General features: G+C 65.1%; 48 protein-coding genes, 1 pseudogene and 1 riboswitch (1 of these 50 running past the window's edge). Of the genes and pseudogenes, 17 read left to right on the top strand and 32 right to left on the bottom strand.

Annotation, left to right across the window (positions count from 1 at the left end; genetic code table 11):
• A protein-coding gene (locus Q2M23_RS31530; RefSeq protein WP_316398129.1) for a DUF5801 repeats-in-toxin domain-containing protein crosses the window boundary here: on the top strand, positions 1–850 show its final stretch. It extends 3,656 nt beyond the left edge of the window; only the last 850 of its 4,506 coding nucleotides appear in the window; its start codon lies beyond the left edge, outside the window; its stop codon occupies positions 848–850.
• A 104-nt stretch (positions 851–954) separates the two neighbouring features.
• Here the strand turns inward: Q2M23_RS31530 and Q2M23_RS31525 are convergent, their stop codons facing one another.
• Complete coding sequence (locus Q2M23_RS31525; RefSeq protein WP_316398128.1) at positions 955–2,724, bottom strand: alkaline phosphatase family protein; 1,770 nt, start codon at positions 2,722–2,724, stop codon at positions 955–957.
• A gap of 306 nt (positions 2,725–3,030) precedes the next feature.
• Between Q2M23_RS31525 and Q2M23_RS31520 the strand changes: the two genes are divergently transcribed.
• Positions 3,031–4,461: a cytochrome c peroxidase gene (locus Q2M23_RS31520; protein WP_316398127.1), complete on the top strand. Its 1,431-nt coding sequence runs from the start codon at positions 3,031–3,033 to the stop codon at positions 4,459–4,461.
• Between the two features lie 12 nt (positions 4,462–4,473).
• Here Q2M23_RS31520 and Q2M23_RS31515 read toward each other — a convergent pair whose 3' ends face one another.
• The 4 genes from Q2M23_RS31515 to Q2M23_RS31500 form a co-directional block, all read right to left on the bottom strand.
• On the bottom strand, positions 4,474–5,157 hold the full coding sequence (locus Q2M23_RS31515; RefSeq protein ID WP_316398126.1) for a hypothetical protein: 684 nt from the start codon (positions 5,155–5,157) through the stop codon (positions 4,474–4,476).
• Positions 5,158–5,275: 118 nt separating this feature from the next.
• Complete coding sequence (locus tag Q2M23_RS31510; RefSeq protein WP_410469796.1) at positions 5,276–7,327, bottom strand: alkaline phosphatase family protein; 2,052 nt, start codon at positions 7,325–7,327, stop codon at positions 5,276–5,278.
• Between the two features lie 243 nt (positions 7,328–7,570).
• On the bottom strand, positions 7,571–8,947 hold the full coding sequence (locus tag Q2M23_RS31505) for a cytochrome c peroxidase (protein WP_316398125.1): 1,377 nt from the start codon (positions 8,945–8,947) through the stop codon (positions 7,571–7,573).
• Complete coding sequence (locus Q2M23_RS31500) at positions 8,944–9,729, bottom strand: EfeM/EfeO family lipoprotein (RefSeq protein ID WP_092080432.1); 786 nt, start codon at positions 9,727–9,729, stop codon at positions 8,944–8,946. The genes Q2M23_RS31505 and Q2M23_RS31500 overlap by 4 nt, the downstream gene beginning before the upstream one ends.
• A gap of 298 nt (positions 9,730–10,027) precedes the next feature.
• Here Q2M23_RS31500 and Q2M23_RS31495 point away from each other — a divergent pair, with 298 nt between their 5' ends.
• Entirely contained in the window at positions 10,028–10,465 is a 438-nt protein-coding gene (locus Q2M23_RS31495; protein WP_316398124.1) for an A24 family peptidase, read from the top strand.
• 20 nt (positions 10,466–10,485) lie between these two features.
• Here Q2M23_RS31495 and Q2M23_RS31490 read toward each other — a convergent pair whose 3' ends face one another.
• The 10 genes from Q2M23_RS31490 to Q2M23_RS31445 are packed head-to-tail and all read right to left on the bottom strand — an operon-like array spanning position 10,486 to position 18,671.
• Positions 10,486–11,127, bottom strand: coding sequence for a hypothetical protein (locus Q2M23_RS31490; protein WP_316398123.1), 642 nt, complete (start codon positions 11,125–11,127; stop codon positions 10,486–10,488).
• Positions 11,127–11,690 (bottom strand): type II secretion system protein GspM, encoded by a 564-nt coding sequence (gene gspM / locus Q2M23_RS31485; protein WP_316398122.1) that lies wholly within the window; start codon positions 11,688–11,690, stop codon positions 11,127–11,129. The genes Q2M23_RS31490 and gspM overlap by 1 nt, the downstream gene beginning before the upstream one ends.
• Positions 11,687–12,760 carry a PilN domain-containing protein gene (locus Q2M23_RS31480; RefSeq protein ID WP_229190383.1) on the bottom strand — a complete coding sequence of 358 codons (1,074 nt, stop codon included), beginning with the start codon at positions 12,758–12,760 and terminating at the stop codon, positions 11,687–11,689. Before Q2M23_RS31480 ends, gspM begins: the two co-directional genes overlap by 4 nt.
• Positions 12,760–13,674, bottom strand: coding sequence for a type II secretion system protein GspK (locus Q2M23_RS31475; protein WP_316398121.1), 915 nt, complete (start codon positions 13,672–13,674; stop codon positions 12,760–12,762). Before Q2M23_RS31475 ends, Q2M23_RS31480 begins: the two co-directional genes overlap by 1 nt.
• On the bottom strand, positions 13,674–14,381 hold the full coding sequence (locus tag Q2M23_RS31470; protein ID WP_316398120.1) for a type II secretion system protein: 708 nt from the start codon (positions 14,379–14,381) through the stop codon (positions 13,674–13,676). Before Q2M23_RS31470 ends, Q2M23_RS31475 begins: the two co-directional genes overlap by 1 nt.
• Positions 14,378–14,788: a prepilin-type N-terminal cleavage/methylation domain-containing protein gene (locus Q2M23_RS31465; RefSeq protein ID WP_316398119.1), complete on the bottom strand. Its 411-nt coding sequence runs from the start codon at positions 14,786–14,788 to the stop codon at positions 14,378–14,380. Before Q2M23_RS31465 ends, Q2M23_RS31470 begins: the two co-directional genes overlap by 4 nt.
• Positions 14,763–15,227: a type II secretion system protein gene (locus Q2M23_RS31460; protein WP_316398118.1), complete on the bottom strand. Its 465-nt coding sequence runs from the start codon at positions 15,225–15,227 to the stop codon at positions 14,763–14,765. Before Q2M23_RS31460 ends, Q2M23_RS31465 begins: the two co-directional genes overlap by 26 nt.
• A 15-nt stretch (positions 15,228–15,242) precedes the next feature.
• The gene (gene gspG, locus Q2M23_RS31455; RefSeq protein WP_316398117.1) at positions 15,243–15,761 is read right to left on the bottom strand and encodes a type II secretion system major pseudopilin GspG; all 519 of its coding nucleotides are present in this window, start codon (positions 15,759–15,761) and stop codon (positions 15,243–15,245) included.
• 17 nt (positions 15,762–15,778) lie between these two features.
• Positions 15,779–16,990, bottom strand: a complete 1,212-nt coding sequence (locus Q2M23_RS31450) for a type II secretion system F family protein (RefSeq protein ID WP_316398116.1) — start codon at positions 16,988–16,990, stop codon at positions 15,779–15,781.
• 4 nt (positions 16,991–16,994) lie between these two features.
• The gene (locus tag Q2M23_RS31445) at positions 16,995–18,671 is read right to left on the bottom strand and encodes a GspE/PulE family protein (protein ID WP_316398115.1); all 1,677 of its coding nucleotides are present in this window, start codon (positions 18,669–18,671) and stop codon (positions 16,995–16,997) included.
• 336 nt (positions 18,672–19,007) lie between these two features.
• Here Q2M23_RS31445 and gspD point away from each other — a divergent pair, with 336 nt between their 5' ends.
• A complete protein-coding gene (gene gspD, locus Q2M23_RS31440; RefSeq protein WP_316398114.1) occupies positions 19,008–21,395 on the top strand; it encodes a type II secretion system secretin GspD in 2,388 nt (795 codons plus the stop codon).
• 76 nt (positions 21,396–21,471) lie between these two features.
• On the top strand, positions 21,472–21,945 hold the full coding sequence (locus Q2M23_RS31435; RefSeq protein ID WP_076827489.1) for a tetratricopeptide repeat protein: 474 nt from the start codon (positions 21,472–21,474) through the stop codon (positions 21,943–21,945).
• 7 nt (positions 21,946–21,952) lie between these two features.
• Here Q2M23_RS31435 and Q2M23_RS31430 read toward each other — a convergent pair whose 3' ends face one another.
• From Q2M23_RS31430 to Q2M23_RS31405, 6 genes are all read right to left on the bottom strand, one after another.
• Positions 21,953–23,452: a PepSY domain-containing protein gene (locus Q2M23_RS31430; protein ID WP_316398113.1), complete on the bottom strand. Its 1,500-nt coding sequence runs from the start codon at positions 23,450–23,452 to the stop codon at positions 21,953–21,955.
• 2 nt (positions 23,453–23,454) lie between these two features.
• Complete coding sequence (locus Q2M23_RS31425; protein WP_316398112.1) at positions 23,455–25,737, bottom strand: TonB-dependent receptor; 2,283 nt, start codon at positions 25,735–25,737, stop codon at positions 23,455–23,457.
• A 104-nt stretch (positions 25,738–25,841) separates the two neighbouring features.
• A riboswitch (cobalamin riboswitch) is annotated at positions 25,842–26,037 on the bottom strand.
• 227 nt (positions 26,038–26,264) lie between these two features.
• Positions 26,265–27,194, bottom strand: coding sequence for a CobW family GTP-binding protein (locus Q2M23_RS31420; protein WP_229192543.1), 930 nt, complete (start codon positions 27,192–27,194; stop codon positions 26,265–26,267).
• 1 nt (position 27,195) lies between these two features.
• Positions 27,196–28,686 (bottom strand): amidohydrolase family protein, encoded by a 1,491-nt coding sequence (locus Q2M23_RS31415; protein ID WP_168857765.1) that lies wholly within the window; start codon positions 28,684–28,686, stop codon positions 27,196–27,198.
• A gap of 153 nt (positions 28,687–28,839) precedes the next feature.
• A complete protein-coding gene (locus Q2M23_RS31410; protein WP_225646584.1) occupies positions 28,840–29,232 on the bottom strand; it encodes a hypothetical protein in 393 nt (130 codons plus the stop codon).
• Positions 29,233–29,384: 152 nt separating this feature from the next.
• Positions 29,385–31,241: an ABC transporter ATP-binding protein/permease gene (locus Q2M23_RS31405; RefSeq protein WP_283067604.1), complete on the bottom strand. Its 1,857-nt coding sequence runs from the start codon at positions 31,239–31,241 to the stop codon at positions 29,385–29,387.
• A 194-nt stretch (positions 31,242–31,435) separates the two neighbouring features.
• On the opposite strand from Q2M23_RS31405, the gene rpmE reads away from it, so the two are divergent.
• Positions 31,436–31,663, top strand: a complete 228-nt coding sequence (gene rpmE / locus Q2M23_RS31400; RefSeq protein WP_016845230.1) for a 50S ribosomal protein L31 — start codon at positions 31,436–31,438, stop codon at positions 31,661–31,663.
• Between the two features lie 398 nt (positions 31,664–32,061).
• Here rpmE and Q2M23_RS31395 read toward each other — a convergent pair whose 3' ends face one another.
• Positions 32,062–32,634, bottom strand: a complete 573-nt coding sequence (locus Q2M23_RS31395) for a hypothetical protein (protein ID WP_057017714.1) — start codon at positions 32,632–32,634, stop codon at positions 32,062–32,064.
• Here Q2M23_RS31395 and Q2M23_RS31390 point away from each other — a divergent pair.
• The gene (locus Q2M23_RS31390) at positions 32,624–33,691 is read left to right on the top strand and encodes a LysR family transcriptional regulator (protein ID WP_316398111.1); all 1,068 of its coding nucleotides are present in this window, start codon (positions 32,624–32,626) and stop codon (positions 33,689–33,691) included. The two genes, Q2M23_RS31395 and Q2M23_RS31390, sit on opposite strands and share 11 nt — an antisense overlap.
• Before the next feature lie 110 nt (positions 33,692–33,801).
• On the opposite strand, the gene Q2M23_RS31385 is transcribed toward Q2M23_RS31390, so the two are convergent.
• Positions 33,802–34,356, bottom strand: a complete 555-nt coding sequence (locus tag Q2M23_RS31385; RefSeq protein ID WP_253588773.1) for a hypothetical protein — start codon at positions 34,354–34,356, stop codon at positions 33,802–33,804.
• A gap of 496 nt (positions 34,357–34,852) precedes the next feature.
• Between Q2M23_RS31385 and Q2M23_RS31380 the strand changes: the two genes are divergently transcribed.
• Positions 34,853–37,456: an MASE1 domain-containing protein gene (locus Q2M23_RS31380; RefSeq protein ID WP_316398110.1), complete on the top strand. Its 2,604-nt coding sequence runs from the start codon at positions 34,853–34,855 to the stop codon at positions 37,454–37,456.
• Between the two features lie 86 nt (positions 37,457–37,542).
• On the opposite strand, the gene Q2M23_RS31375 is transcribed toward Q2M23_RS31380, so the two are convergent.
• Together Q2M23_RS31375 and Q2M23_RS31370 are read right to left on the bottom strand one after the other, a co-directional pair.
• Entirely contained in the window at positions 37,543–38,160 is a 618-nt protein-coding gene (locus tag Q2M23_RS31375) for a LysE family translocator (protein ID WP_316398109.1), read from the bottom strand.
• Positions 38,161–38,308: 148 nt separating this feature from the next.
• Positions 38,309–38,935, bottom strand: coding sequence for an FMN-binding negative transcriptional regulator (locus Q2M23_RS31370; protein WP_316398108.1), 627 nt, complete (start codon positions 38,933–38,935; stop codon positions 38,309–38,311).
• A 110-nt stretch (positions 38,936–39,045) separates the two neighbouring features.
• Here Q2M23_RS31370 and Q2M23_RS31365 point away from each other — a divergent pair, with 110 nt between their 5' ends.
• A complete protein-coding gene (locus Q2M23_RS31365; protein ID WP_316398107.1) occupies positions 39,046–40,560 on the top strand; it encodes a PLP-dependent aminotransferase family protein in 1,515 nt (504 codons plus the stop codon).
• Between the two features lie 13 nt (positions 40,561–40,573).
• Here the strand turns inward: Q2M23_RS31365 and Q2M23_RS31360 are convergent, their stop codons facing one another.
• Both Q2M23_RS31360 and Q2M23_RS31355 read right to left on the bottom strand, forming a co-directional pair.
• A complete protein-coding gene (locus tag Q2M23_RS31360; RefSeq protein WP_028340279.1) occupies positions 40,574–41,086 on the bottom strand; it encodes a DUF1465 family protein in 513 nt (170 codons plus the stop codon).
• Between the two features lie 574 nt (positions 41,087–41,660).
• The gene (locus tag Q2M23_RS31355) at positions 41,661–41,852 is read right to left on the bottom strand and encodes a DUF1192 domain-containing protein (RefSeq protein ID WP_016845225.1); all 192 of its coding nucleotides are present in this window, start codon (positions 41,850–41,852) and stop codon (positions 41,661–41,663) included.
• A gap of 273 nt (positions 41,853–42,125) precedes the next feature.
• Between Q2M23_RS31355 and metG the strand changes: the two genes are divergently transcribed.
• From metG to Q2M23_RS31340, 3 genes are all read left to right on the top strand, one after another.
• Positions 42,126–43,805 (top strand): methionine--tRNA ligase, encoded by a 1,680-nt coding sequence (metG, locus tag Q2M23_RS31350; protein WP_316398106.1) that lies wholly within the window; start codon positions 42,126–42,128, stop codon positions 43,803–43,805.
• A 69-nt stretch (positions 43,806–43,874) separates the two neighbouring features.
• Positions 43,875–44,873 carry an NAD(P)H-quinone oxidoreductase gene (locus tag Q2M23_RS31345; protein ID WP_316398105.1) on the top strand — a complete coding sequence of 333 codons (999 nt, stop codon included), beginning with the start codon at positions 43,875–43,877 and terminating at the stop codon, positions 44,871–44,873.
• 120 nt (positions 44,874–44,993) lie between these two features.
• Entirely contained in the window at positions 44,994–47,870 is a 2,877-nt protein-coding gene (locus Q2M23_RS31340; protein ID WP_076827342.1) for an EAL domain-containing protein, read from the top strand.
• Between the two features lie 113 nt (positions 47,871–47,983).
• On the opposite strand, the gene Q2M23_RS31335 is transcribed toward Q2M23_RS31340, so the two are convergent.
• Complete coding sequence (locus Q2M23_RS31335) at positions 47,984–48,262, bottom strand: hypothetical protein (RefSeq protein WP_057017704.1); 279 nt, start codon at positions 48,260–48,262, stop codon at positions 47,984–47,986.
• Positions 48,263–48,377: 115 nt separating this feature from the next.
• On the opposite strand from Q2M23_RS31335, the gene Q2M23_RS31330 reads away from it, so the two are divergent.
• Positions 48,378–49,871, top strand: coding sequence for a sensor domain-containing diguanylate cyclase (locus Q2M23_RS31330; RefSeq protein ID WP_229191450.1), 1,494 nt, complete (start codon positions 48,378–48,380; stop codon positions 49,869–49,871).
• Positions 49,872–50,093: 222 nt separating this feature from the next.
• Here the strand turns inward: Q2M23_RS31330 and Q2M23_RS31325 are convergent.
• The 4 genes and pseudogenes from Q2M23_RS31325 to Q2M23_RS31310 form a co-directional block, all read right to left on the bottom strand.
• Positions 50,094–52,126: pseudogene (locus Q2M23_RS31325) on the bottom strand (DEAD/DEAH box helicase).
• Between the two features lie 343 nt (positions 52,127–52,469).
• Positions 52,470–52,817: a hypothetical protein gene (locus Q2M23_RS31320; RefSeq protein ID WP_057017701.1), complete on the bottom strand. Its 348-nt coding sequence runs from the start codon at positions 52,815–52,817 to the stop codon at positions 52,470–52,472.
• A 178-nt stretch (positions 52,818–52,995) separates the two neighbouring features.
• Complete coding sequence (locus Q2M23_RS31315) at positions 52,996–53,682, bottom strand: haloacid dehalogenase type II (protein WP_076827335.1); 687 nt, start codon at positions 53,680–53,682, stop codon at positions 52,996–52,998.
• An 86-nt stretch (positions 53,683–53,768) separates the two neighbouring features.
• A complete protein-coding gene (locus Q2M23_RS31310; RefSeq protein WP_316398133.1) occupies positions 53,769–54,383 on the bottom strand; it encodes a CGNR zinc finger domain-containing protein in 615 nt (204 codons plus the stop codon).
• 187 nt (positions 54,384–54,570) lie between these two features.
• On the opposite strand from Q2M23_RS31310, the gene Q2M23_RS31305 reads away from it, so the two are divergent.
• The 4 genes from Q2M23_RS31305 (at position 54,571) to Q2M23_RS31290 (ending at position 57,638) form a co-directional block, all read left to right on the top strand.
• The gene (locus tag Q2M23_RS31305) at positions 54,571–55,266 is read left to right on the top strand and encodes an alpha/beta hydrolase (protein WP_316398104.1); all 696 of its coding nucleotides are present in this window, start codon (positions 54,571–54,573) and stop codon (positions 55,264–55,266) included.
• A 33-nt stretch (positions 55,267–55,299) separates the two neighbouring features.
• Positions 55,300–55,899, top strand: coding sequence for a TMEM175 family protein (locus Q2M23_RS31300; RefSeq protein WP_253588761.1), 600 nt, complete (start codon positions 55,300–55,302; stop codon positions 55,897–55,899).
• Positions 55,900–55,939: 40 nt separating this feature from the next.
• Positions 55,940–56,794, top strand: coding sequence for an alpha/beta hydrolase (locus Q2M23_RS31295; RefSeq protein ID WP_316398103.1), 855 nt, complete (start codon positions 55,940–55,942; stop codon positions 56,792–56,794).
• A gap of 163 nt (positions 56,795–56,957) precedes the next feature.
• Entirely contained in the window at positions 56,958–57,638 is a 681-nt protein-coding gene (locus Q2M23_RS31290; RefSeq protein WP_316398102.1) for an SDR family NAD(P)-dependent oxidoreductase, read from the top strand.
• The last annotated feature ends 33 nt before the right edge of the window (positions 57,639–57,671 follow it).

The raw sequence follows: 57,671 nt of genomic DNA, 5'->3' as shown, positions 1-57,671 counted from the left end.
GTTCACCGAGAAGCAGTCGCAGGTCGGCTTCAATCTCACGGAATGGCAGGGCTACGGCACGGCCGGTGTGATCCTCAAGGTTGTTGATGGCAGCGCCGACGTTCACGACTTCTGCATCGATGTTCCCAGGCCGCTCTGCGGCAGTGCCGGCTTCGTGGTGCAGGAGACATCGGATGCTTCGCTGATCGACACCTACACCTTTGATGCCACGACGACGACGTATACGCTTTACGTTGACAGGTCGTTCGATCAAGTCCAGGTCGACTACGATCGGGTGGAAGCCGGGTGTCCCACCTTCGCGATCAACAACATCAGCTATACCGAAAAGACGAGCATCAATGCGGATCTGCTGTTCGATGTGACGGCGGTCGATGCGGACGGCGATTCGGCCACGAGCAGCCTTCAGGTCGATATTCAGTGCCACACGGCGGGGATGGACACCTTCATATTCGCCGCCAGCCAGGACAGCCCCGCGCCGCCGGTCGGCGCCAGCGCTCCCGCACCCGATGTTAGTCCGATGTCAACGAGTAGCCACGAGGACGCGGCGTTGTCTCAGGCAATCTTGCCCTTTGTAGACGGCGGAACGTCGGGAACGACCGAGCAGTCCTTTCATTTCGCGGAGCCTTCGAGCCTTGAACAGCAGGGAGCTTCGTCCCCTCCACAGTTTGATCAAAGCCTCGCGTGGTTCGGCCGCCACGACGATTCCGCCGGATTTCAGCTGGCGCAAGGAGTTGCAACTGGTGGAACGCCGGCAATGGGGCCGGCTGTCCCGGAGCACCAAACAGATTTCTTCCCGGACCATACGCCGGACGCCGTCGTGACCCATCCGCTACACGATCTGATCATGTAGCGATCGCTTCTTGTAGCGATCCCTTCGTCTAGCGATCCCTTGGGCGCGTGGCCGGCACTCCGGCCCGCGTCGGACGTTGACGCGGGCCGGCAGCGTTTCTCGTGTCAGTGCCAGCCTTCGCCGGCCTTCAGCGCCGCCGAGAGGCTACGCACCGGGCGCGTTACCAGCGGATCGAGGTCGAAGCGCTTTTCAAGCATCTTGAGGATCGACGTGGTGTCGAAGTCCTCGTGCGCGACGCCCGACTTGTTGAAGCGCTTGGCGATCAGGAGCGCCGGAATGCGGGTGCCCGGGCCCCACTGGTCCGCAGCCTTGGCTTCGGCACCATGGCGGTTGAACGGCGGCGGCGGAACGTGATCCCACTGCCCGCCGAACTCGTCATAGGTGATGACGATCAGCGTGTCCTTGCCCTCCGGCCCTTCGACGATCGCCTTGACGAGATCGACGAGATGCTGGCTGCCTTCGGACTCGCTGGTGTAGCCCGGATGCTCGTTTTCCTCGCCGATCGGCTTGATGAAGCTGACCTGCTTCAGCCGGCCGGTCTTCGCCGCCTGGATGAACTCCGCCTCGTCCTTCAGGCGATCTTTGCGGGCCTGCGTTCCGGGCGCGTAGTTGGCGAAGTAGTTGAACGCCTGATGGTGGTACTGGAAATCCACGTCCGGGCAGTTCGGGAACACCGCCGTGGAAACATGGTTCGGGTCGGTGCAGGTCGTACCGTTGCCGTTGGTCCAGCCCGAAGCGCCGACGTCGCCGTTGGCGTTCGACCAGCCGCCCGAATACCAGGCCCAATCGACGCGCTTTGCCGACAGCCGATCGCCGATGTTCGGCGTGTGCAGCGGCGGCAGGCGCTTGATGTCGGCGGTGCCCGGGGAATAGGGCTGATAGAACGGCTGCGTGGTGTTGACCGCGTAGTCGCCGCAGGCGAGGCCCGCCGGCAGGCCGGCCTGATTGCACTTCGCCGTCAGCTGCGCATCCTTCACGGTCGAGAGCGGCGTGTAGAGCGGCGTGCTGGTCGGCATGCCGTTGGCATCGACGATCGAGTGGAAGTCGTTGGCGCTGCCGTCATTCAGGGCACCGACGAACTGCGGCGCCGCGGCGGCGACCAGGAACTGGTGGTTGAGGAACGAACCGCCGAAGGCACCCTGGAAGAAGCTGTCGGCAATGATGTAGTTCGGCGCGCCGTTGCCGTGGAGATAGGTGTAGATGGGTAGCTTCTTGGTGTCGTAATAGCCCATCACCAGACCGGCCGCATCACTGCCGGTCATGTAGCGGTTTTGCCGGCCGCCGTTGAGCTGATACTGCTCGCTGTAGAAGCGGTGCACGATGTCCGCGGTGCAGCCGCCGGGCGCGCCGGTGCCGTTGAGGAAACCGTGAGCCGCGAAAGCGCCGAGCGGCTTCGGGCAGGTTGTGGCCGAGGTCGGAATGAATTCATTGATCTCGAACGGCTTGTTCTTGAAGGCACTCAGGATCGCGACCGTGCCCGTATTGTCGGTGCAGCTCGTCGGTTGCGGCGACGGAGAAGTCAGGTTGACGTCGTTCTGCAGCAGACAAGCATAGACGGTCTGGTTGTCCTGCCGAACCTGCAGGGTGTGCGCCTGATCGGCGTAGGATGTGCCGTTGATCCGGTCGCGGCCGACGTCGCCCCAGTGACCGTAGAGGTTATCGAAGCTGTGGTTCTCCTGAAAGATGACGACGATGTGCTTGTACTGGTGCACGCCTTCATGGCCACGATCCCGTAGGTCGCGCAGCTCGTCCTTGATCTCGTGCTTGAACTCATCAACGATCTTTTCGACCAAATTCTCTGCGTTTGCTACCGGCGAGATGGCAACGGCGCCAGCAACAACCGCGAGCGCCGGAATGGCTCCCCAAAGCCGCATAGTGCTCTCCTGATTTAGAAAGAAATAGAAATGGAGCTACACGCTATGCAAAACACATTTCGCTGGGATGACTGTTTTTCGACGCGCGCGCAAACGCGCGGAAAGATGCTCGCGCACCAACAGACTTTCATCGTGTCAAACGCAGACTGCGTTGCGCTTCGCTGATCGCGCGTCATCAAACCGCAATCAAAATTCGTCTATCCAGTCAGATGGTCATTGATCCTGCCGACAGGAAACTGTCACCTCCGTGACATCTTCCGACGCGCGGCAGCGCATATACATTTGTGACAGGGACGTTTCCGCGCGATGGCTTGGGATATTCTGGCGTCCGGCTCCGGAAAACATCGCGCGACAGCCGCCGATCGCGGCGTCAGACCGGCACGGGGCGCGTGGCTGGCGCTCGTCGTTGCCCTGCTCCCGTTGCGCGCGACGGCGTTCCCGCTCGGCGGCGACCAGACCGTGCTGCCGGCCGGCACTGAATTTTCCGAGGAGGCGCTGGCGCGGCCGCGCGAACTCTTTCATTCCGAAGCCGTCGGTGGGCGAAAGTCCTATTTGGTCAATCTCGGCGATCTCGCGTTCAACTCGCCTTCCATCCTCGGCGGCAAGGCGCGTCAGGCCGAGATGAGCTGCGGCACCTGTCACGTCAACGGCGCATCGAACCCGAAACTGTTCGTTCCGGGCGCATCCTCCCGGCCGGGCACCTTCGATACGACCAGCCTTGTCTTCAACGCGAAGACGTTCAACAGCATCCTCGATCCGGTGAGGATTCCGAGCCTGCGCGGCGCCCGCTTCCTCGCCCCCTACGGACATGACGGACGCATCACCTCGCTGCGCGACTTCGTCTACAATGTCATCGTCAATGAATTTTCCGGTCCGAAGCCGCGTGACGAGGTTCTCGACGGCCTGGTCGCCTATATCAACGATATCGATTTCCTCCCCAATCCGAAGATTGCGCCCGGCGGCAGGCTTGCCGCGCAGGCGAGCCTGGCCGAGCGCCGCGGCGAAGAGCTGTTCTTCAAGCCGTTCCCGAAGCAGGCCGAGCTGAGCTGCGCCGGTTGTCATGTTCCGGGTGGAACCTTCAACGACCAGATGCGCCACGACGTCGGATCCGGTGGACTGGTCAAGACCCCGACTTTGCTGAACGCCAACTTCAACGCCCCGTATTTCCACGATGGCCGCTACGACAGCTATGAACAGGTGGTCGATCATTTCGATCGTGTGTTCGACCTCGAACTGTCAACCCAGGACACCCAGGACCTCGTGGCCTATCTGAATGCGGTCGGCGACGGCGAACGCCCGTTCGACAAGGACGGCGTCATGCTCCGGATGAAAGAGGTGCTCGAGCTCTCGAGCGTCCTCGAGGTCGCGATCCCGGCTGCCGACACCGCGGTGGTGTCACTGGCCGTGACCGGGGTCGGGGCCGAACTGCGCGAACTGACCGAGCGCATCCCGGACATCAGGAACACCGCGATCGGTGGCAAGGACGAGCGGCTGGCGGCGCGCGCGATCCTGAAGGACCTCGTTCTCACCCTGCGCCGCATCGATCTCGACGTCGGCGCCGGCCGTATCGACGATGCGATGGCCGAATATGGCAACTTTGCGCAGCTGGTGCACTTCGACGTACCCGTCGCTCTGAAAAAGGCCGAACCCTGGTCGCTGTTCAACAGCAACGTGCATCAGTCGCACTACACCGCGCTCGGCCGGATCCTGCCGGTGACAAGCCAGCAGTCGCAATAACGGACAGCGTGCTCACTCCGAAGCCGGCGGCTCAACCCATACGTCACTCTGCTGGATCCGACGGATCAGCGCTTGCGGGTCGAACTTGCGCAAGCCTGCGGGGATTTCAAACGTCTGCGCCGGCTGCGGCTCGTCGCGGATGTGATCGGCAGCGATCACCGTCCCATCCGCGGTCTTGATCCGTACCGGAAATCTGCGCGCGCGGTCGATCCAGCCGACAAAGCTCAAACCGGACGGCGCGGCGATTCGAAAGACGTCGGTGTCGTGCCCCCCGATCCTTTCCGCTCCATCGCGCTGGCAGTGCCACGTCGCGAGGTCGATCGGCGCGGACAGCTGCGCCATCGCCAGCCATTGCCGGCAGGGATCATCCGGATCGACCGGAATGAACATCCGGGTGAGCGGACTCGATTGCCGCGCGTCCATGTAAACCCGTGCCGCCGGACGGACGAAATAGGCTGCGGGCTTACCCGTATCGATCAGGAAGAAGCCGTCGGACAGCGTGCTTGTCTCGATCCGTGCTCTTCCGCCCGAGACCCGCAAGGCTCCCATGGCGGTTGCCGTGTCGTCCTTGTTCGCGACGAGGTCGGCGGAAAACTGCTGCGCCATGGCAGGGATCGCCGCGCCGGCCAGGATGGCGACGGCAAGCAGGCTGGCCACGACGCTGCTGCTGATCGCGCACGTCTTATTGCGTTTCATCGCATGTCTCCGGTCGATCAGGTGGCAGGGACAGAACATGACGGCGCCGACCGAACCATTGGTTCGATCGGCGCCGCCCTTGGACGCAGTCAAGACCTCGCCGTGGGCGAGAGCTTGATCACTCGGTGTAGGACAACGTGACCGGCTTGCTGAAGTCGAACGCGTCGAACATATCAGACAATGCCGGGCTGTTGGTCGGAACATACTCGTTGTTCTTCGAGTAGGTCGGGTTCGGCAGGTTGTCGCGGCTGCGGTTCGTGAGCGGCTGGAGAGCCCAGTTGCGCTCGATGAACTTCAGCAGCGAAACGTGGTCGGCGTAGTTGTGGTTGACCTTGCCGCCCGTCGAATAGGGCGAAAGGATCAGGGTCGGAATGCGCGGTCCGTCGCCGAAGAAGTCGATGGACTGCTGGTAGCCGGAGTCCCAATAGCCGCCGGCCTCGTCCCAGGTGATGAAGACAGCGGTTTCAGCCTTCAGCTCCGGGTTGTTGTCCAGCGAGTTGAGCACGTTCAGGACATAGGCCTCGAACAGGTCAACCTTCGAGCTCTGCGGATGACCGTCGAGCAGGCCGTCCGGCTTGCCGAACGACACCGCAGGCAGCGTGTTGTTCTGGATCGCCGTGATCAGATCGGCAGTGTCCTTCATGTGAGCCTGACGCACGGCCGGGTTAGCCATGATCGAGGTCGCATACTGGAACGGATTGCAGATCTGGCAGTAGGCAACGCCGAGCGCGTGCGCCGGATCGGCGACCGCAGCGGCGCTGAGGTTGGGGTTCGACGGATTGGCGGCAACCGCGGCGTTGGAAAGCGCCACGGCGTCGTTGAACGCGCCACCGTAGAACGCCCAGGAGACGTTCTTCTCCATGAGCGCATCGCCGATCGTGCGAACCGACGACGGCGGCACGTTGTTGCCACCCGACAGCGCGCCGTTCGGCAGATAGCCCGGGTTGACGTTGTTGAGCATGTAGTAGTGGTTGGGCTTGCAGTTCGGCTCCGCCGCGTATGGCAGATTGTTGAGGTAGGTGACGATCGGCTTGACGCCGGGCTGGAAGACATCAGAGCAATTGCTCCAATTGCCATCGACGGTGTAGCGGTTGACCGAACCCGCGACCGGATTCGGATTGGCGATCAGGTTGGCCGGCGGCGTCACCGGATTGCCCTTTCCGTCGCTCCAGAAGGCCGCGTCACCGGTACCGAGCATGAAGTGGTTCGCGCCGGTGCCGCCATGGAACGACTGGTGGAAGTTGTCGCTCAGGGTGAAGCGGTCGGCCAGCATCTTCAGGACCGGAGCCTGACCCTGCTGGGCGTTGTAGTAGCCCATCGAGTTGGCCATGCTCTTGTTGGACGCCGAATAGGTCGCCATCACGAACGGGAACAGATCGTTCAGGCAGCCCGAATTGTTCTTCTTGGTGGCGTTGGCGGCGCTGCAGTCTTCCTGCTGCCAATCCTGGTAGAAGCGATGCGTCGAGTCGCCGGTGTAGTCGTCGTCGCTGATCTGCTCACCCTGCAACTGGAACGGTCCGTTCAGACCGCCGGCGCCGGGAATGCGGGTATCCAGCACACCGGTCGGCAGGCCGCTGAAGCCGGTGGTGAGGATATCGAGATCGGCCGGGTCCATGTCCTTCTCGACGCTGGCTTCGGCGATCGTCTTGAACGGGGGCGCGGTGTCGCTCTGCGCGGTCGGCGTGCCGGCCGTGTTCGGCTGCGGCATCGGGTTGGTCGCGTTGTAGGGCGACTTCGCGATGGTCGGTGCGCCGATATAGTACAAGGGCTGGCCCGCGACCGAGGACTGCTGCGCCTGCGCAAAGTTCGGTCCCGGCGTTCCATCCTCGTTGACGATGCCCTTCGACAACAGGTTGGAGATGGTCTGTCCCTTGCCCTTCGGCTTGTAGATACCGAAGGTGTGATCGAGGCCGCGGTTCTCACCGATCAGGATGATGACGTGCTTGATCGGCGACGCGGTCTTCACGCCGTGATCGCCGTCACCATGATGGCCATGGTTCTCATGATTCGCACGATCGCCCTCTTCGTGCGCCTGGTGATTGTGATGCGGACGCTTGTCCCAATCACTGCGACCGCCCGGATAGTGAGCGGCATATGCGGCCGTTGCGACGAGCACCGTTGACGCGATGCAGAGCGCGGTGCTGGTTCGCCAGTGCTTTTTGTAATTCAAACTCATTGTCGACCTCAGGGTGTTTGCGGTTAGCAACACACACTGCTTAGTGCGACAATATGACGCATGGTTTTCGCTTACATGAAAGCGCGCAAGAAATTTCGAAACGTTCAAATATTTTCTGAGGAGACATCTGCCGCCGCGCGGTGCATCTCCACGATTCAATCATGCAACCAATGATCGAAAATTGATCGAGCATCCGCGCCGCAGCGCAGATCGCAAAATCACTTCAATACAACGCAATCAGTGCGAAAGGTGCTTGGAGCGCATCACCTGGCGAAGCGCAGCATAATGCTGGTCATGCACGCCTTGATTGAATAGCGACCATGGCTCGGCGCTGGCCAACAGCGCAGGCACTGCAGCAGCCATCAGATTGCGATAATTCCTGAACTCGGTTGCGGCATCCGCGTTGCGCCCTGCCGCAGCCGCCATCTCGATTCGCCGCAGCGTGAGCACGAGCTCCTTGAGGCCGTTGCGCGCAAGTACGCGCTGCTGCTCGCCGCCCGAGACGCTGGTGTTCTTGCGGTCGGGATATTGCTCGGTCAACTCGCGCAACTCGCGGCCGATCGTATCGACCGCCAGCGCGACGATGTCCTTGTCACCGGACGGAATCGCGGTCGCGAGCACCGTCGAGAAATCGTTGATCTCCTTCAGCGTTGCCCCGGCGCCGTCGCGCTCATAGGGCTGAACGCCATCGCCGACTGCCGTGAGATAGGCGACGAGGTCGCCCTTGTCCTGCGCCGAGAGCTCGAGCTGAAAGGTCCGGTCGAAATAATCGACGACCTGGTCGTAATTGTCGAAGCGGCCGTCGTGAAAGTACGGCGCGTTGAAATCGGCATTGCGCAGCGTCGGCGTCTTGAACAGTCCGCCCGAACCGACATCGTGCTGCTGGTGATCGACAAAGCCGGACGACGGAACGTGGCATCCCGCGCAGCTCAATGATGGATCGTGCGGGAACGGCTTCGCGAACAGCGCTTCGCCGCGGCGCTCCGCGTCGCTGATCTTGCCGGCCAGCCGTCCGGCGGGACCAAGGCTCGGATTGGGCAGGAAGTCGATGTCGTGAATATACGCCACGATCGCATCGAGCGTTGCCGGCGACGGCTCGGGACCTGCGAACTCGTTGGTGATGACGTTGTGGACGAAGTCGCGCAGCGAGGCGAAGCGGCCGTCGGCGCCGTAGGGCGCAAGATAGCGGGCGCCGCGCAGGCTCGGGATCCGCACGGGATCGAACGCCAGATTGTTGGCCTTCGGATTGAACAGCGGACCGGTGGTGTCGAACGTGCCGGGCCGGCTCGACATCTTCGGCATGAAGAATTTGGCGTTATTCGCGCCATTGACGTGGCAGGTGCCGCAGCTCACGCCGGCCTGCCGCGCCACGTCACCGAGCAGCCCGGGCGAATTGAATGCGAGATCGCCGAGATTCACCAGATACGACTTGGCTCCGGTCCGCTCGGACTGGAACACCTCGCGCGGCTTGTCGAGCGCATCCTCGTTCAGTTCGGTCGCGACAGGCAGCACGGTCTTGTCACCGTCGACCGGAAACGCCACCGCACGCCCGAGCAGTGCCAGGGCGATGACACCGGAGAGCAGCGTGGCCAGACGCAGGTGAAGCGATGTCATCGCGCCTGGGCCTCCAGGGTCGGCCGCTGCAGCCCGAGCTTTGCCGAGGCGCTCTGCAGCGCAACCACCAGTTCCTCACTGGTCTGGCGCAGTTCGGCAATGTTGACATGCGGCAGGTCGGGCGTGGCGACAATCGCTTCGAGCTGTTCGATCCGGTTGGTTACCATCTCGTCGAGCTTGCCGTCGACCGTGTTGAGCGCGGCCGAAAAGATCGTGTGGTAGGCGAAGTCGATGCCGGCGATGTTGTTGCGCATGTCGTCCAGCGAGGTGCCGCTGATGCGCGACTCGCCGCCATCCGCCTTGCTCTCTCCGACTTCGTAGGCAAGCCGCACCGTGCCATCCAGAAGGCCCTGCGGCGTCAGCTTGATATCCTTGAGCTTGCCGTGGAGATCGTTCAGATGCTCGACAAGGCCGGTCGCATCGGTGGCAACGTCGGTGCTGGCAGCCCCGAACAGTTTCGCCTCGATGGCGTGGAACCCGCTGTCCGCGTTGGGCCAGGCGTCGATCTGCGCGTCAAGCTCAGGCACGAAGCCCGCGGTGAACACCTCCGAGCGCTCCCAGCCGGCGCGCGCCGACAGCCAGGCCTTCTTCGCTCCGGGCAAATCCGCCGCCGCGGCGCGCTCGCGCAGCGCACGCGCGCCTGTCAGCGCACTGGCGACGCCCTCGATCAAATATGGCCGGTAGCGCTCGGCGCCCTCCTCGAGAGCGCCGGCATTCGCGGCGCGCACGCCGGCGAACGCTGCCAGCAAAGCAAGGCACGCCGCCACTTGCATCTTGTGCATAGTCAACCCACTCGTCTGCCACGAAGGGCTCGCGGCATGTAGCGGGGCGAACTATTGTCGGTATCCTATGCGGATTTGTGACAGCGCAGACTTTTTGTCGCATCTTTTCTGCTTTGCGATCGTCGATGACGATCACAATTTTGCAAACTCGTTCGCACTGCTGCAGACGGATTGAAATTGGACTGTTCAACGCGCGTGAGTTGTTGCAACACAACGTTCGCACCCGTCACACTTGTCCGTCGCCATGCAGATTGATCGCGAAGCTCTCTATTTTATCGGATCTTACGGCGCGCTTTGCATGCTTTGCTGCGCGGTCGCGCTGATCGATCTTCGCCACGGCATCATCCCGAATTGGCTGAACCTTGCGATCGCGGCGCTCGGTCTCGCCAACGTCGTCGTCACCGAAGGCACGATGGCCGCCTTCACCGCCATGGCGATCGCGGTCCTGGTCGGCATCGTGTTCCTTCTATTGCAGCGTGTTTACTTCGCCTTGCGGCAAGTCGACGGATTGGGACTTGGCGACGTCAAGTTTCTTGCCGCCGCGGCGATCTGGGTCGGCGCGACAGGCGTTCCGACCTTGCTGCTGATCGCGGCACTCGCGGCGCTCGGTGTTGCCGGCGGCCTGCAACTCGCAGGTCACGAGATGAAGCGCCAGACCTCGATCCCGTTCGGCCCGTTTCTGGCGCTCGGGCTTCTCGTGACGCCGGCCCTTCAGAGCTGGCTCGCGTTGAACTAGCATCTCGGTCCGACGCGCGGTCACATCTGGCGCCGCGCGGCCAAGGGCTTCCTTTCGGTGCTGACCGGAACCAGGCGGACATCGCCGCTCTCGTCGCCGCCGGGCTGGGGCAATGTGAGCACTGCCCCCTGATCGTCCTTCTGCATCGTGACTTCGCGGCCGTTGATGGACCGCAGCTTCCATCCCTGGAAGTCATCGCCGATCTTCAGCCGCAGCGCCGTCTTGTTCGACTGATCGAGAAAGATCCCGAAGCTTTCGTCATCTCCCGCAATCGTGCCGACCAGCGACAGCGGCGGTGGCTCGATCGCGACCTTGCGCGGCGGCGGCGCTGGCTTGCTGACCTCCGGTTCCGCAACGACGGCAGGTGGCGGTCGCCGCGACGGCGAGAACACCGGCCGGTCGCGCGTGTTGGACAGTGTCTTGAGCGGGATGCCCCACAACGGATTGGCGCTGAGCGGCCGGGGTGTCGGTGCCGGCGACGGGGCCACCCGGACCGACGTCACCGGTTCGGACGGCGGCGGTGAACTCAGCACCGGTCCACCGAGGCGTGTATCGTCGAGCATCCCGGCGTCCAATGCATCGCCGGACGAGGCAGGCACCGCAGCCGGCGCCGAATAGGCCGACACCGCCAACAGCACGATGGTCGCAGCGAAGCGTCGCATCATTTGGCTCCTCGCCATTGTCCGGAGACGCCGAGCAGCACGCGCAGCTTGCCGGGATCGGCGCCCTTGGCGGCCTCGTCGGCGACGGGTTGCACGACCAGTTGGTCGATGAACAAAAACGGCATGCCGGCTTCCAGATCGTAGAGCACCTGCTGCAATTGCGCTTGCTCGATCTCGCTGCTCGCGACCATGCTGATGAAGCCGGCCTTGGCCGGCGCGTTCGGAACGTCGAGCTGCGTCGACAGCACGTTGCCGCCGGCCTTGATCACCGCACCCGACACCCGTTGCAGCAAGGTGGCGCCGGCCACCGTGACGGTCGCCCCCTCGAGATAGGCCGAGCCGGTCGGCATCGGCGGCTGACCGGGCGCGGTATTCGCCCTGGATCTCCCCTCCAGTTGCTCGAGCATTCCGGCCGCTGCCGCGACATCGCTGCGCAGGCCGATGATGTCGGAGATTGACGAGATGACGACAAAGAGCAGCAGCACGAACAGGCCGAGATAGCTCGCGGTCGCGACCATTGGCGAGGTGCTGACAGCGGTCAGCGATCGGGATGCTGCGCTCATGAGCCGGACCCAAAATAAGCAGTGATGTTGGCCTCAACGTGGAACCGCTCGGCCGATTCATTCGCCGCGCGCGTCGTCGGCGCGAAGAACGTCGCGCGGGTGAATTGCGGCGACTGTTCCAGCAGCCGGATCAGGGACGGCGCATCCTGGGTCAGCCCCACCACCTGCACCTTGTTGCCCTCGATGCGAAGTTCCGTCACATAGGTCGTGTCGGGCAGCACGCGCGAGACCGCTTCCAGGACCATGACGCTCGACGGCGTCGTCTGCTTGCGCTTGGCCAGCAGGCCGAGCCCGGACGAGTCGCCATTGGCATCGAGACGCAGCGCGGCGCGGCGCTGCGCGATCCGGTGTTGCAGATCGTCCTGCTCGGATTGCAGCCGCCCGCCGAGATAGATGTTCAGCAGCAGCGAGCCCGCGGCCGCGGCCGCTGTCGAGACCAGGCCGACGCGCAACAGGCGCGGAACCGAAGGCCCGGCAAGGCCGCGCAGCGACTTGTCGAGCAGCGTCACCTGCTGCGCGGCGCCGTCGCCGCCAACCGCCGGCGCGAAGACCGCGACGGAGGCGGCGCCGAGCATCCTCGCCATCCGGATCAACGGATCGACCTTCGCCGCCGCGGTCGCGCCGAACGCGACTTCGATGCGGTCATTGGCGATCGGTTGCGGCGAACTCCAGCCAAACACGGCATCGGCAGCGCTCCATGGAGTCAGCCGGTCGACCTGTGCGCGGATCATGCCGTCGAGGAAGTCGCTTGCCTGGCTCGGGAAATCGAGCACGCGGCTGACGATTTGATCCGATCGCAAACGCACCTCGATGCGGCTGCCGTCGAACGCGGTCTTCCACTCCGCCGGCAGCGGAGGCTGCGGCGCATCGTGATCGAGCCGGAACGAAACCGGCATCGAAGGCGAGCCATCCTTCGAGACCGCGAGGCGGGCGGTGAACGTACCATCGCCATTCTCGTCGAGCTCGATGCTGCGCCGGCGCATGAACATGCCGGCGACGCCGTCGACGGCCGTCGCGACCGCGGCGATCCATTGCTCGAACCATTGCCGTGCCTCGGCAAGCATTGCCATCAACCTCTCCTGCGCGGCAGAGCCGTAATTCGCGCCTCGACGTCGTTTTGCCAGGACAACACCCGATAGGGCTCGACCTTGTCACCGAGTGCGATCACCGCCTCGGATGTGGTCCGGTGACCGTTGCGGAAGCGGATCGAGATTGCGATCCGGTAGCACGGGCTCTGCGCCGTCGATGCCGCGCTTTGCTGGCTTGGGGCCTGCGTTCCGGCAGCGATTCCGTTCGGCGAAGCCGGGCGCGCCCCGAAGCCGTCCTGGTCCTTCCCCGGTGCCTTATCGACGGCGAGAGCGACTTCCGGCGCGGCAATGGTCGGATCAACGTCCGGACCGCCGTTGAACACCGTCACGAATGGCAACACGCGATCGACAAACGCTTCGGGGATGCCGGCGACCAGCGCCAGCTCGTTGACATGGGTGAACAGCCCCTGCCGCGGCGAATAGCCAAGCGCGTTGTAGCGCGCCGCCTCCACGTTCTCGCTGCCCGGCGCGGGCCGGGTTCGCCAGCCGACGATCCGGTCGGCATATTCGGCGGCGGCGTCCTTGCGGGCACCGAGCACGACGAACAGGCCGATCAGCATCTCCTTCGATGCATAATTCAGATCAAGGCGGCCGGCCTCCGACGTGAAGGTGACATCGACGCTGGCATCGTCGAGACCGAAATGAAACGTCCCCTGCTGCGGCCTCGTCTTCTCGTCCGTCAGCGTCAGCTGATAGGCGGTGAGCTCAACCCCGGCCGACACCAGCGCCTCGGTCTGCAACGACAGATCGCTGGCCGCCAGCGCGCGCGCCGACGCGGCCAGATAGGCCGAGAAGATGATCGCCAGCGACGACAGCGCCAGCAGGATCCAGAGCACCGCAACGATGACGAAACCGCGATTGGCCGGCGATCGGCCGATCTTGCCGGACGCGCCCATCACGTCTTCCCCTGATCGGTGGCACTGCCGGAACTCTGCTTGTCGCCGCAATTGCCGTCCGGCTTGGTGCAGTCGCTCGGAATCTGGACATGGACCGGCGCGATGGTCGAAACCGACAGGACGCGCTGGCTCGCCGCGTCGCGCACGGTCAGCCGGATCATCGCCGGCAGTCTGTCCGCGTCCTTCCACGCGCTCTTCCAGGCCCGGTCAGCACCGGCATAGGCGAACGACAGCCGATAGGGCGCGCGCAGCAGCACCACCGGGCTGGCGAGATGGACCTGTTCCGACCGCGACACCCCGTCAGCCAGCGGCGTGAACCGCGTCTGCGTGCGAACCGTGACGAACTCGCCGCGATCGCGCGTCTCGCCAAGGCGCACCACGTCGAGCCCCGGCCCGGCATTCGGCCCCACCGACGTGCGCACAAACATCACGGACAACTCCGATCCGTCGAACAGCGGCTTGTGGCTGTCGCGGTTGGCGGCAACGAACTCCGCGGCCGCAAGATCGGCGCCGATCCGCTCCAGCGCGATCCCGATCAATTCGCTGCGCTGGATCCGGTCGAGGCCCCTGTTCCAGCTCGGCAGCCACTGCGCCGTGATGCTGGCGAGCGCCGACAGCAACAGCCCCATCAGCGCCAGCGCGACGATGGTCTCGATCAGCGTGAAGCCGCGCTCGCCCGTTCGCTGGTCTGCCCATGCCCGGGTCATTCCGACGACCTCGGCATCAGGCGCACGGTGCGAATGTCGGACAGCGCACCGCCCGGAGATTTGACGCGAATCCGTACCAGCTCCGGAGCCCAGGGCACATTGCCCTCGGGCACTTTCCAGTTGCCACCGAGCGGACTGACATCAATCGTCCAGCGGTAGCCCTCCGCCTGCCCCGTCGAGGTGCCCGACTGCAATTCCGCGCGGGGCGGGATGCCGACCGTCATCAAGGTGCGCACCGCCTGCATCAGCGCCACGTGCTGCTCCAGCGCCCGCACGCCGCGCGTCTTGACGCCCATGACGGCGCCGATCGCAACGATCGAGACGGCCACCAGCGCCAGCGCCACCAGCACCTCGATGATGGTGAACCCCGCATCAGTGCGGTTAGTTGGCGGCGACGTCGCGAGCAACGATTTCAACCCTTCCGGTAAGCCAGTTGACGCGGACCTCATATCCCGCATCGAGCCGCGTCAGCGCGATGGAGCCGCCGCAGGAACCGCCATTGGCGAAGAAGTGGATCGTCGACAGTGCGGCGCGGCGCTGACAGCTCTGCGGCAGCACGGCATCGAACCGCACGTCTTCGGGGATCCGCACCGTCATGCGCGACGCGCCGGAGTGGATCACCCGGCTCGGCGCATCGACCAGCGTCGCAACACTGGTGCTGCGCTCGATGGCGGCATTCCGATCCGCCTTCAGCAGCGTCGCGGTCTGCAACGCATAGGCCTGCAGGCGCGATCGCGAGGTCTGGTGCGGAATGAACGGAAGCAGCACGGCCGCCAGCAGCGCGATGATGGCGAGCACGCACACCATCTCGAGCAGGGTGAAACCGCGGTGCGTCGCGTCACTCATGCTTGCGATGCATCCTTACTGGTCGTTGTTGTTGGCGGCGGTGGTCTTCTCGAGCGAGATATCGGCCGAGGTGCCGCTGCCGCCTTCCTGACCATCGGAGCCGTAGGAGACGATGTCATAGGGTCCGTGCTCGCCGGGCGAGCGATAGAGATAGGGGTGGTTCCAGGGATCGTTCGGCACGTTGCCGCCCTTCAGATACGGGCCGTTCCAGGCCGCGACCCCCGGCGCGCGCCGCACCAGCGCGGCAAGCCCCTCAGCCGTGGACGGGAAGCGCCCGGCGTCGAGATAGAACAGGTCGAGCGCGCTGGAGAAGCTCTGCAACTGAATGCGCGCGGTCTTGACCTTGGATTCGCTGAGATAGTTGAGCACGCGCGGGCCGATCAGCCCCATGATCAGGCCGATGATCGCGATCACCACCAGCATCTCGACCAGCGTGAAGCCCTCCTGCCCCGAACGCCTCTGGCTTTGCGACGGCGCGCGAGCGCGTTCCACTCGCGTGGCGAATGCCTTTATGATGGTGTTGCGCGATATCATGGCCGATGACCCCTGCTCTAACCGACTAGCTGCGTGACCGAGAGCAGCGCCGTCATGACCGACACGATCAGTCCGCCGACGACGGTGCTGATCGTGATGATCGCCAGCGGACCGACGATGCCGACGACCCGGTCCAGGCTGCGCTGCAATTTTGCTTCGTAGAATTCCGCGACCCGCCCGGCCAGCACCGGCAGCTGCCCGGTCTCTTCACCGAGCCGCAGCATGCGGACCGCCATCGGCGGCAGACTGTCCGCCACGGCGAGTGCTTCCGACAATTTGCCGCCATGGCGGACGCGGTCGGCGGCGGCGGTCCAGTTCGCCTCGCTTCCGGTCACTGACATGATGTCGACCAGGATGCGCAACGCGGCGGTGAGGTTGACGCCGCTGCCGAGCAGGACGCCGAGATTGCGGCAGAACAGGCTGGCGCGATAGAACTGGAAGGCGCTGCTGATGCCCGGCACCCGCGAGATGGCGTTGACCAGCGCGGCGCGGACGCCCGACTGCCGCAACAGCCACCATGCGAGCGCAATCGTCGCCGCGCTGATCAGGCTTGCCGCGGTGGCATTGGCGCGCAGGAAATCCGACACCGCGATGAAGCTGGCGAGCGCCGTGTCCGACTTGCCGCCGAAATCGCCGAGCACGGTCGAGAATTGCGGCAGCACGAACAGCAGGAAGAACAGCATCACGCCGGACGCCGCGACCAGCACGAAGGCCGGATATTGCATGGCGTCGGTCAGCTTGCGCCGCATCTGCTCGGAACGCGCGCGCTCGGTGCCCAGCATCTCCAGCACAGAATCGAGCGTGCCGGAGATTTCTCCCACCCGGACCAGGGCGATGTACATCGGCTGGAACAGGGTTGGATGATCGGCGACCGCGTCGGCGAAGCTCTCGCCGGTGAGCAGGGCGGCGCGAATTTTCGCCACCACCGGACGCATCCGGCCCACGTCCACGTCGCCCGACAGCAGCTCCAAGGCATCGTCGAGACGCGCACCGGCCTTGAGCAGCAGTGCGAGATCACGCGTGAACGTAGTGACCTCGGCCGCGCTCGGCCCGCCGAACAGGCTGCGGGCGCCGACGGCGCCGGATGCGCGCTTGTCCTCGGTGGTTTCGATCGGCAGCAGCTTGAGATATTCGATCCGCCGCGCCACCTCGGCCGCCGTCGGGGCGGAGATCGTGCCGTTCACGATCTCGCCGGCCTGGGTCAGAGCGCGATAGCGATAATTCGGCACGGCGTCACCGCACCGTTGCGACGCGGAGGATCTCGGCGGGCGAGGTCAATCCGGCGCGGCATTTGGCGACCCCGTCGTCGAGCATCGTGGTCATGCCCGAGCGGATCGCCATCGTATCGATCTTCAGCCCGTCGGTTCGCTCCCCGATCAGTTCGCGCAGTTCATTGGACAGTTCGAGCAGTTCGAACACGCCGAGGCGGCCGCGATAGCCGGTCCCGCCGCAGCGCTCGCAGCCGCATGGCTCGTGAATGATCTCGTCGGCCTTGAAGCCGAGCGCGGCGAGCCGGGGGTCCTCGGCGAAATCGGCTGTTGCAAGCGGCCGCGCCGTCTTGCAGCGCTCGCAGAGTTGCCGGACCAGACGCTGCGCGATCACGCCGCGCAGCACCGAACGCAACAGATAGCCTTCGACCCCGAGGTCGAGCAGACGCGGCACCGCGGCAGCCGCGGTCTCGGTGTGCAGCGTCGTCAGCACCAGATGCCCGGTCAGCGCCGCATGCACCGCGACATGCGCGGTCTCGGAATCTCTGACTTCACCGACCATGATCACGTCAGGGTCCTGGCGAACGAAGGACCGCAGGGCGGTGGCGAAGGTCAGGCCGATCGCGGGCTTGATCTGGGACTGGTTGACGCCGGGAAGCTCGTATTCGACCGGATCCTCGATGGTCAGGATCTTGCGGCTCGGCTCATTGAGGATCGACAGGATCGTCGCCAGCGTCGTGGTCTTGCCGCTGCCGGTCGGTCCCGTGATCACGACCATGCCGTGCGGCAGCTTCAGGAGCCGCCGCAGCTTGGCTTCGTCAGGCTCGGAGAACCCGAGCTTTTCGACTACCAGCAAGCCGCGATCCTTGGGCAGGATGCGGATGACACAGGATTCGCCGTGCTGCGTCGGCATGATCGCGACGCGGATATCGATGTCGGTGCGACCGGCCCGCAGCCGCGCCGCGCCGTCCTGCGGCAGGCGGCGCTCGGCGATATTGAGGTTGGCGATGATCTTGATGCGGGAGACCACCGCCTGGGGCAGCACGCCCGACAGCGCGGCGACCGGCCGGAGCAGACCATCGATCCGTAAGCGCACCATCAGCCCGCCGGAGAACGGCTCGATATGGATGTCGCTGGCGCGAAGCTCGACCGCCTTTTCGATCAGATCGTTGACCGCGCGCACCACCGGCGCGCCGCTGGCGAGATCGCGCAGGCTCTCGATGTCGTCTTCGCGGGGCAGCGCCGCCGCGCTATCGGCGGCCTCGGCCTCTTCAGTGCTGGAAGAGTTGTTCAGCGCGATGGCGACGTCTTCCGACGATGCCACTTTCACATTGATATCAGCGCCAAGCACGATCTGTGCCGCGCGCAGCGTCGCCTGATCGGTCGGGTCGACGACCGCGAGCACCGTGGTCCCGTCGGCCGCCCGGCACGGATAGACCATGGTCTCGCGCAGGAAGCGCGGCGAGAACGCCCCGGCCAGCGGTTCGGCCGAGGTCATCTCCTGGAGCGTCAGGCGGCCGAGCGCAAAGAAGCGCGCGGCTTCGTCGGCGAATTCGGTCGGGGAGAGGCTGGTGACCTCCCACAGCTTCAATTGCCTGACATCGGCGCCCTGCCCGGTCCGCTCAGCCGGTCCATCGCTCGGCGCCAGGTGATTGTTCTGACGCAGATAATCCACGAACCGAACGGACAGGTCGTTGGCCATTCTCGATATCCCGCCACACTATCCCGGATCAGTTCGTGCCAAGCGCCGCTGCGTGCCGTCGCGTTCGGCTCCCGGCAATTGTGCGGTTATCGATCCGAAGTGTGACAGCTGTGCGAAGTCACATCATTCGTCGCGCTCAAGAAACTTTGAGGGTGGCATCGCGGACACAAGCAGCGCGCCGGCAGCACGATTTCGGTGCGATGCGATGGGCAGGTCGCGAACGACAATCATGTAACCAATTTATTTCTGTCATGTTCGATCGCTAAGAGTCCCTCCGGGGCAGGACCGATCGTCGCAAGCAATCGAAATTTCAGTTAGTCAAAGCGAAGGGCCTTCATGCAACGCGTAGGCACAGTGGGCCGCTGCCCGACGATCCGTGGCGGCCTCGCAGCCATTTTTGCCTTGACGTCACTGGGGCTGTTGGCGTCCTGCAATTCCGCGACGGTCGGCGAGAGCGTGGACGCATCCCAACTCGACGTCACCGACAAGGTGCGCTCGCTGGATCTGGCGCAGCGCCAGCCGCAACCGGTGAACGCACTGGCGGCGACGGGCGGCAGCCAGAGCGGCAGCGTCCGCGCGGCGATGTATGACGGAAGCGAAGTGACGGCGGTCGCGGACGCGCGGCCGCAACCGGCGTCGAACGGCAACGGCTTCGATCTGAATTTCGAGAGCACGCCGGTGGCGACCGTCGCCAAGGTGGTGCTCGGCGACATCCTGCATGTCGGCTACACCATCGACCCGCGGGTGCAGGGAACGGTCAGCCTGGTGTCGGTCCGCCCGGTGCCGAAGTCCGACATGGTGTTCGTGCTTGAAAACGCACTCCGCCTGAGCGGCGTTGTGCTGCTCAAGGATACGGCAGGCTATCGCCTGACGCCGCTCGGCGACGCCGTCGGCGGCGGCCGCGTCGATACCGCGGCGGCCAATCCGGAACCCGGATTCGGCATCTCGGTGGTCCCCCTGCAATATGTGTCGGCGCAGACCCTCATGAAGCTGACCGACAGCTTCGCCACCAGGGCCGGCGCGATCCGCGCCGACACGACGCGCAACCTGCTGCTGATCCAGGGCACCGGCGCCGAGCGCCGCACCGCGGTCGATACCGTGCTCAGCTTCGACGTCGACTGGATGCGCGGCCAATCCGTCGGCATCTTCCCGATCTCGAGCGGCTCGCCCGCGCCTGTCATTGCCGAGCTGGAGAAGATCGTCGATTCCGGCGAGAACGGCCTCAGCCAGAATGTCATCAAGCTCATGCCGATCGCGCGCCTGAACGCGATCCTGGTCGTGACCAAGAAGCCCGACATGCTGCACACGGCCGCGACCTGGATCAAGCGCCTCGACCGCAACGACACGGCGCGGACCTCGGTCCATGTCTACCGCGTCAAATACGGCGATGCGCGCCAAATCGCGCGGGTCCTGACCGACATGTTCCTTGGCGGATCGTCCGGCAACCAGCTCGACAGTGCCGACAGCCAGCTCGCGCCCGGCTCCGGCACCTCGTCGACCTCGAGCGTCGCCGACCGTCTGTCGCTCAACAACAACAACGGCGCGAATTCAGGCATGAGCGGCTTCGCATCCCGCGGCACGTCGGGGACAGGCGCAACAGGCCAGGGCCTTGGCCAGGGATTCGGCGCCGGCGGGCAGGCGAACAATCCCAACAATCCGGGCCAGGGCAACAATGCCGCGCTGGATGCCGGACGCGGTGCCGGCGGCGGCAACGGGCAGCCCGTCATGCAGGACGTCCGGATCACGCCCGATGTCGTGAACAACAATCTCCTGATCTATGCCGACCAGGCCAACTACCGCATTATCGAGTCGACCCTGCTGCAGATCGACGAGCCGCAGCTCCAGGTCGCGATCGACGCGACGATCGCCGAGGTCACGCTCAACAACACCTTGTCCTATGGCGTGCAGACCTATCTCACCAGCCAGAACCTCGGCCTGAAGCCGAACACCGGCTCGATCCTCGGCACCCAGGCCACTTCCGCTCCCGCGACCACCACCGACGCGACCACCGGCGCGGTCTCGGTCGCGGGGTCGCTCACCAATGCCTTCATCAACCAGAGCTTCCCGGGCTTCAACTTCCTGATCGGAAATACAACGCAGCCGAGCCTGATCCTGGATGCGCTGCACGCCGTCACCAGCGTCAAGGTGCTGTCCAATCCCTCGCTGGTCGTGATCAACAACCAGGTCGCGACCCTGCAGGTCGGCGACGTCGTCCCGGTCTCGACCGGCAGCGCGACGGTGCTGACCACGAGCAACACGGTGGTCAACACCATCGACTATCGCAACACCGGCATCATCCTGAAGGTCTCGCCACGCGTCAGCGTGAACGGCACCGTGCGGCTCGATGTCGAGCAGGAGATCAGCAACGTTCCCCAAAGCAGCGGCAGCACGGTCAACCTGACGCCGACCGTTTCGGAGCGACGGGTCAAGAGCCAGATCTCGGTGGCCAACGGTCAGACCGTGCTGCTGGCCGGCCTGATCAGCGAACAGCAGAGCGGCGCCCGCAACGCGCTTCCGGTGCTCGACCAGATTCCGGGCCTCGGTGACGCCTTCGGACATCAGAGCAACGGCACCCAGCGTACCGAGCTGATCATCTTCATCCGCCCGCAGATCATCCGCAACGGCTCCGACGCCCAGACCGTGGCCGAGGAGCTTCGATCGAAATTGCGCGGCAGCATCGCCACGACATCGACCAATGCGCCGATCACCACCAGCTATCACTGAGCCGGGCAGCAGGATGCGCCGCGTTCTCGCACAACGGACGGGCCTCTCGGCTTCGCTTGCGATCGCACTTTGGGCGATGACCGCCTCTGTCGCGAGCGCCGACAGCGTCGCGCGCGGATCGACCGCCTTCCATCGCGGCGACTATGTCCGGGCGGCCCGGGAGCTCGCGCCGGCCGCCGAGCGCGGCAATCCGCGCGCCCTCGGCATGCTCGGCTTCTTGTACGAGCACGGCTTCGGCGTGCCGCAGGCCTACGCAGCCGCCGCCGACTGCTACTATCGCGGCGCCGTGCAGGGCGACCCGTTCGCGCAGGCCCAACTCGGCCTGATGTACGACAAGGGTCACGGCGTTCCGACGGATTTCGTGCTGGCCTACAAATGGCTCAATCTGGCTGCGGCCCGCTCGAACGGGCGGCAGCGCGATGTCTATCTCCGGTTCCGCGATGCGGTCGCATCCAAGCTTTCGACCTATGAGATCATTGCCGGACAGCGGTTCGCACTGGAATGGGCACCCGATCGGCCGGCGCCGGACGTGCACCTGACCGTCAAGTAATCGCGCCTTACGGAGGTGTGCGCACGAGGCTCGCCGACACGCGCCTGCCTCGTACCTTCCGCCGCCGCAACCGGCGCCACCCGATCACGATCCCGCTGATCGAGATAATCGTACCAGCCGCCGATAGCAGCCACACCACGACGTCGCGCGCCGGCCAGATGCGCAGCAGCAGCGGGACATCGAGGCTGTGCAGCGCGTTGAACAGCCAGCGGTAGGACCGGCGGCTGTCGTCGCTGCGCTCGAGGATCTCGCCGGTGACGGGGGAGATGTGCAGCCAGGTGCGGGCGGGATCGTCGAACCCGATCCGCAATACCGGAAGCTCGCGCGCCTGGTGCAGCGTGTACCAATAGGCGTCGGGTTCATCGAGCTGCCGCGCTGATGTCATCGCAGCGCCGGGCATTGCGTGTCGGGCGGCAGCGATGACCTCGTCGCGCGAGAGGGTCATCCGCGCACCGGTCACAGGATCGGCGATGCTGCGGCCGCCGTTGCCGTCGTCGAGCAACATTAACCGGTGTCCGCCGATCCAGACGAAGCGGGCCTCCACCGCAGGCATCGATGGCGACGACTGGAAGCCAGCGACGATGTCGGCCGTGTCATGGCCGCTGTAGCCGATCGCGATCTCGCGGGTGACGCCGCGGCCGGAGAACGCGCCGCCGGGATTGAGCGACAGCCAGCCGCTAAACATCCAGGTCAAGACGCAGATGCCGCCGATCAGGCCGGCGATGTGATGCCAGGCCATCCAGCCGCGATAGGGCGAGATGGCGCCATCAGCGTAGCGGCGCATCAGCCGCAGGCGGAGGACGCCGATCCAGAAGCCGGTGACCGCGACGACGAGGCAGATGCCGGAGATCCACAACACCACGTCGCGCCACAGCGAACCGTCCTTGCGCAACACGGTCGGATAGATCCAGTGCGGGATCGAGCCGAGCCAATTCCAGATCCGCTCGCAACGTGTGGTGTCGAGCGCGATCTCGCCGGTGCGCGAGGAAACATAGAGCTCGGTGCCATCGGCGTCACCGAGGCCGATCAGATAGAGCGGCCGCAACGGATCGAAGCGCGACGTGACTGACCATTGGTCGCGCGTGATCGTTTCGATCAAGCGAGGCTGCAAGGCATGCGGATGATGAGCGGCAATGGCCAGCGCCTGGTCCGGCGTGATCCGGTCAATCACGCTGCCGTCGGTCGCCGAAATGGTGATCGTCCCTCCCTTCCAGCCGGTCACCCGATAGACGGGCGTGTCGTCCATCATCGAAAGCCGCAGGTCACGCGGATAACGCTCGACACCTGCGATCGCCATCGCGCGATCAGGCGTGACCCGCACCTTGCTCCAGGGAATGACAGGAAGCGCGGCGAGGCGCTCGCTGTCGGTAAGGCGCGGAAAGGCCACGTACATCATGACGAGGCCGGAGATGAACCACATCGCGAACAGGAGACACGTCGCAATGCCGATCCAGCGATGGACGATATAGAGCCACCGCCGCCCGCGCCGGATCAGAGCGTTGCGCATGGTCAGAACTTCACGTTGACGGACAATTCGGCGGTACGCGGCACACCGAGCAGCCACTGCCCGGTGCCGTTCGAGGTCACCGCGTAAGGCTTGTCGAACAGATTGTAGAGGCGGAACGCGACCGTGGTGCGGTCGTCCGGCTTCCACCTGACGCCGCCATTGACCACGTTGTAGCCCGGCCGCAGCTGGGTGTTGGCAAGATCGGAGTACATCGCACCGACGATCTGCACGCCGCCATAGACCGACCAGTTGGGCGCGAAATCCCAGGTCAGCCAGACATTCGAGACCTGCTGCGGCACGTTGACCGGGACATTGCCGTTGAAGCTGACGATCTTGCCGCCGACCACCTGGCTGTTGTTGTCGTATCTGGCGCGCAACAGCGCAAGATTGGCGTCGACGCGCCAGCCGTCGTTCAGCGCGAGCCCGATCGATCCTTCGACCCCGCGGGATGATTGCTGGCCGATCTGCAATGCCACGCCGCCGGTAGGGTTGCCGGGATCGGGAATCGTGAGCCCGGTCTTGACGATCTCGTAGGCGGCCAGCGTCCACTCGCCGCGGCCGCCCCAGAACGACTGCTTGACCCCGATCTCGGTCTGCTTGCCGGTCGCAAGCTGGAATGTCTTCTGCGTGGTCGACAGTGAGATCAGATTGCTGACCGGATCGACGCCGACCGCGTACTGGCCATAGAACGCGAGGTTCTTGATCGGCTCGTAGACGAGGCCCGCGCGCCAGCTAGTGCCCGATAGCGTCGTCTCAAAACTGTTTGCCGGCGTCTTGTAGTCGGTGCGGTCCACTTCGGGGCGATCATACCTGACCCCGGTCACCAGCGACAACTGATCGGTCAGCGAGAGCCGATCCTCGGCGAACAGCGCGTATTGATTGACGATCGCGTTGAAGCCCGGCGTGGTCGCCGTCGTCGTGGCGAAGAACGATCCGGGATCGAACACATAAGGATTGACCGAGGACGCGCCGCCATAGGGCGAGTTGTTGGTATGGGTGAAGTCGATCCGGTTGACGTCGAACCCGGCGACGACCTGGTTCGCAAGGCCGAACACGTGGCCGCTGAAGGTCGTATCCATCCGGTTGCCGAGCTGCTTCTGGTCGTGGAATATCTCGATATAGCTCGTGCGATCGATCAGCTGGGTCTTCGGATTCCAGGTGTAGTTCTCGATGTCGCGCCAGTGCCGCTCGCTGGTCAGATAATACAGCGTGTTGTTGACCTTGATGCCGTCGGCGACGTCCCACTCGGTCTTGAACTGGGTCCAGCTGTCCTGATAGCGGATCGCGCTGTCCAATGCGTTGTAGTTCTTGAAGCGCAGCGCATCCTGGATCGAGCCGTTGATCAGCGGCGTGCCGAAATAGCGCGACGGGCTGCGGTCGCCGTAGTCCTCCGACAGCGTGAAGGCCAGATTGTCCGACGCCTGCACCCGCACGGCAGCGGAGACCACCGCGTTCGAGGTCTTGTCGCGATCGAGCCAGCTGTCCGACATGTTGCCGGTGGCGTTGATGCGGTACGACACATTGGGATTGATCGGACCGGTGCTGTCCACCGAGAGCCGCCGCGTCATGTTGCTGTCGAGCGAAACCTCGGCCTCGTTATAGGGCGTGCTCTGCGGCTTCTTCGGAATCACGTTGATGACGCCGCCGATCGCGCCTTCGCCGTACAGCACCGAGGCCGGGCCGCGCAGCACTTCGATGCGCTGCGTCGACCAGGTGTCGTAGGGGAACGTCAGCGTGCCGGAGCCGATATAGAAGCGCGTGCCGTCATACAGCGTCATCACCGAGTTGCTGCCGGCAAAGCCGCGGGTGCTGAACGACAGGCCGCCGTTGCCTGGCGCCGGCGTTGCGACGAACCCGGCCGCGTCCTGGGTGACGGCATCGAGCACATTATGCTGGCCGCGTTCAGCGATGGTCTGCGCCGTGATGATCTCGACGCTGGCCGGCGTCTGCAGCGGCGTCAGGTTGAGACGACTGCCGGTGCCGCCCTGCGTGGTGGCATTGAGCGTCGGCGATGCCGTCCCTGGTGTGCCCGACGAAGCCGCGCGCGACGTGCTGCCGGCTGCGGCGGCCGTCGCGGGCCTCGGCCGTGGCCGCGCCGCGGCGGCCGTGTCACGACTGCGCGCCGCAGGCTTCGGCTTTGCCGCAGCCGAGGGCGCGACCTCGATCGGATCGAGCCTGGTTGGTGGCGGCGTTTGTGCCGAGCCTTCGGCCGGCAACAGCAGCGATGACAGGGAGCAGAGAAGACCGAGGCGCCATTTGCGCGCAACGGGAGAGGACGGAGACATGAAAGGACTCGCGGTAACGTGGCACGTCACCGCGAACGCGGATGGCGCATTGCCGAAAAGGCAGTGCTCCGATCCCACCAGGACGCCCCCGCCCGATGTGCTCGCGTGTGACCACGACTGACGGCAGGTCTCCTGGCTCACGGGTCATCGCCTGTCGACGCCTTCCCGGGCCGATGGCCCAGTGGCAAATTGACGAAAGGCTCGCCGTTTACAGTTGCGGGGACAGCTGCGGCATTGGGGTTACCCTCGCACCGCATTCCCTTTTGATCCCCGAAGGGAACCGTCGGCAAAAACGATAGGTGGTGCCGGCAGGGCTGTCAATTCGATGATCGTCGCACACATGCTTTGCGAGATGCTGCTGCGGCGATGACACAGCGACGTCGAGGGCTGACGCCGAAAGGCAACCCGTCATCCTGAGGAGCGCGGCACGCGCGTCTCGAAGGATGCACGGCCCGGCTGGTGGCCGATTCATCCTTCGAGACGCCGCTTCCCTCGCACCTCAGTATGACGGGAAACGTAGGTTCGCGTCACTGAGCCTCGACGCATCCCTGCATCACCTCATCAATCTCCGCGCGCGACAGCGCACCCATCTCGGCGATGAACACGATGCGCGTGCGCGGCACGCCGGGCGACGGCACGCCGCTCGCAGCCAGGGTCGCGCGGCCGCCGGCGAGTTGAAGCACGGTCAGCCGCCCGGGCTGCTCCACCGTCTCGAACAATCCCTTCGCCCGCGCCAGCTTCGGCGCCAGTCTGCCGATCGCCTGCTGCAAGCGCGGCAGCACGACGGGCCGCTCCGAGGTCCAGCTCAGCGTCTCGAAGCGATCGGACGCCGGCCGTCGCGGCGCGGTCTCGCGCGGAGCCGGCACATGATCGAGGTCCGCCGGGAACAGCAGCGCGGCCGGCACCTCGCCATGCAAGGCATCGACCACCACGGCCGCCGGACGCACCGCGCGCACGGCGTCGCGGATCGCGGCGCACGCAGCGGCGTCAGTCAGATCGACCTTGCTCAGCGCCACCACGTCCGCCGCCCGGAGCTGCGAGCGCAGCAGCGCATCGTTCAGCATCGCCGCAGGCTGCGTCGCGTCGACCACGCACAGCACGGTCTCCAGCGGCGCCTCCTTCCAGATCACGGGATCCATCAGGTTGCGCACGATATCGGCGGGATCGGCGATCCCGCTTGTCTCGATCACGATGAATTCGGGACGCGGATCACGCCGCAGCAACGTGGCGAGCGTGCGCAGCAGGTCGCCCTCCAGCGTGCAGCAGATGCAGCCATTGCTCAGGCTGACCACGCCGTCGCTGGCGCCGGCGATCAGCTCGGCGTCGATATTGATCGCACCGAAATCGTTGACCACGGCGGCGATGCGCCGCCCTTGCGCATGCGCCAGCAGATGGTTGACGACCGTGGTCTTGCCCGCCCCGAGGAAGCCCGCGACCAGCAGGATCGGGACCGGCACCTCACCCCCCCGTGATAGGCCGGCGCACCGGCCGGCCGGGACGCGCCGCGACATCGAGCACACCATCGCTGATCAGCGGCTGGCCGCTGACCACGAGATGCCGCACGCCCTCCGCCGGACGATTCATCGCCGAGAAGGTCGCGCGATCGCTCAGCGTCTCGTAGTCGAACACCACAACATCGGCGTCGGCGCCGACCTGCAGCCGGCCCTTGGCCCGCATCGCCGGCGTGCTCGCCGACAGGATCTCGGCCGGGATCAGCGCGCATTTGCGGATGCCCTCGAGCAGCGACACTTTCTTGCGCTCGCGCACCCATTCACGGATGAAGCGGGTGAAGCAGCCGGCCGAGCGCGGATGCGAGGTGGCATCGTCGGGCAGCGGCCAGGCGTCGCCGCTGTAGGGGCGGCCGTCCGACAGCGTCCACGGCATCGCGTCGGAGGCGATCGCGCCGCCCGGATACAGCACCGCCATATCGAGCAGATCGCGATGATGCGCGTTGTTCTCGATGTCGAGCACATGCCACAGCACCAAGGTCGAGGGCTCTTCGGCCTGTGCCGCCAGCAATTCCTCGCGGCTGCCGAAGCGGTGACCGTCGGTCACGCGCTGCACCGAATCGTAGCCGAGGCCGTTGCGCTCCTCGAATTTCGGATCGCTGAAGAAGGTCGCCGCCAGCACGGTCGAGCCGGTGCCGTAGGGATAGGCCTCCACCGTGATCGGCAGGCCCTGCGCCTGCGCTTTCGCGATCAGCGCGACACAGCGCTCGATATCCGTCTTGCTCGACGAGTTGAAGTGGCAGATGTGCATATGCGCGCCGGTGGCGCCGGCATAGCCGATCAGGCGGATATAGGCTTCCGCCGCGCTCTCGGGATCGATCCGCGACATGTAGGCGACGTGGGTAAAGGTCGGCACCGCATGATCCGCCGCGAGCTGGCACACCGCGGTCAATTCCTGCACGCCGGCGCCCGGCGCATAGGCGTTGAGAATGCCGATGCCGATGCCGCCCTCGTTCAGTCCGTTGGCGAGGCGCTCCAGGATGCCGCCGACCTCGCCTTCGGTCGCGACGTTTTCGATCCAGCGGCGATCGCGCATCGCGGCACCAAACGATTCCAGCGAGCTCTCCGAATTCGAGCCGGTCATCGCACCGATGCGCGCGAAGGCCCAGTTGGCGGCGGCGCCGTAGTTCAGCACCCTGCCCTTCTCGGCCTGGCGCTTGTACCAGGACGCGACCGGCAACACGCCGGCCTCGAGGTCGAGCGAGGTCGTCACCCCGTCGAACGCCTGCATGCGGTCGGCTGGAATGGTCTGGCCATGCGCGTGCAGGTCGATGAAGCCCGGCGCCACCACGAGCCCGGTCGCGTCGATCTGCCGTTCGGAACCGCCGAGGCCGGTGCCGACCGCGGCGATCTTGCCGTCGACGACGGCGACATCGCCGATCGCGTCCATCCCGCTGGCCGGATCCACCACCCGGCCGCCGCTGATCACCAAGCCACCCATCTCGCCACTCCCCGCATTCCGAAACCGACCGGTCTCCTGTCGAGCACAGAGAAGCGCATCGCACTGATCGCAGCAAGCCGGCCAGGGTTGTGGCGACATGCTGTGACGGAATATCCGCCGCGCCGTGATGGCGATTGCAGAGTGAGGCCCCTCCTACGTTCCGGTTGCACGCCGCGACGGCAGCCCGCGCCAGAGATCGGCGCCGGGCTTCACGCGGCTCGCCACGAGTTTCGGCGGCGTGCGGTCCCTGGCTATCGCCGCTTCGACCGCACGCTTGAGCCTGACATTGTCGATCTGCGCCAGGAACCGCCGGATGACGGCATCCTGATCCGCGCCCTGACCGGAGATCGCCGCGCACAGCTCCGCGGTCGTCCTGCGGAAGAAGTGGAAGGCGTCATCGGCCGCGCCGCCTAGCCGGTCGACCTCGCCGGCCACACCGAGCGCGTGCATCCGATCGTCGTCGTCGAGCGTCACTGCGAAGCGCAGCACGGCAAGCTGCCAGGCACGGAGCAGCTTGCTCTCCGGTTCGGTCGCATTCTCGCGCATCAGTCGAACACCCCGCGCGCCGGACGTCCTTCGGCTGTCGATGGAGGTCGGGCGCGGCGCGACTATCCTTGCGCAGGAATAGGTTTTCGAGGGGAGCGCGCGCCCGATTGCATAGGAATCGCATAGGCGGAGCGCGCCGAGCCCCAATTCTTTCAGATCCCCTCGAATTGCAGCCGGGCCAGCCGGGCGTAGAGTCCGCCCGCGGCGACCAGTTCGGCGTGGGTGCCCTGCTCGACGATCCTGCCCTGGTCCATCACCAGGATGCGGTCGCAGGACAAGACGGTCGCCAGCCGATGCGCGATCACTAGCGTGGTGCGGTGGCGCATCAACTCCTCCAGCGCGGTCTGCACCAGCGTCTCGCTCTCGGCGTCGAGCGCCGAGGTCGCCTCGTCGAGCAGCAGCAGCGGCGCGTCGCGCAGGATCGCGCGCGCGATCGCGATGCGCTGGCGCTGGCCGCCGGACAGCGTCACGCCGCGCTCGCCGAGCTGGGCGTCGAAGCCTTCGGGCAGGCGGCGCAGGAACTCGGTGGCATGGGCGAGATCGGCGGCACGCTCCACCTCGGCGTCGCTGGCATCGGGCCGGCCGAACCGGATGTTCTCGCGGGCGCTTGCGGCGAACACCACGGAATCCTGCGGCACCAGCGCGATGCGCGCGCGCACCTCGGCCGGATCGGCCTGCCGGATCGGCACGCCGTCGAGCGAGATAGTGCCCGATTTCGGATCGTAGAAGCGCAGCAGCAGATGGAACAGCGTGCTCTTGCCGGCGCCGGACGGGCCGACGATCGCGACCTTCTCACCTGACCGGACCGAGAGCGACACTTCATCGACCGCAAGCGCGTTGAGCCGGGTCGGATAGGCGAAGCTGACATTGTCGAAACCGACATCGCCGCGCGCCGGCTGCGGCAGCGCGCGCGGCGACGCGGGCGCCGCGATCTGCGGCCTGACGCGCAAGATCTCGAACAGCCGCTCGGCGGCGCCCGATGCGGCCGAGACCTCGCCCCAGACCTCGCTGAGCTGGCCGAGGCCGCTCGCGGCGAACGCCGTATAGAGAATGAACTGGCCGAGCCGGCCCGGACTGATGGTTCCGACCAGCACATCGTGCGAGCCGACCCAGAGGATCACGACGACGCTGGCGAACACGATGAAGATGACGATCAGCGTCAGCACCGCGCGTGCTTTGGTCGAGCTGCGCGCGGCTTGATAGGCCTGCTCGACCTCGCCGGCAAAGCGCGTCCTGGCGAGCCGTTCGCCGGTATAGGCCTGCACGGTGCGGATCGCGTTGACCAGCTCGGAGGCATAGGCGCTGGCATCGGCCAGCGTATCTTGGGCGGTGCGCGACAGCCGCCGCACCCAGCGGCCGAACGCCACCAGCGGAATCACGATGATAGGGATCGCGAGCAGCACGAAGCCGGACAGCCGCGGGCTGGTGATCACCATCATCGCGGCGGCGCCGAAGAACAGCATCAGATTGCGCAGCGCAATCGACACCGACGCGCCGACCGCGGACTTGATCTGCGTGGTGTCGGCGGTAAGCCGCGACACCAATTCGCCTGATCGCGCGGAATCGAAGAACGAGGGCGACAGCGAGATCAGATGCGCGAACACGTCGCGCCGGAGATCGGCGACGATGCGTTCGCCGATCGTCATCACGAGGTAATAGCGCGAGGCGCTGGCACAGGCGAGCACCGCGACGACCGCGATCATCACGCTGAAATAGCTGTTGATCATCGCGATGCCTTCGGGCGTGAAGCCCATGTCGATCATCCGCCGCACCGCGACCGGCACGATCAGCGTGGTGATCGCGGCGATCGTCAGCGAGATCAGCGCGAGGATCGCCCGGCCCTTGTAGCGCGCCACATAGGGCGCGAGCGCAAGCAACGGCCGCAACCGGGCACGGCTCTTCGCCGGCTCCGTGATCTGGCTCTCGATGAAGGCTTCCTCATCGAGCAATGCGTCGCGCGGAGGCTGCGGGGCGCCGCGCGGGGTCTCAAGCTGTTCGGCTACGCTCATCAATCTAGACCGGTTCTATCGCCCCCCACATAGGCCCGCCGACCCCCGGCTGGCAAATCCGGTAAAGTCCCAATCCGGTGATGGGCTTAGGCCCTTTCTTGGCTTGTTTTGGCGGGCTCCATGGGTTATAGACCCGCGCAAATCCCGTATTCCAGACATCTTGAGACGGGCGCCGGCGCGCCGAAGGAACTGTCATGAAAGCCGATATTCATCCGAATTATCATACGATTAAGGTCGTCATGACCGACGGCACCGAGTACCTGACCCGCTCGACCTGGGGCAAGGAAGGCGACACGCTGAACCTTGACATCGACCCCAAATCGCACCCGGCCTGGACCGGCGGCACCCAGCAGCTGATGGATCGCGGCGGCCGCGTCTCGCGCTTCCAGAAGAAATTTTCGGGCTTCCTCAAGAAGGACTAAAGTCCGCTTCGGGATCGCCCCGGCGATCACACGCAAAACGCCCCCGTCTCGGGGGCGTTTTTGTTTTTGGGGGCCGCTCCGGACCGGCGGGCTGAACGGGCCCGCGATCCTCCCGATGCGTCGTCCTGGCAAAGGCCAGCACGACAGCGAATGTGTGGCACGGCCTCCATCCACAATCGTCGCCCCTGCCTAGTGCGCAATTGCGCACGGGAGCAGGGACCCATAACCACAGGGCTGTGTTGTTGAAGAGGGCTGCGGCCCCAGCGTCGCGCAACTACTGTCATTTGTGGTTATGGGTCCCGGGTCAAGCCCGGGACGACACTGAATGTGTGGCTCGACTTTTGGGTCATACATCTGCAAGCAAGCATGGATGGGCTACTTCTTTAAGCGCGCTGCAGTCAGCCGGCGGCCTCGCGCAGACTTGCTTCGTAACGCGCGCTCGCCCGTTCGAAGTTGCGGCGCGCTTCTTCGCGGTCGGAGCGGCCCTCTTCAAGCGTCAACGAATCCCATTTGCTCCGTTCCGTGGCGAAAAAATCGCCGCCATAGACGTGGATTGCGCCGCTCAGCCGGTCGATTGGATTGATCACCGAATGGATGATGTCGGTGCCGAGCGGCACGGTATCGCGCACGCACAAGGCCCTGGCGCCGGCAGCCTCGATCCTGTTCGGCTCGCTCGGAATGCGCCGCCAGAAGACGTTGTCCTCACGGCCCCCATAAACGCCGATCACGGCCCACATGTGATGGTCGTGAGGTGGCACGATATAGCCGGGGGGCCACACCACGTTGAGGATGGTCAGCGTCTCGGAATGGAAGAGCGCGCGGCTTTCGGGACGCTGCGGCTCGCCGAGTCCCTTGAATACCGCAGCCGGTTCAGACATCGCGCGGGCAACGACCTCATGAATGGCTCGGTGAGACGGGTCCGCAGCGAACGCTGCGCGGCAGTCGGCAACGAAACGCTCGGTGTCAAACATCGCGATTCCCCTTTTGGACAAATCTCGGCTGGGCGGCGTAAGGATGTCGCGGCTTGCTCAATGTGTCCAATGCATTTATTATCCATCTATTCATGCATTTGGTGCATTGAAAATGGACCTTCGCCAGCTGCGCACCTTCGTCGTCGTTGCCGAGGCAGGCGGCTTTGCCGCCGCTCAGCAACAGCTGCGTCTGAGCCAGCCGGCGGCCTCTCGCCAGATCCAGGCGCTCGAGGACGAACTCGGAATTCCGTTGTTCGATCGCGTCGGCCGCGGGATCAAACTGACTTCAGAAGGCGAGGATCTGCTACGGCGCGGCCGACGTCTCCTGCAGGATGCCGAATCGTTCGGCGAGCGTGCCCGCGCGCTGAGAACCGGCAAGGCCGGCGCGCTGCGCGTCGGCTGCAGCACCCAACATATGGAAACGGTGCTCGCCAATTTCCTCCCCCTGTTCCGGCGCAAGCACCCCTCCGTGGCCATCGATTTGATCGAGGATGGTGGTGCCCGCGTTCCGGATCGTCTGCAGCGGGGCGACGTTCATCTCGCGATCATTCCGGCCGCCGACGACGGCTATCACCGCCGGTTGCTGGCTCCCGTCCATATGCTTGCTGCGGTTTCGCCGCGGCATGGCTTCGCAAGCAGGCGGAAGCTGGAGATTGCCGAACTCGCCGAAGAGTCATTGCTGCTCCTGCGGCGGGACTTCGCATCTCGCGGCTGGTTCGATGCCGCCTGCAACGTCGCACACATCAGGCCACGCGTGATCCTCGAAAGCGCAGCGCCTCACACCTTGCTCGCGCTGGCAAAAGGCGGCAACGATGTCGCCATCGTGCCGTCGAATGTCCAGATCCCGTCCGCAGGCGTCCGCGCCTTTCCGCTGATTCACAGGGGCGCCTCGATCGGGCGATGGACTGCGGTGGCTTGGGATCCGCAGCGCTTTCTGGCTCCTTATGCCAAATCCTTTATCGACGAACTCGTCGCCTATTGCGGCCAGCACTATCCGGGACGCGAGTTTGCCAAGCGCGTCTCCCCTCTACCGAGGCCGGAAGAAACAAAGGCGTAGTCGCCTTGCGGGAATTGCCGCGGATGGCCTGCTTCCGGGACCCGCAACAACGACTCAATCACGAACATGAAATGGTAGCTCGCGCCGTCGCGCGGATTCCGACGGCGAACCTAGCGCGGACGTTTCGGTCGCTTGAGTTCGGCGACCTTAAACTTCCCCGCGGCCTGCAGGCTGCTGCAAAGCCACCAGGCCCTGTTTCGGTACTCGCCCAGGAACCATTTGGTCTCGACGCAATCGACGTAGGACTTGTAGGTGAGGTTGTCCCGGCACGTCGACGAGAACGGTCCGTGGGTTTGTCCGCCCGTCGACTCGCTGCACCCGACCCAAGGGTCCTTGCCATGCGGGAGGCTCGATTCGCAGCCACCGTTGCAATTGCTGGCGACTTTCTCCAGCGCGGCAATCCTGCCCAGCACTGAATCCGGCGCCGGCGACGGCGCTCGAGCGGTTGACGACGACGTCTGGGTGGTTCTCGATCTCCGGTGAGATACCCCCGTGGTCACCACCTGTGTCGGACGATTTGGCCTTGCCACCGGCTTCGGCGCCTCGACCGTGATGGAGGGAAGCGGCTTGGCTGGGTCTGTTTGCGACGCTGCCGGGCCGCACAGCCAGACAGTTGACAACACGGCGACGGCTGAAGGCGCGACAAGGCTCGACGGCAATCTCATGACATAGCCCTCCCAAATCCGGGACGGAAATGCCGTCCCGACGAGGGCACGGTACCATACCGCCCGAGCTTGGCTACCTAGGGTTGAGGATAAATCTCCCGGTGTCTCACGATCGACGTCGACATGGCGGCGAGAGAACGCCCACCGCTCGCACCGTTCCGGCGTCTAGCCCAAAGCTGAGCTCGAACGGCTCTTGCCGATATTCGCCTTTGACCCGGAGCGGTTACTTGAACGACGCCGACACGCGGCGGGATCGGGTCGATTTTGCAGGCCCACGCCGTTAGGTCAGCGGTTCTGCCCCATGGTCTCTTGTTCAGAAGTTGCTGGCGCCCCCTACTCTCGATCCAGCGGCCATGCTTTGGTCAAAACTGCGTTGAGTGTTTGGCAGGGGTCATCGACTTGGCGAAAATACGATCGCCCTCCTTCGGGTGACATGGAACCGGGTGCCAGGTCGTTCCCTACCGCATTCTTGAGGTGCCCACCGCAAAGGCTTGTGATGGAACGGGCAAGGTTCGATAAGGCCGGGATTTTCGCTTTTGGCGATGCTCGGAGCGCTGTGACCTACTCGATCGAACTTTTTATCGTCACCGCGATCTACGGGAGCCTTGCGGCCTCCGCACATTTCCTTCCCGCTATCAATCCGACCGCGACACCGCTGTGGCCGCCAACCGGGGTTGCGCTCGCGCTTATGCTGCTGCGTGGCTACCGGATCTGGCCCGCGATCCTAGTGGGCGCCGTCGCGCCTTACCTGATAACCGACCGATCGCTCCTGGAATTTGTCGCCGCCGGGATCGGCACCCTCCTTGCTGCACTGGCCGGGACATGGCTGATCGGACGCTGGTCGAACGGTTGCCAGACGTTTGCCACGCCATCCGGTGTCGCAAAGTTTGCAGGCGTCTCCTTTGCGCCGACCGCGATGATCAGTTCATTCTCCGCCTTGGCCGGATCCATCTTCGTCAACGAACCGAGCTTTCCCGATTCCGTCGCCGCCGGGCTGACCTGGTGGCTTGCCGACGCAGCCGCGATCCTGGTGATTGCTCCGGTCATCGTGCTCTGGGCGATGATGCCCTTACGGATTTCCTCCAGATGGGATCTGTTGGAATCGATCGCAGTTATCGCCCTCGCTGGTCTCATTGGGATCGTAGCCTACAGCCCGCTCATCGGCAGTGACCTCGTCAGCGACGATCTCAACGTGGCGTTGCCGCATCGCAGCCTGCTGGGTTTTCTGGCTTTGCTCCCGTTGATCTGGACCGGTCTGCGCGGCAATCGATGCACCGCGGCTACGGCTGCGCTCATTTTCACCGGAATCGCAGTCTGGGGTTTCGCGTTCGGTAATGATCCGTTTCCGAAAACGGATCCGAACGGAGCATTGTTGTCACTGCTCGTGCTTTCGATCACCGTATCGGCCCCCTCTCTTGCCCTGGCAGCGGCAATCGCCACGCGTCACACCGCGGAAGCCCATCTGCTTTCCGTGCAGGACCAGTTGAACGGTCAACTTGAACGGAACGCTTCGGCGCTCGACAGCATCAGACGGCACTTCCAAACCCTTATCGAAGGCGTCGTCGATTATGCGATTTTTGCGCTTGATAGAGAAGGACACGTTACGAGTTGGAATAGCACCGCTCAAAAGATCATCGGCTACACCTCGGAAGAAATCATCGGCAAGCATTTTGGAATATTCTATCGGCCGGATGAACGCCGCGCGGGTTCGCCGACACACGCGCTGGAGACGGCAATCGAAAGAGGCAAGTACGACGTAGAGGGTTGGCGCATCAGAAAGAATGGTACGCCGTTCTTCATCACGGGCTCGGTCTCGTCGAGCCATGATGACTCAGGAAATCTGATCGGCTTTATCAGTATTCTGCGGGACGCAACCGAGCGACGCGACGCGGAGGAGAAGCTGGTTCAGGCACGCGAACAGCTCGCGATGTCGCAGAAAATGGAGGCAATCGGCAAGCTGACCGGCGGGATTGCACACGACTTCAACAATCTATTGATGATCATCGGAGGCAGTGCCCAGATCTTCACACGCCTGCTTGATCCAAAACTGCCCAAGGCAATTGAAGCCATACAGACCGCGGCCAAGCGCGGCGAAAGCCTCACCCGCCAATTGTTGACATTCTCTCGTCATCAGCATCTCAGCCCGACGGTCGTCGATCTGAATGCGTCCATCAAGAACATGCGGACCATGATCGAGAGCTCGCTGCGCGGGAACATCGTGTACAATGAGAACGTCGGCGAGGGTGTCGCGTCGGTCAAGGTGGACCTCGCCGAGCTGGAACTTGCGATCGTCAACATCGCCGTCAATGCGCGCGATGCAATGCCAAGCGGCGGCACGTTCACCTTATCCGTGCATGCGGTGACCGCGAACCAGGAAACCGGCGGCGATCGCCGCGCAAAGGCTTTCTTTGCGATCGCGCTTGGCGATACCGGCACCGGCATTCCGCCAAACCTGCTGTCCAAGATGTTCGATCCGTTTTTCACGACCAAAGAGGTCGGCAAGGGTACCGGGCTCGGCTTGTCCCAAGTCTATGGTTTCGCGCACCAGGCCGGCGGAACGGTGACGGCGGACAGCAAGGTTGGACAGGGAACAACGATTACAATCTACTTGCCGTCCTGCGCGGACGAGCAGGTCACCAGTAAAGAGCTGGCCGCTGCCAGAACAAGAGCAAGGCAGCCGCAGCGGCAGACGGTTCTCGTTGTCGACGACAGCCCCGAAGTGGCGGATGTGACTTCCTCGCTGTTCGAGCATCTGGGTTATGACACGATCTATCGAGATTCGGCCGAAGCGGCGCTGAAATTGCTCGACGCCGGTACAAAGATCGATCTCGTCTTCAGCGATATCGTCATGCCCGGGACCATCGATGGCGTCGGGCTCGCGAGAGAAGTCCGGTCGCGATACCCCGGTTTGCCGATCGCCCTTACAACCGGCTACAGCGATGCCGCAAAAGCAGCTCCGCCAAGTCTAAAAATACTCCGCAAGCCGTTCGATACCGACGCACTGAGAGATTTTATCCACGATCTTGCGCCGCCGCGACCACCGCGATCATCCGCCGCGCCCATGACGTCGAACACGACTGAAGCCTCGGGCAGAAATTGACCGGTCGCGCCATTGCAGAAGCAGCTCGTCGCGCAGCTTGGCGAAGCGTTGATCCGCACCATCGCCGCTGGTGGACATGACGGCTTCTAGCGATCCTGGAAGGCCAGCCGCGCGCCAAGCGCGACCAGGATGCTGCCGCCGATCCGCTGCATGATGCGCTGCGACCGCTTCGAGCGCTGCAGCTTCGACATCACGGCGCTGGCGAAAAACACGCAGACGATGTCGACCGCCGAGAAGGTCAGATTTACCGTTGTGCCAAGCAGAAACAGCTGGGCCCAGACCGGCAGGCTGGCCGACGCATCGACGAATTGCGGCAGGAACGCCAGGAAGAAGATCGCCGTCTTCGGATTGAGCACCTCGACGACGATGCTTTGCGCGAAGGCGCGCTCCGCGGAGAGCGGCGCAAGTGTGGGGCGCTTTGCATTGTCGCGGTCGCGGAACAGCGACAGCCCGAGCCAGACCAGATAGGCCGCACCGGCAAGCTTCATCGCCATGAACAACGGCGGCACCGCATGAAACAGCAGCGCGAGGCCGGCCGCCGCGGCGACGACATGGACATAGCCGCCGAGATGCAGCCCGAGCGAGGCCATCAGCCCCGCGCGCCGGCCGCCTGCCAGCGTGCGGGCCGCGGCATACAGCATGGCGGGACCCGGGATCAGCGCGAAGGTCGCGGTCGTGATCGCGAAGGCGAGGTACAATTCCATGTGTGGGCGTCAATCTCTGCGGGCGCAACTTCCTCCGCCGTCATTGCGAGCGAAGCGAAGCAATCCATCTGCCCGCAAATGCCGATAGATGGATTGGTTCGTCGCTATCGCTCCTCGCAATGACGGTCTGGAATTTGTTCAAGGCGTCTCAGCTCGCCGGAATCATTGCCGCGACCTCGCGATCAGTCGGATTGTCGCTGGCCTCAAGCCCCGCGATCACGCCGGCGCGATCCTCGAGCTTGCGGTTCTGGCTCATCTTCTTCTTGGCATCGATCCGCGTGATTGGCATCCGGAAGCCGACGATCCCGCGCAGCTGCGCCTTGATGAAATCACCAGGCGCGTCACTGACCTGCCAGGCTTCCGGGCGCGAAGTCTCGTGCAGCTCGGTCAACCGGGTCACGACGTCCAGCAGACGATCGGCATTCTCGAAGAACTCGGCCGCGCCATAGGCGTGGACGGCGACGTAATTCCAGGTCGGCACCACCTTGCCGTGCTCGGCCTTGGTCGCATACCAGGACGGCGTCACATAGCCGTCGGGCCCCATGAAGATCGCCATCGCCTCGCCGACCGCGGCCAGCTTCCACTGCGGATTGGGCCGCGCGACGTGACCGTACAGCGTGCCGTAGTAGCCCTCGTTCTCATTGAGGATCAGCGGCAGCGGCGTGCCGATCAGGCCGTCGGCGGTTGCGGTGACCAGCGTCGCAAGCTTTGAGGCCCGCATCGCGGCGTGGATCGGACCGAGCTCATCCATCTTGAAATGCGGCGGCAGGTACATTGCGAACCTCTTGGCAGACACTCTGGCAGGCCTGATCAATTGCTGCTCGCACCATAGCGTTGAATTGGCCTATGATAAGAGCCACTTTCGATCATCTTGATTGGTCCACTATGCCCCGCCTGCGCGCCACGATCAGCATCCCTTCGCTCCGGGCCGTCGACCGCGCCGCCGGACAGGTCGGGCGCCAGATCGCGCAGGCCCTGCGCGCCGCGATTGCGAGCGGCGAGCTGAAGGCCGGGGATTTTCTGCCGTCGACGCGCGCGCTGTCGGCCTCGCTCGGCGTCGCGCGCGGCACGGTGACGGAGGCCTTCGAGCAGTTGCTGGCCGAGGGCTATCTGGAATCGCAGGTCGGTGCCGGCACCCGCGTCGCGCCGACGCTTGCCGAGCAGGCACGGCCCGTCGTGGTCAATCGCAAGCCTAACAAATCAGTGCCGATCCGGTTGCCGCCGCGCGCGGCGCGGCTTGCCAAAGTGGCGGCGGCCTTCAGGCCGATGCCGGAGGTCCCGTTTGCGATCGCGGTCCCCGGCGGCGCGGTCGCGCCCGACGACCATTGGCGCCGCCTCGGCAACCGCGTGCGCGCATCGCGCGCCGCGGCGCCTGCGAGCTATGGCGATCCGCGCGGCCTGATCGAGCTGCGGCAGGCGATCGCCGACTATGTGCGCAAATCCCGCGCGGTGCATTGCGAGCCCGAGCAGGTCGTGATCACGGCCGGCACCCAGCAAGGCCTCTATCTCGCCGGCCGCGTGCTGCTGTCGTCAGGCGATCCTGTCTGGGCCGAGGATCCCGCCTATCCCGGCATGACCGCCGTGCTCGACGATCTCGATCTCGTCACCACGCGCGTTGGCGTCGATGCGCAGGGCATCGACGTCGATGCCGCCACCGCCGCGTGCCCGCACGCACGCGCGGCGTTCGTGACGCCGTCGCATCAATATCCGCTGGGCATGCCGATGAGCATGGCCCGCCGCAATGCGCTGGTGGCGTGGGCGCAACGAAGCAATGCGTGGATCGTCGAGGACGATTACGACAGCGAGCTGCGCTACGCCGGGCATCCCTTCCCGTCGATGCAAGGCCTCGCCCCATCGCGGGTGATCTATTTGGGCACGCTGAGCAAGGTGCTGTTTCCCTCGCTGCGGCTCGGCTATGTCGTGGCGCCTTCGCCGCTGATCGACGCTTTCGCCGGCGCGCGGGCGCTGCTCGACCGGCATTCGCCGACCGCCGACCAGCATGTGCTGGCAGCCTACATGCGCGAGGGGCTGTTCGAGGCGCATATCAGGCGCATTCGCGGCGTCTACGCCGCACGGCGTGCGACGCTGATCGCGGCGCTGACGCGTCACATGCCTGGTGACGTCACGCTGCAGCCGAGCGACCAGGGCATGCATCTGCTGTTGTGGCTGCCAGAGCGCTTCGACGATGTGCAATTGGCAAAATCAGCGCTTGCCGCCGGCATCGTCGTGCGGCCGATTTCGCCGATGTACCAAGCCGCACCACGCCCCGGCCTGATGCTCGGCTTCGGCGGGTTCGAACCGGAGGAGCTGGAAGCGGCGACGCTACGGCTGCGGCGCGCAATCGATCAGCACACGTCGCCGCGGCGGACCAAGCCACGCCGCGCGGACGCGTCACACTGATTTGCTGCCCGGATTACTGCTCGAACGCCGCCTTGAGGCGGTTGAGCTGCGGCACCAGCGGGTTGCCGATCGACGAGCGATCCGGCGCCGGCGCGTGGATCGTGGTGTCGAGGCGGCGGACGCGCGCCTGCAGATCCATCGAGCGGGCGATCAGCTGCTGCAATTGCTCCGGCAGCTTGGTCACCATGTCGGCCGGGCCGGGATCGGCGGCCGACAGCTTCACCTTGGTCTTTTCGCGATTGGCCTGGGTCAGCGTCATCTCGCCTTCCTTGACCGCGCGATGCAGCAGCAGCCAGGAGGCGAGCTGCATCAGCCGTGTGGTCAGGCGCATGCTTTCGGTGGCATAGGTCAGGCTCACGGACCGTTCGAGCGCCTTGGCCTCGGCACGTCCGTCGCCGTCGAGATAGGCGGCGGTCTGCTCGACCAGATCCATGCCTTCCCGGAACAGCACGCCGAATGCCGCAGAATTAGTCAGCCGCTCACTGAACAGCACAAGCCCGGCTTCGCTCTGGGAACGATCGGCCATGGTTAACGCCCTCACACCACCGTAACGCCCGCTGGCATCTGACGCGCCAGCTTATGATGAACAAATCATTGCGCGGGCGCGCCGAAGAGTCCAGCCGCAACCGGATTTATGGTTTCCAGCCGCTAGGACGCACAAAAAAGAGCCGCCGTTTCCGGCGGCTTTGAAGTTGATAACAGGGAGGCGTCAAACAGAGTGGACAGGAGCCACTCGGTGTCCAAACGAGGACAATGCAGTCATAATCGAGAAAGCTTAACCGATCGTAAATGAACGGATTTCTTGACACTTTGTTTGCCATGTCGGCCATTGACCTAGTTTGGGACAGGCCTCTTCTCCTTCCCCTTGAGAGGGGAAGGTCGGGATGGGGGTCAACCGCAGGCGACGGCGTATGTGAAGAGAGCTGATCCCCACACGCTTTGCTCTGGCGAGCAAAGCGACCTCCCCTTTTCAAGGGGAGGTGGAGCCGCGTAGCCCGGATGGAGCGCAGCGAAATCCGGGAACGGTCCATCCGCGGATAGCGCGGCTCCCGGATTGCGCTTCGCTTCATCCGGGCTACGACAGAAATGATGGCGCAGCGCTACGACTTGAAGAACGCGTTGGCGGCGTCCTTCGACGCGCGCTTCTTCGTCATCGCCTCTTTCAGGCGATCGACTTCGGCGTTGAGCAGCGCGATGCGCTCCGTCAACTCCTCGACCGACAGCAGCGAGAGATCCTGGCCGATCTCATGGCTGATTTTCTTCCGCGGCCGGTCCTCATCCTCAATCGGCATGTGTCTTCCCCGCGATGCTGATCTGGCGTCCTGCGTCCAGCGATGATAGATATCCGTCCAGAGGAGAATTTTGCAGTGACTTTCGTGTGCGCGCAACATCTGACGCGAATGCCCCGGCCCGACCGCAAGGAGTCTGACCGGACGGGATAGTTGCGCGCCTGCGCGCGAGGCATGAGCCGACCCCAAGCCCTTCCGGTCACGCGGGAGGGCTTTTTGATTTTCCGCTTTGATTCTTGCGGGGTCGGCATCACCGAACGCGAAAGACCTTAATCCATGACCAAGATTCTCATCACCAGCGCGCTGCCCTACGTCAACGGCGTCAAGCATCTCGGCAATCTCGTCGGCTCGCTGCTGCCCGCCGACGTCCACGCCCGCTTCCGCCGGCAGACCGGCTGCGACGTGCTCTTCATCTGCGCGACCGACGAGCACGGCACACCGGCCGAGCTCGGCGCCATCGAGGCCGGACAGGATGTCCGGGCGTTCTGCGACGCACAGCACGCCGTCCAGGCCGACATCTATCGGCGCTTCGGCCTGTCCTTCGATCATTTCGGCCGCACCAGCTCGCCGCACAACCATGCGCTGACTCAGCACTTCTATCGCCGGCTCGATGACGCCGGGCTGATCGAAGCACGCACCTCCCGACAGGTGTTCTCGCCGGCCGACCGGCGCTTCCTGCCAGACCGCTACGTGCTCGGCACCTGTCCGCATTGCGGCGACGCCGGCGCGCGCGGCGATCAATGCGACCATTGCGGCACGCTGCTCGACCCGCCGGACCTCATCGATCCCCGCTCGGCGCTATCCGGCAACCGCGCGCTCGAGATCCGCGACAGCCGTCATCTGTATCTGCGCCAGTCGCAGCTGGTCGACAGCATCGGCGCATGGATCGACAGCCGCACCGGATGGCCGCCCTTCGTGGTGTCGACCGCGAAGGGCTGGCTCAATGCCGAGCTGCGCGACCGCTGCATCACGCGCGATCTCGCCTGGGGCATCGCGGTGCCGCGCGACGGCTTCGACGGCAAGGTGTTCTATGTCTGGTTCGACGCGCCGATCGGCTACATCGCGGCGACGCAGGAATGGGCCGACGCCGCGCCAGGCCGCGACTGGCGGCAATGGTGGTGGCAGGCCGATGACGTCAGCTACATCCAATTTCTCGGCAAGGACAACATCCCGTTCCACACCGTGAGCTTTCCGGCGACGCTGATCGGCTCCGGCGAACCGTGGAAGACCGCCGATGTGATCAAGGGATTCCACTGGCTGAATTACGAGGGCGGCAAGTTCTCGACCAGCAGGAAGCGCGGCATCTTCACCGATGCGGCGCTGGCGGAATTGCCCGCCGATCTCTGGCGCTGGTGGCTGATCGCCAACGCGCCGGAGAGCGCCGACACCGATTTTGGCGTCGCCAGATTCGTCGCCGACGTGAACAAGGATCTCGCCGATATCTTCGGCAATCTCGCCAACCGCATCATCAGCTTCGCGCATCGCGCCTTCGACGGCCGCATCCCGGATGGTGGCGCTCCCGGCGATGCCGAGCGCCAACTCGCGCTTGAACTGGAGCAGCGCATCGCAGCGCTGCACCGCCATCACACGGCGCTGGAATTTCGCGCAGCGGCAGCCACGACCCGCGCGATCTGGGACACCGCGAACGCTTATCTGCAGCACGCAGCACCCTGGACGGCGATCAAGTCCGATCCGGCACGCGCGGCAGTCATCACCCGCACCGGGCTCAATCTTGTCGCGCTCAGCGCCACGCTGGCGTGGAGCATCGTGCCTGATCTCGCGGCGCGCGTACTTGGCGCGCTCAGTTGCGACGATGTGATCCCGCGCTGGCCCACTGGCCCACTCCTCCCGCTGCTGGATCGCGGCGCGGGCACGCCGGTCGCTAGGCTCGGGCCGCTGGTCGAGAAAATCACGCCTGAGAGAGCCGACCAGCTCACGACGCAGTTCGGGCTTTAATGGCGTTTCGCTTCGGTGGAAAAGGCGGTATGCCATCCGCCGATCCTCTCCACTGACCAGGGACCAGCCATGCCAAATCTGCCCGCGCAAATGACCGTCGTTGCCATCAGCAAGCCGGGTGGCCCTGAGGTGCTGGTGCCGGAGACCCGCGCGGTGCCGGTGCCGAAGGCCGGCGAGATTTTGGTCAAGGTCGCGGCCGCCGGCGTCAATCGTCCCGACGTCGCGCAGCGCTCCGGCTCCTATCCGCCGCCGCCCGGCGCCAGCGACCTGCCCGGCCTCGAAATCGCGGGCGAAGTGGTCGCGCTCGGCGAAGGCGCAAAGCACAAGATCGGCGACAAGGTGATGTCGCTGGTCGCCGGCGGCGGCTACGCGCAATATTGCATCGCGCAGGACGCGCAGGCGATGACCGTGCCGCCCTCGCTGTCGATGCAGGAAGCCGGCGCGATTCCGGAAACGCTGATGACGGTGTGGCACAATGTGTTCGAGCGCGGCGCGCTGCAGGCCGGGGAGACGCTGCTGATCCACGGCGGCTCGTCCGGTATCGGCACGATGGCGATCCAGCTTGCCAAGGCGTTCGGCGCCAAGGTGATCGTCACCGTCGGCTCGCAGAACAAGGCCGATGCCTGCCTCAAGCTCGGCGCCGATCACGCGGTCAATTACAAGACCGAGGATTTCGTCGAGGCGGTGAAGAAGGCCACCGGCGGCAACGGCGCCAATGTCATCCTCGACATGGTGGGCGGCGATTATATCGACCGGAACTATGACGCCGCCGCGGTCGAGGGCCGCATCGTCCAGATCGCGTTCCTGTCGGGAACACCGAAGGCCACGGCCAATTTCGCCAAGCTGATGGTCAAGCGGCTCCACCACACCGGGTCGACCCTGCGCCCCCGTAGTAATGCGGACAAGGCGGCGATGGTCGCGGCGATCGAGGCGAAGGTGCTGCCCTTGCTGCGCGAAGGCCGCGTCAAACCGCTGATGGACAGCACATTCCCGCTGGAAAAGGCCGCCGACGCGCACCGGCGCATGGAGACCAGCGAACATATTGGCAAAATTGTGTTGGTGGTTTAACCCTCGCGACGGAAGCAGGGGCGGAAACCCTTTGATTCCCTTCGCTTTCGTGTCATTTATCGCGCCACCGCCGGGCCGGTCGCCGGGTCCGGTCAGTTTGTCGATCGCGGAGTACTGACATTGCGTCTGATCAGGTGCCTTGCGCTGCTCGCGCTGGGCCTCATGATGTTTGCCGCCGCGCCTGCCGCGTATGCGATCGACGCGGTCAGCGTGCGCAGCGATGCGCCGGCGATCGATTTGACGGCGGTTCTCGACCATCAGCGCAGTGAAGCCGACCGCATCCAGGTCTCCACCGCCCCCGGAACCGACGGCATCGTGCGCCGCATCGAGGTTCGCGCCCGCGAAGGCGGCCAGAACTGGGTGGTGTTCGCGCTCGCCAACAACACCGACGACCAGCTCGACCGCCTGATCGTTGCGCCGCACTACCGCATCGTGTCGTCCGGCCTGCTGTGGCCCGACCTCGGCCTGTCGCGCATCGCCACCATCACTCCGTCGGTCGGCGATCGTCCCGAGCGGCAGGAGAGCCCGACCGCCGACGTGTTCCGCATCACGCTCGATCCCGGCGCCGTCGTCACCTATGTCGCGGAACTGCGCACCGACAAGCTGCCGCAGCTCTATCTGTGGGAACCCGACGCCTACAAGGACAAGGTCAATTCGTTCACGCTGTACCAGGGCATCGTGATCGGCATCTCGGGCCTGCTCGCGCTCGTGCTCACGATCTTGTTTGTGGTCAAGGGCAGCATCATGTTCCCGGCCGCCGCGGCGCTGGCCTGGGCGGTGCTGGTCTATATCGGCGTCGACTTCGGCTTCTGGGGCAAGGTGCTCGACATGTCGAACAACGCCGAGCGCGTCTGGCGCGCGGCGGGCGAGGCGATCCTCGCTGCGACACTGCTGGTGTTCCTGTTCGCCTATCTGAATTTGAGCAGATGGCACGTCCGCTACTCGCACATCACGATCGGCTGGCTGGTCTTCCTCGGCTCGCTGGTCGCGCTGGCGCTGTTCGATCCCGCGGTCGCCTCCGGCATCGCGCGCATGTCGCTGGTGATGATCGCCTTCGCCGGCTTCGCGCTGATCGTCTATCTCTCGACCCACGGCTTCGACCGCGCGGTGCTGCTGATCCCGACCTGGTTCCTGCTGGTGGTCTGGGTGGTCGCGGCCGGCATGACGGTCGCCGGCTCCGTCACCAACGACATCGTCGGCCCGGCGCTGCTCGGCGGCCTGGTGCTGATCGTGATGCTGATCGGATTCACGGTGATGCAGCACGCCTTCGCCGGCGGCGGCGCCACCACCGGCGTCGTCTCCGATGTCGAGCGCCGCGCGCTGGCGCTGACCGGCTCCGGCGACTTGATCTGGGATTGGGACGTGTCAGCCGACAAGGTGTTCACCAGTCCCGAGACCGAGGCCCTGCTCGGCCTCAAGCGCGGCACGCTGGAAGGCCCGGCGGCGAAATGGCTCGAGGTGCTGCACCCGCTCGACCAGGACCGCTTCCGCGCCGCGCTCGACAGCGTGCTCGACCAGCGCCGCGGCCGCCTGGTGCAGGATTTCCGGCTGCGCACGCCCGACGGCCACTTCATGTGGTTCGCGCTCAAGGCGCGGCCGGTGGTCGGCTCCGACGGCGAGGTCTCGCGCGTGGTCGGCACGCTCACCGACGTCACCGAGTTCAAGAACTCCGAAGAGCGGATGCTTCATGACTCCGTCCATGACAACCTGACCGGCCTGCCGAACCGCCGGCTGTTCATGGACCGCCTCGGCGCAGTGGCGAATCTCGCCAAGACCATGCCGAACCTGCGGCCGACCTTGATGGTGATCGACCTCGACCGCTTCAAGCAGGTCAACGATTCCGTCGGGATCGCGGTCGGCGATTCCATTTTGCTGACGCTGGCGCGGCGGCTGACCCGCATCCTCAAGCCGCAGGACACGCTGGCCCGCATGGCCGGCGACCAGTTCGGCCTGATCCTGCTGTCGGAGCAGGACCCGGCACGGATCACCAATTTCGCCGAGACCATCCGCAAGACCATCCGCGCCCCGATCGCGTTCAACGACCGCGAGATCTTCCTGACCGCCTCGATCGGGCTTGCGCTGTCCGACCCGGCGGCACCGCTGACCGACGAGATCATCAAGGACGCCGAGCTTGCGATGTATCATTCCAAGCGGATCGGCGGCGACCGCATCGACGTCTACAAGCCGGCGATGCGGGCGCGCAAGACCGACCGCCTGACGCTGGAGAGCGACCTGCGCCGCGCCATCGAGCGGCAGGAGATCACGATCCTGTACCAGCCGATCGTGCGGCTGGAGGATCGCGCGATCGCCGGCTTCGAGGCGCTGGCGCGCTGGGACCATCCCAAGCTCGGCCGGATGTCACCGTCGGAGTTCATCAACGTCGCCGAGGAGACCGGCCTGATCGTCGATCTCGGCATGTTCGTGATGGACCAGACCGCGCGGCAGCTCGCGGTGTGGCAGCGCGCGATGCGCGCCCGCGAGCCGATCTTCGCGTCGGTCAACGTGTCGTCGCGGCAGCTGCTGCGCCACGATCTGATCCACGATATCCGCACCGTGCTGTCGCGCTCCTCGGTGGCGCGCGGCACGCTGAAGCTGGAGCTGACGGAATCGCTGGTCATGGAGAATCCGGAGCACGCCGCCCAGATGCTGGCGCGGATCCGCGAGCTCGGCACCGGGCTGTCACTCGACGATTTCGGCACCGGCCACTCCTCGCTGTCCTATCTGCAGCGCTTCCCGTTCGACACCATCAAGATCGACCAGTCCTTCGTCCGCACCACCAGCCGCGGAACCCGCCCGGTGATCCTGAAATCGATCATCGCGCTGGCGCACGATCTCGGGATGGAGGTGGTGGCGGAAGGCGCCGAGACGGATTCGGATGCCGTCGAGCTCTACCAGCTCGGCTGCGAATACGCCCAGGGCTTTGCCTTCGGAGAGCCGATGGACGCCGATGCGGCGACCCGGCTGCTCACCGAGGAACGGCTGGAAGCCGCGAGCTAACTCTTGTCGTCCCGGCCTCGTGCGCAATTGCGCACGGGAGCCGGGACCCATACGCCGCGGCCCATCCATGACGCGCTGGGGCCGGTTGCCTTCGTAACAACAACGCCCTGTGGTTATGGGTCCCGGCGTTCGCCGGGACGACGGTTAGGCATGCGCTTGAACCTGACGCTCTTGCCGTCGGCCTGGCGGGTGGCGATGTAGCCGGCCTCGAGGCAGGCCTCGCGCTGCGGCATCTTCTCCTGCGGGCTGCGCAACGTCTCCCACCACGAGGCCCGGTGCGCGGCGCGCGGCAGCGCCGCATCGATGATCGCCTCGATCTCCTCGAAGGTCAGCACGAATTCGGGCAGATGCTGCTTCTTCAGATAATCCCGCAGTGCGTCGTAGTCGTTCACAACGTCCTCGATGACAAAAGTCCGGCAACCACCCGTTAACCCATTCGGCCGCTGCTGTCGCCATTTAAGGCGACAACAAGATTTCCCGTTGCATGACGGCGCATTGGAGCGGGACATGTCATTTCGACGGGGAAACGACGCAAGGCGGCGCTGGCGACTATCGGCAAAGCTGCTGATCGCGGCGTCGATTGCGACTGTCCTCGGCTTCTCCGCGGTCTGCGCCGGCGTGATGTTCGACATGCGCCGCGGCGAGGAGGAACTGGCCCGCCGCACCCTGGAGAATCTGGCGTCGGGGATCGAGGCCGACATCAGCCGCAACATCGAGCTCTACGACCTGTCGCTGCGCGCGGTCGCCAGCAATCTCGAGATGCCGGAGATCCGCAATATCAGCAAGGAACTGCGCCAGCTGATCCTGTTCGATCACGCCGCGACCGCAAAACATTTCGGCGCGATCCAGGTGTTCGACACCAAGGGCAATTTGACCATCGACGCGGCGAGCCTCGATCCACGGCCGGAGAACCGCAGCGACGAGGAGTATTTCACGGTCCAGCGCGACAATCCCGATGCCGGGCTTTACATCAGCCGGCCGATGCTGCATCGCGGCGCCTACGCCATCGTGCTGAGCCGGCGCATCGTCGACGACGAGGGCCGCTTCCTCGGCGTCGTGGTCGGCTCGATCCGCTTCAGCTATTTCCACGATCTGTTCGGGCGGCTGAACCTCATGCCGGGCGACACCATCACCGTGCTGCGCAACGACCGCACCATCATCATGCGGACGCCGTTCGATCTCGACGTGATCGGCAAGAACCTCGCGGAGCAGCTCGACTGGAAGGCCGAGAACCTGAAGGTGGGCGGCGCCTTCTCCGGCAAGGGCCCGGTCGACGACATACCGCGGCTCTATGTCAGGCGCAGCAGCTCCGGGCCGCTTTACGTGGTGGTCGGCAAGCCGCTCGAAGCCGTCTTCAACCTCTGGCGCACCGAGGCCATTCGCATCGGCGCGATCATGGCGTTTCTGATCCTGTTCGTGCTCAGCGCAACGCTGGTGCTCGCCCGCGAGATCGTCCGCCGCGCCGACGCCGAGGACAAGCTCGAGGAGATGGCGACCACCGACGCCCTCACCGGCCTGAAGAACCGGCGCAAGTTCGACGGCGAGATCGAGCGCGAATGGCGCCGTGCCGGCCGCTACGGCCAGCCGGTCGCGCTCTTGATGATCGATGCCGATCATTTCAAGGCCTACAACGACACCTATGGGCATCAGGCCGGCGACCAGGTGCTGGTCGGGATCGCGATCTGCATTTCGGACGCGGTGCGCCGCGCCGGCGATTGCCCGGCGCGCTTCGGCGGCGAGGAGTTCGCCGTGCTGCTGCCCAACATGACCGCGCTCGAGGCCTTCAACCTGGCCGAGACCATCCGCCGCAAGGTCCAGCAATGGTGCGCGGGCGAACTGATCACGACAGTCAGCATCGGCGTCGCCAGCATGCGGCCGACCGCGGGCCAGCAATGGTCCGATCTGATCGAGGCCGCCGACAAGGCGCTCTACGCCGCCAAGGCCAACGGCCGCAACCAGTCGGTGCTCGCAACCGTGCCGAAGATCGCGCTGGTGGCGTGAGGGGCCAAGCGGGCGTCACAAGCAATCAGTTAGACGCGAAGCCCTCTCCGCATCGTCGTCCCGGCGAAGGCCGGGACCCATAACCACAGGCGTTCGTTGTCGAAGCGAGCTGCGGCTCCAGCGTTAGGCAACAATGAGCATTCGGGGTAATGGGTCCCGGCCTTCGCCGGGACGACGGTGAGGATGTGGCACGGCTTGTGACTCACACATCCGCACGCCAACTCAGCCCCGCCGCTTCTTCTTCGGCTTCTTGCCGAACTTCGGTTTCGCCGACACATCCGGCCACTGCGTGGGTCCGGCGTGGCTGGACTTGCCCGGATGCTTCTTTTTCTTTCCGAGCCGCGGCTCCTCGCCGGATTTCGGCCTGAAGCCTTTTCCGTCCCAATCGGATCGGAACGAGTCCCTGGATTCCTTCTTTGACGCGTATTCCTGACGCGAACCGCTCGCGCCTTCGCTCGAAAACGCTCTGGCCTCGCGGTCCGGCGTGCCGCGCCGCTTTCCTGCACCCTCGGCGCGCGGCGCGCCGTATCCGCCGTCGTCATCACCGCGCCAGGGCTTGCGCGCCGGCTTCTCGCGCACCTCTCCCTGCGGCGCGCCCGCCAGCGGCTCGATGCGGATGCTGTCTTCCTTGTCCGGACGCTTGATCTTGACCGCGAAGGAATCCGCGACCCGCGCGGCGATCTCGAATTCGGTGCTCGTATCCATGATCTTGATCGCGCCGATGTCGCGCTTGTCGATGCCGCCACGGCGGCAGATCATCGGCAGCAGCCAGCGGGCTTCGGCGCTCTTCCGGCGTCCGATCGCGGCGCGGAACCAGACGGTCGCCTCCTCCATGCCGTGACGCGCGGAGGACTTGCCGGTCTTCGATCGCGGCCCGGCGGCACGATCATCGCGGCGCGAGGCGCGCTCGCCGCGACGATCGTCGCGGTCCCGACCGCGTCCCTCGCCGGGATCGAGAATGTCTTCGGGCGCAGGCAGCCGCGCACGGTAAAGCCGGGCGAGCGCTGCGGCAATCGCCTCGGGCGCGCGTTCGGCGAGCAAGGCCTGCGCCAGCGCCAGATCATCTGACGTCGCCTCTTCGGAGAACACTGCATCCTGCAGCAGGCGATCATGGTCGAGCTTGCGGATCTCCTCCGCCTGCGGCGCGGAGCCCCAGACCACATCGATGCCGGCGAGGTCGAGCAGCAATTCGGCGCGCCGCCGCCGTGCCGGCGGCACCAGCAGGATGCTGACACCCTTGCGGCCGGCGCGGCCGGTGCGGCCCGAGCGATGCTGCATGACCTCCGGATCTTTCGGCAGATCCGCGTGAATGACGAGATCGAGGCTCGGCAGGTCGATGCCGCGCGCCGCGACGTCGGTCGCGACGCAAACCCGCGACCGTCCGTCGCGCAACGCCTGCAGCGCCTGGGTCCGCTCGTTCTGGGTCATTTCGCCCGACAGCGCGGCGACGGAGAACCCGCGCTCGAGCAGCGCCGCCTGCAAATGCCTGACGGCCTCACGCGTGTTGCAAAACACCAGCGCGCTCGGCGCCTCATGGAAACGCAGCACGTTGACGACGGCGTGCTCGACATCGTCGGCGGCCACCCGGATGGCGCGGTACTCGATATCGGCATGGCCGCCTTCGTCACCCGCGACCTCGATCCGGAACGCCTGCTCCTGATACTGCTTGGCAAGCGCGACGATGCCGCGCGGAAACGTCGCCGAGAACAGCAAGGTGCGGCGGGTGTCCGGCGTGGTCTCGAGGATGAATTCCATATCCTCGCGGAAACCGAGATTGAGCATTTCATCGGCCTCGTCGAGCACGACGACCTTGAGTTCCGAAATGTCGAGACGGCTGCGCCGCAAATGGTCGCACAACCGGCCGGGCGTCCCGACCACGATGTGGGCGCCCTGGCAAGCTCGCGCTGCTCGCGGCGCGGGTCCATGCCGCCGACACAGGAGACGACGCGGCCGTCGGCGTGTTCATAAAGCCAAGCAAGCTCGCGCTGGACCTGCAAGGCGAGCTCGCGGGTCGGCGCGACGATCAGGGCCAGCGGGGCGGCAGCCGGCTCGAACCGCTCGGCGCCGTCGAGCAGGTCCTTTGCCATGGCTAGGCCATAGGCAACGGTCTTGCCCGAGCCGGTCTGGGCCGAAACCAGGAGATCGCGGTCCACAGCGTCGTCCGCGAGCACGGCGAGCTGGACCGGGGTCGGTTGATCGTAGTTGCGCTCAGCCAAGGCGCGGGCGAGCGGCGAACTTGTGGTCGGAAAGGGCACGAGATGGGAAACCTTGATTGGTCCGGGCGCAGAACGTCGAGCGCGACGACCTGGAGCTGCGTACCCGGCAGGCGGCACAGCCGCATGACGATTTGGGGTGCTTTACGCCAAGAAGCGCCAAATCGCCATGCCCCCGTCGCAGAAAAGTTGGCGCCCGGATCAGGCGGCCTGCCCGATCCGGGCCGTAGGGCTGGTCAGCGCGATGGCGGGTGACGGCTTCGCCTAACCTGCAAGACCGTCCGGTCGGCGACAGCCGCCGCTACTTTGCCGCCTTGGCGCATTTGAGAGGTCAAGAGGAACGAGAACGGGGCAAGCACCGTTGCGGGACTCTCTGGACGCCGCATCACTTCGCCTTGAGCGCCTTCTCGTGGCTCTCGAGCGCCGCTGTCATCAGCTTCGGCAATTGCGCGGCATAGACCTCGATGAAGGTGGCATCGCCGCAGGCCTCCGGATCGCGCGCGGCCTGCTCGGCGATGCGCGCGGCCCTGGCCTCGCATTTCGCGAACAGGTGCCAGAACCAGTCCGCGTTCTTGCCGAGTGCCGGCTTGTTCTTCTTGATGACGGCGGCGCCGACCGCGCTCATCGCGCTGACGACGCCGGCGCCCAGCGTGCTGATGGCGCGCGCGTTGAGGATGTCCTCGCGCCCTTGCGCGGTGGCGTTGGTGGCGGTCGCTCGTCCCTTGGCCGGCATGCTGTGAGCTCCTTCGATCCCTGCGGCGGATGCAGCATCGGCCGCGGAAGTTGAGGAAAGCTCAAGGGGCATGGTTGAGAACCGCTATGGATTTCATTCCGGTTTTATGCGCTTCCGAGCGATCGGGCCTGGAGGGGCGTTTTGCCCTCTTCTCTGCGCGGGAATCCGTCAGGCGTCGTTACCCTTTGGCGCCGTAGCGGCGGATCAGCTGACCGGCGACATCGTCGAGATCATTGCCGACGACCTGCGGCTGCGGGCCGACGCCGAGGACATCGTTGCCGGGACGCTTGATCAGCGCGGCCTCCCAGCCGGCCGCGACCGCGCCCAGCGTGTCCCAGGTGTGGCAGGCGATCAGGCAGAACTCCGAGGGCTTTGCCCCGAGCTCCTTCTCGACATAGCCATAGGCCTGCCGCGACGGCTTGTGATGCTTGACGCCGTCGGCGGAGAAGCGCCGCTCGAACAGATCGACGATGCCGCCATGGGTCAGCTGCCGGGTCTGCACCTCGAGCAGATTGTCGGTCAGCGTGAACAGGCGGAAACCCGCCGCGCGCAGCCTGCGCAGCGCGCCGGGCACTTCGCCGTGCGGCGGCATGGTGGAGAATTTCTCGGTCAGCTCCTGCTTGTCGGCATCGTCGATCCTGATGCCGCGGGTGTCGGCCAGCATCTTCATGACCGCGGCGCCGATATCGGTGAACGGCACGTAGCACCCCGCGACAGTGAGCGAGGCCGAGTACATGATGAAGTTCGCGAACCACAGCCGCATCGCGCTCCTGTCGTTGAAGATGCGCGCGAACACCGGCTCCATGGTCTCGAGGTCGAGCAGGGTTTCGTTGACGTCGAACACGATCAGGGGAAGTGCCGCCATTTTGTTGGGCTCCTGTTGGTCTTTGTTTTGAGCATGATCTTTTCGGAAAACCGCTACGCACTTTTCCGGATCATGCTTTGGTGGTCTCAGCCCCTGTCCTTCATCCGGCTGCGGTGCGCGGCCTGCTTGGCGCGGTTGCCGCAGATCGCCATGCTGCACCATCGGCGCGCCCGCGCCCGCGTGTGGTCGGCAAACATCAGCGTGCAGGCCGGGCCCTCGCACGCCTTGATGTCGGAGAAGCTTTCCTCGCAGACGACCCTGGCCATCGCTTCCCCGATCGGCAGCAGCAATGTTTCGGCCGAACGCCAGCGCCGCGTCCGCTCCAGCGCGAAACCGTCATGGCCGCCATCGCCGTCCTTGTGGCGATGCGCCACGATCCGGCTGAACGCCTGATCGCTTTCCAGCAGCCGGTTCAGCGGCTCGATCTCCTTGAGCGCACGCGGCGCCAGCGGCCGGCCCATATGCTTGCGCACGAAGCCGCGGAACCACTCGCGCAAATCGCGGGCCTGACCGGCGACGTCGTCGAGCTCGCCCGGCGTCGCGCACGCCTTGAGCTCGTCGAGCACATCGGGCGGCACCAGCTGCGCCTGCGCGAGCCAGCGCAGCAGGCCGTCGCCATCGCCGATCCAGTCGACCGGCGTATCGACCGGGGTCGCAATCGAATTGATGAAATCGATGCCCAGGCTGTCTGCGATGAACATCGCGGGCGGATGGGATTGCACGGTGGCGACCTCCTGGCGGCTTTCTGACGGCTTCCTCAGTCACGGAAATAGTAACCTGATAAAATTCATTTGACAAGTTACGTGTCCTGGACCATAAGCGCGATAACCTGGCAAACAGTATTTTAGAGGTTACCGCCAAAACAGACCTGAAACGAGGGAGCGGACAATGTCGAACAAGGATGTCAGCGTGGTGCTTGCGCATGGCGCGTGGGCCGACGGCTCGAGCTGGGCGCGGGTGATCACGGCGCTCGACGCCGAGGGCATTACAGCGGTGGCGGCGCCGCTGCCCCTCACCTCGCTCGCCGACGACGTCGCCGCGCTGAACCGCACTCTGGACCGCGTCGCGGGCCCGGTGGTGCTGGTTGGCCATGCCTATGCCGGCGCCGTGATTGCCGAGACCCGCTCGCCGCGCGCCAAGGCGCTGGTCTATGTCGCGGCGCTGGCGCCGGATGAAAGCGAGACGGTCGCCGACGTATTCTACCGGCTGCCGCCGCATCCGTTCGCGCCGAAGCTCGCGCCCGACGCCAATGGCCTGATCTGGCTCCCAGAGTCCGCTTTCGCAGCGGCCTTTGCGCAAGGCGCGCGGTCCGAGGACCTCGCGGTGCTCGCCGCGGTGCAGCGGCCGATCTCGCCGGCCTGCATCACCGTCCCGGTCGGCCGCCCCCTGTGGAAGGACGTCCCGAGCTGGTTCCTGGTTGCCGAGGACGACCGGATGATCGCGCCCGAGACCCAGCGCAGCATGGCGGCGCGGATGCAGGCGACCGTGCGCTCACACCCCGTCGACCATACCCCGATCGTCACCGCGCCGAAGCTCGTCACCGACATCATCCGGGAAGCAGTCGAGAACGTTACAGAGCACTGACCTCTTCCCACGATTTCGGACAGGAGAGCTGCCATGCAGGAGAAACGTCTCTCGGCCGACCGGCTCGGCGCGTTTTCCGATGCGGTGATCGCCGTCATCATCACGGTGATGGTGCTCGAGTTGAAGGCGCCGGAGGGCTCGCGGTTCGCCGACCTGCTGCCGCTATGGCCGACCGCGATCAGCTACGCCGCGAGCTATCTGTTCATCGCGGTGATCTGGGTCAATCATCACCATCTGCTGCATCTGGTGCGGCAGCCGACGCCGCGGTTGATCTGGCTGAACTTCGTGCATCTGTTCGCGGTTTCACTGCTGCCGTTTGCCACCGCATGGGTCGCGCGATCGCACATGGCCGCCGCGCCGGTGGTGGTCTATGCAGTCATCTTCCTGCTGATCGATCTCGCCTATCTCGCCTTCGAGCGCACGGTGCTGACGCAGGCAGACCAGAGCCTGATCTCCGAGCGCGTGCGGACATGGACGCAGCGCCGCACCTTGCTCGCCGTGCTGGTGTTCGCGGCCGGCGCCGCCATCGCCCCGTTCATGCAGCTGCTGGGCTTTGCCACCGTGTGCTGCGCCCTGCTGCTCTATCTGCGTCCCGAAGCGATCAGCGGGCTCGCGAAGCAAATCAAATCCTAAGTCCCGGAACTCACCAACGCACGATCACAAGGAGTGACAGATGTCCCAGGTCAAATACCGCATTGCCGATGTCGACGGCTTTAACATCTTCTATCGCGAAGCCGGTTCGCCCGGCGCGCCAAAGCTGCTGCTGCTGCACGGCTTCCCGAGCGCCGGCCACATGTTCCGCGATCTGATCCCGCAGCTCGCGGACAAATTCCACATCGTGGCGCCGGATTTGCCCGGCTTCGGCCAGTCGGACATGCCGCCGCGCGACAAGTTCAACTACACTTTCGACAGCATCGCCGGCGTCATCGATCGCTTTACCGAGGTGATCGGCTTCGATCGCTTCGCGGTCTATGTGTTCGATTATGGCGCGCCGACCGGCTTCCGCCTGGCGGTCAAGCATCCGGAGCGGATCACGGCGATCATCTCCCAGAACGGCAACGCCTATCAGGAAGGCCTCAGCGACGGCTGGACGCCGATCAAGGCCTATTGGCAGGATCCCTCGCCGGCGAACCGCGACGCCTTGCGTGCGTTCCTGACGCCGGAGACCACGCGCTGGCAGTACACCCACGGCACATCAGATCCGCAAACGGTGTCGCCGGACGGCCAGAACCTCGACAACTACTACATGGCGCGGCCCGGCGCGCACGACGTGCAGCTCGATCTGTTCGGCGACTACAAGAGCAACGTCGCGCTCTACCCCACCTTCCAGACTTACTTCCGCACCCACAAGCCGCCGTTCCTCGCGGTGTGGGGCAAGAACGATCCGTTCTTCCTGCCGCCGGGCGCCGAGGCGTTCAAGCGCGACAATCCGAAGGCGGTCGTCAAATTTTTCGACACCGGCCACTTTGCGCTGGAAACGCACGCCGCCGAGATCGCGCAGGCTATCCGCGAGTTCCTGAACCGCTGACTCAAGGATGTCGGCACCCACAACTCTATCCGCGTCTTTGCGAGCGAAGCGAAGCAATCCATAGCTCCGCACAACGGAAGGATGGATTGCTTCGTCGCTGTCGCTCCTCGCAATGACGGGCTCACATCCACTCAGTCGCGCCGACCACTGCAAGGAAGTACACATGACTACATCCGTCGCCATCGTGACCGGCGCCAGCTCCGGCATCGGACGCGCCGCCGCGCTGCGGCTCGCGCGGGATTTTTCCGCCATCGTCCTCGTCGCGCGCAGCGGCGAGAGGCTGCGCGAGGCCGCTCAGGAGATCGAAAGACGCGGCAGCACGCCGCTGGCGCTCGAGCTCGATCTCGCCGCGCCTGATGCCGCTGATGAAATCGTCAAGGCCACGCTGGATCGCTTCGGCCGCATCGACGCGCTGGTCAATGTCGCAGGCTCAGTGCCCGGGCTCGATCTGTTCGAGCTGACCGACCAGCAATGGGACGCCGGCCTCGCGCTCAAGTTTCACGGCGCGAGGCGGCTGACGATCCGCGCCTGGGACGCGCTGAAAGCGTCGCAAGGCGCTGTCATCTTCACGTCAGGCAATGCCGCCGTGCTACCCCGCGCCGGCGCCGCCGCGGTGGGCACGATCAACGCCGCGATCGAGGCACTTGCAAAAGCCTTCGCCGAGCGCGGCATCGACGACGGCGTGCAGGTGAACTGCGTGTCCCCGGGCGCCGTGATGACCGGCCGACGCCTCGCGATGCTGGAGAAGATCGCAGCGGGCAAGGCAGCTCGATGTCGACGCGGCCAAGGCCGGCCTCCTCAGAGCCTGACTGAAAAATGGGTGAGTGATCTCAGTGGGGTGTGATTCCATCGGATTTGCAAAGATTCGAGGGAGAGC

The sequence above is a fragment of the Bradyrhizobium sp. 33ap4 genome (assembly GCF_032654765.1).
Classification (GTDB): Bacteria; Pseudomonadota; Alphaproteobacteria; order Rhizobiales; family Xanthobacteraceae; genus Bradyrhizobium; species Bradyrhizobium australafricanum.
The sequence above is the reverse complement of the archived record's forward strand: the minus strand, read 5'-3'. Positions and strand labels throughout refer to the sequence as shown.

Coding starts and splice junctions, on each gene's coding strand:
- Q2M23_RS31385 (WP_253588773.1), bottom strand. CDS start 34,356: ATGAGATTGCCGTCGAGCCTTGTCGCGCCTTCAGCCGTCGCCGTGTTG.
- Q2M23_RS31320 (WP_057017701.1), bottom strand. CDS start 52,817: ATGCCGGCCAAGGGACGAGCGACCGCCACCAACGCCACCGCGCAAGGG.
- Q2M23_RS31345 (WP_316398105.1), top strand. CDS start 43,875: ATGCCAAATCTGCCCGCGCAAATGACCGTCGTTGCCATCAGCAAGCCG.
- gspM (WP_316398122.1), bottom strand. CDS start 11,690: ATGAGCGCAGCATCCCGATCGCTGACCGCTGTCAGCACCTCGCCAATG.
- Q2M23_RS31435 (WP_076827489.1), top strand. CDS start 21,472: ATGACCGCCTCTGTCGCGAGCGCCGACAGCGTCGCGCGCGGATCGACC.
- Q2M23_RS31380 (WP_316398110.1), top strand. CDS start 34,853: ATGGAACGGGCAAGGTTCGATAAGGCCGGGATTTTCGCTTTTGGCGAT.
- Q2M23_RS31405 (WP_283067604.1), bottom strand. CDS start 31,241: ATGAGCGTAGCCGAACAGCTTGAGACCCCGCGCGGCGCCCCGCAGCCT.
- Q2M23_RS31305 (WP_316398104.1), top strand. CDS start 54,571: ATGTCGAACAAGGATGTCAGCGTGGTGCTTGCGCATGGCGCGTGGGCC.
- Q2M23_RS31360 (WP_028340279.1), bottom strand. CDS start 41,086: ATGGCCGATCGTTCCCAGAGCGAAGCCGGGCTTGTGCTGTTCAGTGAG.
- Q2M23_RS31495 (WP_316398124.1), top strand. CDS start 10,028: ATGCTTTGCTGCGCGGTCGCGCTGATCGATCTTCGCCACGGCATCATC.
- Q2M23_RS31460 (WP_316398118.1), bottom strand. CDS start 15,227: ATGAGTGACGCGACGCACCGCGGTTTCACCCTGCTCGAGATGGTGTGC.
- Q2M23_RS31470 (WP_316398120.1), bottom strand. CDS start 14,381: ATGACCCGGGCATGGGCAGACCAGCGAACGGGCGAGCGCGGCTTCACG.
- rpmE (WP_016845230.1), top strand. CDS start 31,436: ATGAAAGCCGATATTCATCCGAATTATCATACGATTAAGGTCGTCATG.
- metG (WP_316398106.1), top strand. CDS start 42,126: ATGACCAAGATTCTCATCACCAGCGCGCTGCCCTACGTCAACGGCGTC.
- Q2M23_RS31475 (WP_316398121.1), bottom strand. CDS start 13,674: ATGGGCGCGTCCGGCAAGATCGGCCGATCGCCGGCCAATCGCGGTTTC.
- Q2M23_RS31365 (WP_316398107.1), top strand. CDS start 39,046: ATGCCCCGCCTGCGCGCCACGATCAGCATCCCTTCGCTCCGGGCCGTC.
- Q2M23_RS31480 (WP_229190383.1), bottom strand. CDS start 12,760: ATGGCAATGCTTGCCGAGGCACGGCAATGGTTCGAGCAATGGATCGCC.
- Q2M23_RS31375 (WP_316398109.1), bottom strand. CDS start 38,160: ATGGAATTGTACCTCGCCTTCGCGATCACGACCGCGACCTTCGCGCTG.
- Q2M23_RS31505 (WP_316398125.1), bottom strand. CDS start 8,947: ATGACATCGCTTCACCTGCGTCTGGCCACGCTGCTCTCCGGTGTCATC.
- Q2M23_RS31490 (WP_316398123.1), bottom strand. CDS start 11,127: ATGCGACGCTTCGCTGCGACCATCGTGCTGTTGGCGGTGTCGGCCTAT.
- gspG (WP_316398117.1), bottom strand. CDS start 15,761: ATGATATCGCGCAACACCATCATAAAGGCATTCGCCACGCGAGTGGAA.
- Q2M23_RS31500 (WP_092080432.1), bottom strand. CDS start 9,729: ATGCACAAGATGCAAGTGGCGGCGTGCCTTGCTTTGCTGGCAGCGTTC.
- Q2M23_RS31290 (WP_316398102.1), top strand. CDS start 56,958: ATGACTACATCCGTCGCCATCGTGACCGGCGCCAGCTCCGGCATCGGA.
- Q2M23_RS31315 (WP_076827335.1), bottom strand. CDS start 53,682: ATGGCGGCACTTCCCCTGATCGTGTTCGACGTCAACGAAACCCTGCTC.
- Q2M23_RS31295 (WP_316398103.1), top strand. CDS start 55,940: ATGTCCCAGGTCAAATACCGCATTGCCGATGTCGACGGCTTTAACATC.
- Q2M23_RS31310 (WP_316398133.1), bottom strand. CDS start 54,383: ATGTTCATCGCAGACAGCCTGGGCATCGATTTCATCAATTCGATTGCG.
- Q2M23_RS31515 (WP_316398126.1), bottom strand. CDS start 5,157: ATGAAACGCAATAAGACGTGCGCGATCAGCAGCAGCGTCGTGGCCAGC.
- Q2M23_RS31425 (WP_316398112.1), bottom strand. CDS start 25,737: ATGTCTCCGTCCTCTCCCGTTGCGCGCAAATGGCGCCTCGGTCTTCTC.
- Q2M23_RS31525 (WP_316398128.1), bottom strand. CDS start 2,724: ATGCGGCTTTGGGGAGCCATTCCGGCGCTCGCGGTTGTTGCTGGCGCC.
- gspD (WP_316398114.1), top strand. CDS start 19,008: ATGCAACGCGTAGGCACAGTGGGCCGCTGCCCGACGATCCGTGGCGGC.
- Q2M23_RS31520 (WP_316398127.1), top strand. CDS start 3,031: ATGGCTTGGGATATTCTGGCGTCCGGCTCCGGAAAACATCGCGCGACA.
- Q2M23_RS31330 (WP_229191450.1), top strand. CDS start 48,378: ATGTCATTTCGACGGGGAAACGACGCAAGGCGGCGCTGGCGACTATCG.
- Q2M23_RS31445 (WP_316398115.1), bottom strand. CDS start 18,671: ATGGCCAACGACCTGTCCGTTCGGTTCGTGGATTATCTGCGTCAGAAC.
- Q2M23_RS31415 (WP_168857765.1), bottom strand. CDS start 28,686: ATGGGTGGCTTGGTGATCAGCGGCGGCCGGGTGGTGGATCCGGCCAGC.
- Q2M23_RS31395 (WP_057017714.1), bottom strand. CDS start 32,634: ATGTTTGACACCGAGCGTTTCGTTGCCGACTGCCGCGCAGCGTTCGCT.
- Q2M23_RS31355 (WP_016845225.1), bottom strand. CDS start 41,852: ATGCCGATTGAGGATGAGGACCGGCCGCGGAAGAAAATCAGCCATGAG.
- Q2M23_RS31410 (WP_225646584.1), bottom strand. CDS start 29,232: ATGCGCGAGAATGCGACCGAACCGGAGAGCAAGCTGCTCCGTGCCTGG.
- Q2M23_RS31370 (WP_316398108.1), bottom strand. CDS start 38,935: ATGTACCTGCCGCCGCATTTCAAGATGGATGAGCTCGGTCCGATCCAC.
- Q2M23_RS31300 (WP_253588761.1), top strand. CDS start 55,300: ATGCAGGAGAAACGTCTCTCGGCCGACCGGCTCGGCGCGTTTTCCGAT.
- Q2M23_RS31430 (WP_316398113.1), bottom strand. CDS start 23,452: ATGCGCAACGCTCTGATCCGGCGCGGGCGGCGGTGGCTCTATATCGTC.